Origin of the sequence: Actinoplanes subglobosus (genome assembly GCF_042650585.1) — a bacterium.
Classification (GTDB): domain Bacteria; phylum Actinomycetota; class Actinomycetes; order Mycobacteriales; family Micromonosporaceae; genus Actinoplanes; species Actinoplanes subglobosus.
This window is the reverse complement of record NZ_JBHSBL010000018.1, coordinates 663,511-721,181: the sequence shown is the minus strand read 5'-3', so window position 1 is coordinate 721,181 and position 57,671 is coordinate 663,511. Positions and strand designations below refer to the sequence as shown.

Genomic DNA, 57,671 nt, shown 5'->3' with positions numbered 1-57,671 from the left:
GGCGCCGCCGAGGGCGACGAGAACACCGCCGAGGCGTTCCAGCGGGCCGTCGACATGGGATATCGGTATGTCGAGACGGACGTCCACGCCACCGCCGACGGGGTGCCGGTCGTCATCCACGACGAACGGCTCGACCGGGTGGCCGGCCGCCAGGCCCGCGTCGCCGACCTGACCTGGGCGGACCTGTCATCGGTCCGGGTCGGTGGCGCCGCCACCGTCCCCCGCCTCGACGAGGTCCTGGACGCCTGGCCGCAGGTCAGGTTCAACGTCGACGTCAAGGCGGACGGGGTGGTCGAGCCCGCCGTCGCCGCGGTGCACTCCACCGGCGCCGAGGACCGGGTGCTGCTCGCCTCGTTCAGTGACGCCCGCCTGACCCGGGTCCGTGCGCTGGCCGGCCCGCGGGTCGCCACCTCGATGGGCATGCGGGCGACCACGCGACTGTGGTTCGCCGCGACGGCCGGGGTCCGGCTGCGGCCGCCCGCGTCGGTGGTCGCCGCCCAGATCCCGGTCCGTCACGGCCGGGTCACCGTGCTCACCGCGCGATTTCTCGCCTATCTGCACCGGCTCGGATTGCAGGCCCACGTGTGGACTGTCGACGATCCCGAAGAAATGAATCGTCTCCTCGACATGGGAGTCGACGGCATCATGACGGACCGTATCGAGGTGTTGCGCGATGTCTATGCGTCGCGCGGTTTCTGGCCCGATCACTGATGGTGGGCGCTCACCGCCATGTGAGTTACTATCCCTGCTCAGAGACTTTTCTCCGAGATCGCGTGAACCCCGGACATCATCCGTTCGGATGATGCTCGGGGTTCGAGGCCGATCCCACATATTTTCTTTAAGGTGACCATAAGAAATCTCCGATCCCGGTTCCGGAATTGCTTTCTGTGAGACGCGCCTTTAACGTCTGGTCGGTCGGCGCCGGGATCCGGCGCCTTCATTGACCGGGAATCGGGAAAAGAAGGTCTCGTCATGCGAAGCTCGGGGCAACGACGTACCCGGCTGTTGGCCGCCGGTGCAGTGATCATCGCGATCGGCGGGGTGGTCGGCTTCACCCAGTTCGCCAACGCCGCGGACACCGACACCAGCACCAAGGCCGGTGAGAGCGGAGCCGGAAAGGTCGTCGGCAACAACCTGACGATCCTCACCGACACCTGTGTGGACAGCGACCTGGAGGCCCACGACGGCTTCCAGAAGGGCAACCGGTGTGTCTCGACCGAGTTCGGTGAGGTCGGCGTCGCCGCGAACAACCCCACGCTGCTGATCACCGACGCACCCGGCGAGGTCGCCGTCGGTGCGCCGTTCCAGCTGCGGATCAGCACCCGCAACCTGATCCGGGACCGTTTCCTCGCGGCCGGCCAGGGTGGGTACTACGTGGAGTCCAGCGTCCTGCAGAACGGTCTGGTCCGCGGGCACTTCCACACCGCCTGCCGGATCCTGAACAACAACGACGAGGCACCCGAGTCCGCGCCCGTGCCGGCGTTCTTCGTCGCCACCGAGGACAGCCGCGGCGGCGCCGAGCCGGACAGCGTCACCATCCAGGTGCCGGGGCTGCCCCAGGAGGGCGAGTTCCAGTGCTCCTCGTGGGCCGGTGACGGTTCGCACCGTATCCCGATGATGGAGCGCGCCAACCAGACGCCGGCCCTCGACTCCGTCCGTGTCATCGCCCGGGCCGCCAACAACAACGGCGGCAACAACGGTGGCAACCAGGGCGGCAACAACGGTGGCAACCAGGGTGGCAACAACGGTGGCAACCAGGGCGGGAACAACAACGGCGGGAACAACAACGGTGGCAACAACAACGGCGGCAACGACACCAACAGCGGTGAGGTGACCCCGACGACGCCGCCCGCCACCACGCCGACCAGCAAGCCGCCGGCGACCGCGAAGCCGAACAGCACGGTCGTCACCGCTACACCGCGCGTCACCGCCACGAAGAACGACGACGACGACGAGGAAGAGGCCGAGACCTCGGGGACGACCACCAAGGCCACCCCGAAGGCGACGAAGACCACGGCCGACACCGAGTCGGAAACGTCGGAATCCGAGGAGTCCGAGGAAACGCCCGTGGTGGAAGAGACCACCAAGGCTCCGACGACCAAGAAGACCACCAAGGCGGCCGAGCCGGAGTACGACGCCGACCCCGAGCCGACGGACGAACCGACCGACGGTCCCGGCCTCGCCGCCGACCCCGGTAACGGCGCACCCGACGAGCCGGAGAGCACCGGAGACACGGTGGCCGAGCCGCCCGCCCAGGCCGGATCGATCAACCTGATCAGCAGCAACCTCGCCTGGATCGGCGGCGGCGCGGTGATGGTCCTGATCGGCCTGCTGATCGCGGCCTTCCTCCGGACCCGCCCCCGCAACCACTGGCGCTGACCGGCACACCGAAACAGCCGCACGCTTCGCACGAACGGCACTTCGCAACACGGCACCTCGCAGCACGGCACACCGTGACGGCGGGCCGGACCGATCTGGTCCGGCCCGCCGTTCTCGTATTGACCCCGGCCGACCGCCTCAGCCCGGCGGCGGCGTCACGGCCGGGAGCGGGCAGCCCCGTCGCCCCGGACCCGGCGGGACGGGGTAGTCCGGCGAGGAGGATCGGCCCCGTACCGGATCAGCTCACCGAGGCCGGAGGATCACCTCGCGGAACCGTTCCGCTGACGCCGGAGGGGGCCTTTTGCGCTGCTCATCCGCTGAACCGCGGCGGAAATGAACCGCCGGTGTGAAATTTCCGGGAAATTCGAGGCGGGTGGGTAGATCGGGAAAAATAAGGGTAGCCTTACCTGCCGAGATCCGATCCACTGGCACTATCCGTTCCGCGGTGAAAGCGGCGGCGGTAACCGTTCCCCCGGCAGTGAGGTGCAGCCCATGGCGAACAGACCGGCACGACCGGCCCACGAGGGCGTGGTCACCCGGGTGGAGCAGTTGACTCCGCACATGGTGCGTGTGGTGGTCGGCGGTGACGCTCTGGCCCGCATCGAGGCCGGGCAGTTCACCGACCACTACATCAAGGTCCATTTCCCGCTGCCCGGCGTGACGTATCCCGAGCCGTTCGACATGGGCGTCATCCGCGAGACCCTGCCCCGCGCCGAGTGGCCCTGCGTCCGGACCTACACGGTGCGCAAGTGGCTGCCCGAGGCCGGCGAGATGTGGGTCGACTTCGTGGTGCACGGTGACGAGGGCGTCGCCGGCCCGTGGGCGGCGAGCGCCCGGCCCGGCGATCCGTTCCGGTTCATGGGTCCCGGCGGCGGCTACGCGCCCGACGCCGCGGCTGACTGGCACCTGCTGGCCGGTGACGAGAGCGCGCTGCCGGCGATCTCCGCGGCCCTGGAGCGGATGCCCGAGGGCGCCCGGGTCCACGCGTTCCTCGAGGTCTCCGGGCCGGACGAGGAGCAGAAGATCGAGACGCCGGCCGACGCGGAGATCACCTGGCTGCACCGGGACGCCGGTGAGCGGCTGGTCGACGCGGTCCGCGGGCTGGCGTTCCCGCCCGGGCGGGTCCAGGCGTTCGTGCACGGCGAGGCCAACTTCGTCCGTGACCTGCGCAGGTTCCTGCGGGTCGAGCACGGCATCCCGATGGACCAGTTGTCGATCTCCGGATACTGGCGCCGGGGGATGAACGAGGACGGCTGGCAGTCCAGCAAGCGCGAGTTCAACGAGCAGACCGAGCGCGAGCAGGAGCCCGCCGCCGCGTGACGACTCTGTAAGGAGTGTTACGCCGGTCACCCGATACGCTGGTTGGCGTGGTGATCCAGGAGAAGACCCGTGCCGGCGGGCTGTTCGCACTGACGGCGCTACTTCTCGCGGCGGTGAACCTGCGACTCGCGGTCACCAGCATCGGCCCGGTTCTCACCGAGATCCGGGCCGGGCTCGGCATGAGCGCCACGGTGGCGGGGCTCCTCACGTCCGTACCCGTGCTGTGTTTCGCCTCGATCGGTCTCGCGGCGCCCCGCCTGGCCCGGCGCCTCGGCTCCGCGCGCGTCGTCCTCGGCGGTCTGCTGCTGCTCGTCACGGGCCTGTCGATCCGGCCCTTCTCCGGCGGCTCCGCCCTGTTCCTGCTGTTCAGTGCGGTCGCGCTGGCCGGGATCGCACTGGTCAACGTGCTGTTGCCGTCGATCGTCAAGGACCGCTTCCCGGACCGGGTGGGCACGGTCACCGGCCTCTACTCGGTGGCGCTCAACATCGGCGCCACCACGGCCGCCGCCGCGACCGTGCCGATCACCGGCGCCTTCGACGGCGACTGGCGGCTCGGGCTCGCCTGCTGGTCACTCGCCGCGGTGGTCGCGCTTCCCCCGTGGTTGCTGATGGCCCGCTCGCGCGAGGCCGCGTCCGCTTCCGGCACCCCCTCGGCGGTACGGGTGAGCCGCCACCCGGTCGCGTGGGCCCTGGCCGTGTACTTCGGCATGCAGTCGACCTCCGCCTACGTGATCATCGGCTGGCTCCCGGAGATCTACCGAGACGCCGGCCTCTCCCCCGCCCTGGCCGGGGTCCTGTTCGCGGTCACGTCCCTGCTCGGTGTGCCACTGTCGTTCCTGCTGTCGGCGTACGCGGGGCGCCTCCGGTCGCAGAGCGGCATCGCTCTCGTCCTCGGCCTCTTCGGCGTCGCCGGCTGGGCCGGGCTGTGGGCCTCCCCGGCCGCCGCCCCCTGGCTGTGGGCCGTCCTCCTCGGCGTCGTCAACGCCGCGTTCCCGCTGGCCCTCACGATGATCGCGCTCCGTGGCAGGACTCCCGCCACGGTCGTGCAGCTCTCCGCCTTCGCCCAGAGCATCGGCTATCTCTTCGCCATCCCGGGACCGATCCTGGTCGGCGCCCTCCACGACGCCTCCGGCGGCTGGCGGGTCCCGCTGGCGTTGATGGTCGCCCTGATGATCCCGCAGATCATCGCCGGCATCGCCGCCGGCCGGAACCGGCAGATCTGACAGCCCCATCATCGACACCTTCCCGGAGGAAACTCACTTGCCGAACCGGTCGCAATAGGCCGGCACCTTCTCCCCGTCGTCACGGCTGAGCCCCGCCGCGATACCGCACAGCTTGCGCCCCGCGACCGCCGGATCCAGCGCCCACACCGAGACGAGCGAGTCGAAGGATCCGCTGACCAGCAGGCCTCCGTCCGGTGAGAAGGCCAGCGCCGCCACCACGGCGATGTGCCCGCGCAGGGTGGCCTGCGGAGACCGGGCCGCGGTGTCCCAGAGGACGATCGGCCCGGCCCGGTCGCTCACCGCGAGAGTGCGCCCGTCCGGTGAGAACGCCACCCGGTCGATCTGGTCGCCCTGCTCACGTGTCGTCCACAGGGAGGCCGAGCCGTCGCCGTTGCGCACGTCGACGAACCGGTTCGTCCCGGTCACGGCCATCGACCGCCCGTCCGGCGCGACCGCGAGGTCCAGCGGCTGATAGCGGCCCAGCTGCCGGGACTCACCGACCGGGGTCAGGTCGTCCGCATGCCAGGACCGCAGATCGGCGAAGTACCCGGGGTCGGACCGCTCGATACTGCCGGTGGTGACCGCGGCGTACAGGATCTTCCCGTCGGCGGAGTAGGACAGCGCGTAGGTCGACTCGGTCTTCTCGTCCGACGGTTTGCCCAGCACGATCTCGCCACGCATCCGGCGGGCGGCGACGTCGAACACGTGGATCTCGCCGGGCGTCCCCACCTCGCCTTCGCCGAGGCAGGTGAACAGGGCCACCGCGAGGAACCCGCCGTCCGGCGAGACGGCCAGGTCGCTGGAGCACTGACCCAGTTCCAGCCGGAGCTGCCGCTTCCCGGCCCCGTCCCACAGTTCCAGAGTGTTCTCGGCGGTGACCAGCGCCAGAAGCCCGCCGCCGGCGTGGACCAGCCCGCTCACCGGCCCGGACGGCCGGAACGAGGTGAGCAGCTGCCGGGAGGCGGTGTCCCAGATCCGGACCGTCCCGTCCTCACCGCCGGCCGCCACCCGCCGGCCGTCCGGCGAGAACACCGCGCCGTAGACCTCGCCGTCGGTGTTGAGGGAGTCGACCACCCGCCGGTGCACGACCGACGGTCCGGTCGGCGCGGTCACCACCACCACCTGCCCGTTGGCCGAGGCCGCCGACGCGCCGTAGACGGACAGGCCGGTGCGCAGGGTCCCGAGGGTGTCGCTGGTCAGTGACCACAGGTCCACGCTGCGGCGGGTGGAGGCGGCGATGATCATGCCGTCGCCGGTGACCGCGAACGGCGCCGGCGTCGGGCTGAGATGGTCCTCCGGGGTGATGTCGCGCAGTTTGCGGCCGGTGCCGGTCTCCCACTGCTTGAGCCGGCCCTGCCCGCCGGTGCCCTCCTCGTTCGTGATCAGCGAACCGTCCGGCGCGAAGGCGAGGAACCTCGGCCCGGTCACCGTCATCATGCGGCGGCCGTCGCTGAGCCGCCACACCTCGGCGACGGCCTGGGTCCCGGTCTCCGCAACGTACGCGCCGTCCGGACTGATCGACAGTGAGGTGGCGCTGTCGGCACCGACCGGCAGGGTCCGGATCGACCGGCCGGTGGCCGCGTCCCAGAAGCCCAGATTCTTCTGCTCGGTAGTGCCGGTGGTGGTGCTGGTCGCCACGACCGTGGACGTGCCGGGCAGCCAGGCGACCGCACCGAACGCGGGCAGCGACCGCAGCGGGGTGCCGGTGGCCGCGTCCCAGATCCGCAGCCCGTCGGGCACGACCGCGCCGGACGCCAGATAGCGGCCGTCCGGAGAGAACGCCACCGAGTTGACCCAGATCGTCTCGATGCCCGCCGGCGGGTCGGGGTAGGCCAGTGGCGGGCCGACCTCGGTGAGAGTGGCGGTGTCCCAGAGCCGGACGACACCCTTGTTGTCGCCGATCGCGATCCGGCTCCCGTCCGGGCTGACCGCCGCCGAGTAGCCGCCCGGCACCGTGCCGAGCCGGCCGGCGAACCGCACCATCTGCGTGGAGAGCAGCGCGCCCCGCGCCTCGGTGGTCGGCTCCTCGCTCCACGCGGCCAGCGCCCGGCGGACGGCGGCCGGCTCGTCCTGGTCGAGCAGCGCGAGGGCCTCGGCGGCGAACTGCCGGGAACGGGCGTCCCGGCCGACCGTCTCGGCGGTGCGCTGCCCGTCCAGGGCGACCAGACCGCCGCCGACGGCGAGCAGCAGCGCCGCGGCGAGACCGGCGACCATCCGCCGGAGCCGCCGGGTGGCCCGTTCCCGGGCACGCTGCTCGTGCTCGGCGGCGGCACCACCGGCGGCCAGGTACTCACCGACCAGCGGGGGCACGCCGTCGCCGGACGGGACCCGCTCGCGGGCGGCGAGCAGGCGGGAGCCGCGGGGCAGCAGGTCGGGGTCGCGACCGGAGCGGTCCCAGTCGCGGGCCGCCTCGGTCACCGACTGGCGCAGCAGCAGGTCCTCGCGGGCCTCGGCGACCCAGCCGGCCAGCCGGGGCCAGCTGGTCAGCAGCGCCTCGTGGCTGATCTCCACGGTGTCCGCGCCGACCGTGACGAGCCGGGCCCGGACGAGGCGGCGCAGCACCCGGGAGTCGCTGGCGGCCCGCTCACCGCGGCGGCGGACCGCCGTACCGTCGCTGATGACCGTGACCAGGGCCAGCAGGGCGTCCCGCAGGCGGTCCCGGTCCTCCGGTGGCAGGTCCAGGTAGATGCGCTCGGCGGTCTCGGCGATGGCGTGCCGGATGCCCCCGGTGGCCCGGTAGGCGGCCACGGTCAGCCGGATCCCCTCCCGCCGGTCCCAGGTGGCACGCAGCGCGTGGGCCAGCAGCGGCAGCGCTCCCGGCTGGTAGCCGTCCCGCTCGTCGGCACCCAGGTCGTGCAGGAGCAGGTCGGGCAGGCCCGGCTCGACGGTGAGGCCGGCGTGCTCGGCCGGTTCGACGACGGCCCGGCGGATGTCCTCGCTGTCCAGCGGCCCGAGGACGACGTGCCCGGCGGCGAGGATCGTCGCCAGCGGCGGCAGCGCGGCACACGCCGGGTAGAAGTCGGACCGGACCGCGATCACCACCAGAGCCGGTGCGGCGGTGGCCAGCGCCGTCGCGTAGGCGAGCCGCTCGGCCGGGTCGGGACACTGGGTGAACAGCTCCTCGAACTGGTCCACCACGATGACCGGGCGGCGACCGGCCGCGGCGGCGGCCGCGGCCAGCACACCGATCCGGTGCGGTTCGGCGCGGACCGCCTTGACCAGGTCGTCGTGCGGCACGTCGTCGCCGGGACCGGTCAGGCCGTGCAGGCGGGCCACCAGATCGGCCACCGGGGAGGCACCGGGGCTGGTCAGCACCCATGCCCACGAGGCGGGCTCGGCACCGAGCGCACCGGCGCCGAGGGCCGGCAGCAGACCGGCCCGCAGCAGCGACGACTTGCCGGCACCGGAGACCCCGGTGACGATCAGCGGCGGCCCGCCGACCGCCTGCTCGGCGAGGCGGCTGAGAAGCTGCGCGATCTGCGTCTCCCGGCCGCGGAAGCGGGGTGCGTCCTCCGGCTGGAAACTGACCAGCCCGGGGTACGGCGGAACGACTCCCCCCGGCACGTCGGCGGGCACGTCGTCCCCCGCCGGCAGCTGCTCCCGGGCCACGCCCGCCAGATGCCGCCGCACCTGCTCCAGCTGGCGGCTCAGCTCCAGGCTCTGCACGGCGAACTGCTGGCGCAGCCCGTCGACGCTCTGCCGGACCTCGGTGATCATCCAGCCGAGCTCGCCGACGCCCAGCCCGAGCTCCCGGAACGCCGCCTCCAGCTGGTGCCGCAGCTCCTCGTCGGTGATCGCGGCCTCGGTGATGGCGGCACCGACCGCGTCCACCCCGCGCAGCACCCGGGAGATCTCCTCATGCAGCGCGCGGCCCTGCTCGTCGGCGGCGGCGAGCCGGGGCAGCAGGTCCGCGGCGATCGCGTCGCGCCACTGCTCCTCGCTCCAGCCGGCCGCCTGCGGGTCCCGGTCGCGCAGCCGTTTCGCCGTCTCGCTCAGGGTGTCGGCGAGGAAGTTGCTGCCCAGGCCGCCGACCTGGTCGAGGGCGGCGGCGAAGGCGTCCGGCGCGCCGAGCCCGGCGCCGGCGACCGGGGCGACCGCGGAGGCGGTGAGAAAGGCGAGGATGGCGTACGGGCTGGCCGATCGCAATCCGGCCCGGGTGCGGCGGCCGGCGGCCCGGACCCAGGAGCGCACGCCCGCACGGGCCCGTTCGGCGGCGGCCGGACGGTCGGGCTCACGGGGCTCGGGCTCGGTCAACGCTCCTCCGTGGACATCGACGGACATCGCCGACCTCATGATGGCACCGGCACTCCAGGGGATGACCCGCCCGAACCGGCGGGACTTTCGGCCCGGGTACGCCGACCGGGTTCCGTGTGCCAATGGAGGTATGACCACCACGACCGTTTCGGAACAGCCCCGCAAGGTCGAGCCCGACCGCCGTTATCCGACACCTACCGGGGAGCCGTGCCCGTATCTGCTGCGTGCGGACGGGACGGTCGAGGGTGACGGCGCCTGCCGCGGGTGCGGCACGTGCCTCTTGGGTGCGGGCTGGTCGAGTTGACATTGGCGGCCGGTGGGCGACGGCCCGTACGGTGGGACCGTGGTCGATGCGCTCAGTGACACCTCAGATACGCAGCGTATGGATTCTGCCCGTCAGCCGTACGCCTGGTGGCCCGTCGGCCTGACCGCGACCGCCGCCACGCTACTGCTTCTGATCACTGCGAACGGTTACGGCTACCACCGCGACGAGTTGTACTTCCGGATCCTCGGCGAGCATCCGCAGTGGGGCTACGCCGACCAGCCGCCGTTCACCCCGATGCTGGTCCGGCTCGGCATCGACATGTTCGGCGACACCCTGTGGGCGATCCGGGTGCCGGCCGCCGTGCTTCTCGGGCTCACCGCACTGGTGGCCGCGGCGATCGCCCGCGAGACCGGCGGCGGCGCCGCCGGCCAGTCGATCGCGGCGGCCGGTGTGCTCGGCGTGTTCCCGTTGTCGTCGGCCCACGTCACCTCGACCTCCACACCGGACCTGCTGGTCTGGCTGGGCGTGCTGTTCTTCGTGATCCGGGCGCTGCTCTGGGCACGGCCGCGGGCGTGGCTGGGCGCCGGTGTCGTGGCCGGGCTGGGCCTGTGGAACAAGCATCTCGTGCTGTTGCTGCTGCTCTGCCTGGGAGTGTCGGTGCTGCTGGCCGGGCCGCGCGAGGTCCTGCGGTCCCGGGAGTTGTGGATCGGCGTGGCGGCGGCCGTGGTCATCGGCGCGCCCAACCTGATCTACCAGGTGACCGAGGGGTTCCCGCAGGCGCGGATGGCGGCGGCGATCGCGGCGGACAAGGGCGGCGAGTCCCGGGTGATGCTGGTGCCGCTCCAGTTCGTCCTGCTGGCGCTGCCTCCGGTGTGGATCGCCGGCCTCGTCGTGCTGGCGCGCGACCCGAGGTTGCGGCGGTTGCGGGCGCTGGCTGTGGCGTACCCCCTGATGGTCGTCGTGGTCCTGGTGACCGCCGGGCAGCCGTATTACACGGTGGGCCTGCTGCTCGGCCTGCATGCGATCGGGGCCGTGGTGGCCGGGCGCTGGGTGAGCGGGCGGCATGGCCGTCAGGTGCTGGTCGCCGGGGCGGTCCTGGTCACGTCGGCAGCCGCGGTGGTCTCGTCGCTGCCGGTGATCCCTGAGCGGGCGGTGGCCGGGTCGCTGCCGGCCGAGATGAACCAGACGATTCCCGACCAGATCGGCTGGCGGGAGTACGTGTGGCAGATCGGCACCGTCTGGGCCGGCCTGTCGGCCACCGACCGGCAACGATCAGTGCTGTTCACCGCCAACTACGGCGAGGCGGGGGCACTCGACCGGTACGGACCGTCGCTCCGCCTGCCGCAGGTCTACAGCGGACACAACGCGCTGCACCAGTTCGGCCCGCCACCGGACTCGAAGAAGATCGTGATCGCGGTCATCGACACGCCGCCGGAGTCACTCGGGACCTGCGTGCCGAGGGCGACGCTGCACAACTCGCTCGGTGTGGAGAACGAGGAGGTCGGCGTCCGCGTCCACGTCTGCCGGATGGACCGCCCGTGGTCCCTGGCCTGGCCCGAGCTGCAGCACTACAGCTGACCGGTGATCGTCACGGCGGTCCGGACCAGGCCGCCGGTCACCTGCCAGCGGCCGTGCAGGGTGGGCCAGGGCGACTCGACCCGGATGTGTGCGGTGAAGGTGCCGCCGAGCGGGTCGATGTCGAGGCTCGCCTCGTCGAAGCCGAGCCAGCGCCGGGTCACCGGGAACCACGCCTTGTAGACGGATTCCTTGGCCGAGAAGAGCAGCCGGTCCCAGTGGATCGCCGGGTCCCGGGCGGCGAGACCGGCCAGATGCTCGCGATCGCCGGGAGCGGTCACCGCCGGGAGCACCCGGGGCGGCAGCGGGGCATGCGTCTCGGCGTCGATACCCAGGCTCGCGACGTCGGTGACGCGGGCGACGGCGGCGGCCCGGTAACCGGCACAGTGGGTGATGCTGCCGGCCACGCCGTCCGGCCAGAGGGGCTCGCGGCGCGGCCCGGGACGGATCGGCGCCGGCGCGAACCCGAGTCGCCCGAGGGCTTCCCGGGCGCAGCGCCGGGCCGTCACGAACTCCCGGCGGCGGCCGGCGACAGCGGTCGCGACCAGGTCCTCCTCACCGGGGAAGCACGGCTCGTCCGGGTCGTCACCGAACGCCTCGGCGGTGGCCACGGATGACGGCAGCAGATCGTGGAGCACACGGCAGTCTCCCACCCGCCGCTCCGGAGTCGGAAAGCGGACGATCGGGCCGTTAGCTCCAAGAGGGGTGTTCTGAAACCTCCCGGAGGCACAATGGCGGCATGGATCTTCGACAGGGCATCGGTCTACGCAAACTGGGCAAGACCACCGATGAGTTCCAGCAGGACCTGTTGAGCAACCTCTATTACCGGCGCGGCACGACCGTGGAGTCGGCGAGCGCGCGCGACGCGTACGAGGCGCTCTCCCAGACCGTGCGCGACCACCTCGCCGAGCGCCGGGCGCGGACCGCTGCCGCGCAGTTCGCCAGCAACCCCCGCTGGGTCTACTACCTCTCCGCGGAATACCTGCTCGGCGCACAGCTCGAACAGAACCTGCTCTACTCCGGCACCGGGGACCTCGCCGCCGAGGCGGTCAAGGCTCTCGGCTTCAGCCTGGAGGACCTCGAGGACCTGGACGTGGAGCCGGGTCTGGGCAACGGCGGCCTGGGGCGGCTCGCGGCCTGCCTGGTCGACTCGCTGGCCACCCGGGACATTCCGGCCGTCGGTTACGGCATCCGTTACGACCTGGGCATCTTCCGCCAGGTCATCACCGAGAACGGGCAGACCGAGCTGCCCGACGACTGGGCGTTCCAGGGCAACCCGTGGGAGTTCCCGGCGCCCGACGACCGGCAGACCGTCGGCTTCTACGGGCACACCGAGCCGATCCCCGGTTCGGAGACCCGCAAGACCTGGGTGCCGGGTGAGATCGTGCTCGGCGAGCCCAGCCACATGCTGGTCCCGGGCTACGGCACCGAGACGGTCAACATCGTCCGGCTGTGGAGCGCCAAGGCCAGTGAGGCCTCGTTCGACCTGAGCCGGTTCTCCGCCGGACAGTACGCGGAGGCCGTGCAGGAGGCGGTCCGCGCCGAGAACATCAGCAAGGTCCTCTACCCCGACGACAGCACCGAGCTGGGCCGTGAGCTGCGGCTGAAGCAACAGTATTTCCTGGTCTCCTGCTCGCTGCGGGACATCGTGCGCCGGTTCCGGCTGCGCAACGAGGGCTGGGACACGTTCGCCGACAAGACGGTCATCCAGCTCAACGACACCCACCCGACGATCGCGATCCCCGAGCTGATGCGCCTGCTCGTCGACGAGTACGAGGTGCCATGGGAGAAGGCCTGGGAGATCACCCGGAAGACCTTCGCCTACACCTGTCACACCCTCCTGCCGGAGGCTCTCGAGACCTGGCCGGTCCGGATGTTCGAGAAGCTCCTGCCCCGGCATCTGGAGATCATCTACCTGATCAACATGCTGTTCCTGCGCGAGGTCGAGGCCCGGTTCCCCGGCGACCACGACCGCCTGCGCCGGATGTCGATCATTCAGGAGGAGCCGGAGCGCCGGGTCCGGATGGCGCATCTCGCCGTGGTCGGCACCGAGGCCGTCAACGGCGTCGCCGAGCTGCACTCGAAACTGCTGCGCGAGACGGTCCTCGACGACTTCGCCGCCCTGTGGCCGGCGAAATTCCAGAACGTCACCAACGGCGTCTCGCCCCGCCGGTTCGTCAAGCTCTCGAACCCCCGGTTGTCGGACCTGATCACCGAGGGCCTCGGCGACGACGGCTGGCTGCGTGACCTGGAGAGACTGGCCGGGCTGGAGCGGCTCGCCGACGACAGCTCGTTCCGGGAGCGCTGGCAGGCGATCAAGCGGGCCAACAAGGTCGACCTGGCCGTGGGCGACCCCGACTCGCTCACCGACGTGATGATCAAGCGGTTCCACGAGTACAAGCGGCAGCAGCTGAAACTGCTCCACGTCATCACGCTCTACCAGCGGATCCGCCAGAACCCGGCGGCCGACTGGGTGCCGCGCACCGTGCTGTTCGCCGGCAAGGCCGCGCCCGCCTACCACGCGGCGAAGGACATCATCCGGCTCATCGCCACGATCGCGGCCCGCATCGAGGCTGATCCTGTCGTCTCGCCGTACCTCAAAGTCGTCTTCCCCTCCAATTACAACGTCACCCTGGCCGAGCGGATCATCCCGGCCGCCGACCTGTCCGAGCAGATCTCGCTCGCCGGCAAGGAGGCGTCCGGCACCGGCAACATGAAACTGGCCCTCAACGGCGCCATCACGATCGGCACGCTCGACGGGGCCAACATCGAGATCCGCGCCCGGGTCGGCGAGGACAACTTCTTCCTCTTCGGCATGGACGCGTACGAGGCGGCGCAGGCCCGGGCCAACGGGTACCACCCTCGCCACTACTACGAGCGGGACGACGAGTTGCGGGCCGCCATGGACACGCTCATCTCGGGCATCTTCGGCGACGTCGGCCGGCGGGTGGCGGGTAGCCTGCTCGACTGGGACGAGTATCTGACGCTCGGCGACTTCCGGTCCTATCTGGAGTCGCAGGAGCACGTCGAGAAGACCTGGCGGGACACCGCCCGCTGGACCAGGATGTCGATCCTCAACACCGCACACAGCGGGTTCTTCAGCGCGGACCGTACGGTCGCCGACTACGCCGCCCGCATCTGGCGGGTCGCGCCGGTGGCCGTCCCCCGGCTGGACTGACCCTGTTCATCAGAGCGATCCGGCTCGACGGTGCGCCCCGGGCCGGATACCCGTTCGATCTCCCGGCCGTCCGCGCTCTCGCGGACGGCCGGGAGCTGCGTTTCCCCACCGCGGTCACGTTGCTGTCCGGCGACAACGGGAGCGGCAAGTCCACCCTGATCGAGGCGGTCGCGGTGGCCGCCGGCCTCAACCCCGAGGGCGGATCCGAGTCGTTCCGGTTCGCGACCCGCTCCAGCGAGTCGTCCCTCGGCGAACATCTGACCCTTGTCCGTACGCCGGGACGAAATCCCCGGTCCGGTTTCTTCCTGCGCGCCGAGTCGTACTACAACGTGGCCACGGAGATCGAGCGTCTCGGCGTCACCGGCTCCTACGGCGGGGTCTCGCCGCACCAGCGATCCCACGGCGAGTCCTTCCTCGACCTGGCCGCCCACCGGTTCCGGCCCGGCGGCCTCTACCTCCTCGACGAGCCCGAGGCGGCACTGTCGGTCAACGGGTGCCTGGCCCTGCTGCTGCGCATCGCCGACCTGGTCGAGGCGGGCAGCCAGTTCCTGATCGCCACCCACTCGCCGATCCTGCTGGCCTCGCCCGGCGCCACGATCCTGGAGATCACACCGGAGGGGCCGATCCGCGAGGTCCCCTACGACCAGGCCGAACCGGTCGCGCTGACCAGGGCGTTCCTCGCCGATCCGGGCCGTTTCCTCAGACACCTGTCTCTATAGAGCCTATCTGGTTAGCATGTTTTGACATGAGCGTCACCGATGAACTGCTGACCCACGCCGAACACTATGCCGCCACCTTCGACAAGGGCGGGCTGCCACTTCCTCCGTCGCGCGGGGTCGCCGTTCTGGCCTGCATGGACGCGCGCCTCAACCCGTACGGGCTGCTCGGCCTGACCGAAGGCGACGCCCACGTGATCCGCAACGCCGGGGGTGTCGTCACCGCCGACGGGCTGCGCAGCCTCGCCATCAGCCAGCGCCTCCTCGGCACCACCGAGATCATCCTGATCCAGCACACCGGCTGCGGCATGCTGACCTTCACCGACGACGGTTTCAAGGCCGACATCGAACGAGAGGTCGGCCTCAAGCCCTCCTGGGCGGCCGAGGCCTTCACCGACCTCGACGAGAACGTCCGCCAGTCCCTCCGGCGGATCCAGGCCGACCCGTTCATCCCGGTGAAGTCCTCGGTCCGGGGTTTCGTCTACGACGTCACCACCGGAAAGCTCCGCGAGGTCTCCTGAGACGCCCGGTGGGCTTCGGTCTATGACCGGATGGCCTGGATCAGGTAGACGACCGCCAAGGCCACGGCCAGGGTTCCGAGCAGGAAGCGCAGCGCCGCCTCCGGGATACGTCTCTGCAGACGGGCGCCCAGGTAACCGCCGATCAGGCCACCGGCACCACAGAGCAGGCCCAGTGTCCAGTGCGGGGCGATCTCGGTGCCGCCGGTGGCGAGAGCGATCAGGCCGTAGGTGCCGGCGCCCGCGAGTGACGTCACGAACGTGCAGGCCAGAGCGGCGGGGGCGACCGTGGCCATCGGGATCCCGGCCCCGGCGAGGATCGGCCCCAGGAGGGAGCCGCCACCGATGCCATAGATCCCGCCGACCGTTCCGACGCCCAGCCCGAGCCAACGGATCGGAAGGTTCCGGCCTCGGCCGGCCCCCGGGGCCGGGCGGGGCGGGCGGAGGGCCCGCAGGCACAGCCACAGGCCGAGGGGCAGCAGCACCGCCGCTACGACGAGGCGGAACACCCGTGGGCCGGGGAGTGCGAACACACGCAGGAAGGCGCCGAGCACCACGCCGGGCAGAGTGCCGGCGATCAGCAACCGGGTCAGCGGACGGTCGAAGCCGCCCTGCCTCAGGTAACGGACCAGCGCGCCGGGGCCTGCGAGCACGTTGTAGAGCAGGTTCGTCGGGGTGACCGCCGGATTGGGTACGTGCAGGACGCTCAACTGGACGGGCAGCAGGAACACCGCGCCGGAGACCCCGACCGGTGCGGTCACGATCGAGATGAGCAGGCCGGCGGTGAACCCGGCCAGCCCGGTCTGCCAGCCGGTCTCCACCGCGGCAACCTATCGAATCCATGCGCCGGGTGGGATATGACTCCCGGCGTTCGGGATGATATCCGCGTCTCACCGGCCGAACAGCCCTTGCCGCGCGCCGGTCCGGATCTCTAACGTCGTCCGGTCCGGTCCGGTCATCAAGGGGAGGAGGATGCCGATGCGCGACGACGCCTTCCGCGCGTATTTCGAGCGGCATCATGCCTCGCTGTCCCGTCTGGCGTACCTGATGACCGGCGAGCCGGACGTCGCCGACGATCTCGCCGCCGACGCGCTGACCGAGGTGTGGCGGCACTGGGACCGGGTGAACGCCGCCGACGACCCGGTCGCCTACGGCCACGGCATCGTGATGAACCTGGCCCGCGGCTGGGTGCGCCGCCGCGGCCGGGAGCGTCTGCTGTCGTTCGAGGCGTTCCGTCGTGGCCGTGACACGGACGTACCGGCCGTCCTCGACGTCCGTGGCGCCCTGCGCCGCCTCCCGCACCGGCGTCGTGCCTGCGTGGTCCTGCGGTACGCCTTCGACCTGCCGGAACGTGAGGTAGCCGCGATCCTGGGTATCTCCGTCGGCGCGGTGAAGAGCTCGACGTCCCGCGGCGCGAAGCAGCTTGCCGAACTATTGGGTGACCACGTTCGCATCGACGGCTGGGAGGCGGCACGATGAGACTTCCCGAGTCGGCGGCACGATGGGAGGTGGCACGGTGAGGCTCTCCGACGACCACCTCCGGGCGGCACTGCGGGCCGAGGCGGAGGCGCACCGGCCCGACCGCGACGCCATCCTCGACCGGATCACCACGGCCGCCATGCAGGACAGCGGCCGTGGGCGCCGTCGTGCCGCGGTGGTGCGCCGTGGCCCCCGCGTGCGGATGGCCGCCGTGGTCGCCGCCGTCGTGACGGTCTTCGGCGGTGGCGGTGTCGGCACGTGGGCGCTGGCCGGTGCCGACGACAGCGACGACGCCGCCCCGGCGACGTCGATCGCCCCGGCGGTGACCGTGACCAGCCCGCCGCCCACCGACCCGGTGAGCATCGCCCCGTCGACGCCCGCCGCCACCACGACACCGCCGGCCACCCGCCCGGCGCCGAGCCGGACGACGTCGGCCGCGACCCCGTCGCCGTCGCTCACCAAGGGGCAGCCGGGCTTCACCCGGGTCAGCCAGGGCCCGCTCTGGTCCGACGGTTCGATCGACCCGGACAGCGGCGACACCGAGGGCGCGAGCATCGTGACGCTGAAGACCACCGAGGAGCTGACCGCCCTGGAGGTGGTGATCCGGGTGGCGCGTACCGACGGTCTGGTCTCCCGCGGCGGCACCAAGCAGGCGCCCGGCGGCAGTGTCAGCACCGTGGTCGCCGAGGAGGCGGGTGCGTTCGTCTACCGGTTCACGCTCTCCCCGGCCGACACCCTCGCTCCGGGCACCTACACGTTCACCGCGAAATACAGCCACCCGTCGGGCGGGCGCAACGCGGGTGGTGACACCTACCGGGCCGTCGCCGCGACGGCTTCGAACCCCCTCGAGGTGTACGGCAACTTCTTCCCCACCGGCTAGTCGGTCTCCTTGACGTCCTTCAGGGCGAGGGCGGCGATCACGTTCTGGTCGGCGTTCCACTTCTGCAGCGTGGAGCCGTTGCAGACGCCGACGTAGATCTTGCTGATCTTGTACGTGGTCGGCTGGTAGTAGTCGGGGCCGTCCTCGGACTTCGGGTCGTGCGGCTGCAGGCAGTACTTCCCGGTCCCGTCGACGATCTGGTAGCTGGTGGCGTACTTGTTGGTCTCGCCGTAGACGGTCCAGCGCTGGTTGGTGGCGCCGGTGCACGACTTGGCCTGCACGTACTGGCCCAGGGCGGTCGCCGCCGGGCTGGTCAGGCAGTAGACCGACCCGTTGTTGGTGGTGATCGTCCCGGTGGCGTGGTTGTCGGCGGTCCCGGCCTTCGTGGTGTCGAGGGCGGGCAGGCTGTACCGCTGGTTCCACTCGACGTTGGCCGGGTTCGGGTTCTGCTTGCAGGGCCAGGCGATCATGTGGACGAAGCTGACGTTCTTCTCGGTGACGTCGAGGCACCGGCCGAACTGGTTGTAGTTGACCAGCTGACCGACGGCCTGTCCGGCCGGGGAGGCGGCCATGCCGGCACCGACCGCGGCGTCCGGTGCCCAGCGGCGGGCGTTGACCGTGCTGGTGTTGCAGGCCGACGAGTTGACGATCAGGAGGAGCTTGCTGTCGGCCGCGCCGTCGGTGGCCCGGTAGAAACAGGAGCCGTCGGTGTTGGAGCCGGCCGTCAGCTCGGAGCCGACGAATTCGGCGGAGCCGTTGAAGCTCCACTGCTGCCGGTACAGCGAGGGCTTGGTGCCCTGACAGGGCTGGACGGTGACGATGTTGCCGGTGGTGTGGGTGGTACCGGCCTCCAGGCACATGCCGAGCGGCCGGGACGGCTTCTGCGAGGCGACCAGCACGATCTGCAGCGAGTCGGTGTACGCCCACGTCTGCGCGACCGCACCGGCGCTGCACAGCTGCATGGTGACCTCGGTGCCGGCGGCCGGGTCGCCGGATCCGGCGTCGATGCAGTAGTCCTTGACGCTGCTGCTGGTCCGGTACGCGTGGATGAGCCCGCCGTAGATGTTGGCGTTCGTGGTGTGCAGCACGTAGGTGCCGCTCAAAGTCCGGGTCATGGTGCGCCCACCGGTGACCGCCTTGCCGACCGACGTGAACCGGGCGTAGGCGGGGACGTACTGCGGGCCGCCGACCGTGGCGCAGGAGATGGCGTTGCTCCGCAGCCAGGCGGCGTCCTGCCCCTGCGGGTCGGTGCGGTAGTAGGCGGCCGTCACCGTGTACGACGAGGTGTTGCCGGCGCCGACGGTGCCGGTGAGGGCGCTGCACGGCAACTGGGAACGGTCGCCCTCCTCCGCGCCGGTGATCGCGTTGTTCTTGACCGCGCCACGCACCTGGGCGAGCCCGACGTCGAGGCCGGCCTGGGCGGCGTGCAGTGCCAGCACCCGGCGGGCGTTGAGGTTGGAGTCGCTGATCGCGTTGACCACCATGCCGGTGAGCATCGCGCTCAGGCTGACGCCGACGAGCGTGATCAGGACGGCGATGGGGAGCGACCCGTCGTCCCCGCGGCACGGCCACGTCCTCATGAGCTGACTCCCCTGGCTTCGGTGCAGGTCCCCGAGTTGTCGTCGGCGGTCGCGTTGAGCGCGGTGAAGGTGATGTCGGTGACCCGGCTGGACGCGGCGGGGCCGGTGCCGACGGTCGCCGTGAAGTGGACCCGCAGCCGCTGGTAGCGGAAGCCGTCGATGGCGTTGGAGTCGGCGGGAATGACCGTGAAGGGCAGGTCCGACATGATCGACGAGGCGAGCGTGGTCCAGGCGGTCGGTGCCGGCGAGCCGGTGTTCTTGGCCCACTGGCGACGCTGGAGTTCCTTCGTCGACGTACGCAGCCGCAGTTCCACGCACGTGTCGACGTCGTCGAGGTTGACCAGGTACTCCACGTAGTGATCACCGTCGAGCTGTCCCGCGTCGCTGATGCTCCGGGCGTACCTGATCTCCTGATCCAGGACCCGGAACGCCGTGGTGACCTGCGTCTGGGCCTCGATCTCGGTGTCGGTCGCGTTGTACGACCGGTAGATCTGCACGATGGCGGTGGTGGTCACGGCGGTGACCACCCCCATCAGCGTGGTCGCGACGATGAGCTCGGCGAGGGTGTAGCCGTCGTCGTCGCGCCGCCTCATCACGTCACCTTCCACGTGGCGTTCTTGCTGACCGTGGTGCCGGCCGCGTCCACCACCTTGATCACGACGGTCCAGCTGCCGGTCCTGGTGGGTGTACCGCTGACCACTCCGGTCGAGGCGTCCATGGCCAGTCCGGTGGGCAGGTTGGTGCCGGTGTAGGTGTAGGGCTGGATGCCGCCGGCCGCCGCGATCGTCACCGAGGCGGCGGTGTTGATCGTGAGGGTCTGCGCGGCGACGCTCATCGACAGCGCGGCGGCGGTGAAGGTGAAGGTCTTCACGCCCGCCTGCTGATGTCCGTCGGTGACGGTGATCGTCGACGTCCAGGAGCCGACCGCGGTCGGTGTGCCGGAGACGATGCCGGTGGCCGCGGCCATGGTGAGGCCCGGCGGCAGACCGGTCGCCGACCAGACGAGGGTCGGTGATCCGCCGGTCGCGGCGAACGTCTTCGTGAAGGCGACACCGCCCTTGATCGTCACGGCGCTGGTGTTGGCGGTGCTGATCACCGGCAGTGCCTTGATCTGCCAGCTCCAGGCGACGTAGTCCTGCTGGTCGTAGACATCGCTGACGACGACCCGGGTGGCGTAGGTGCCGGCCGTGGTGGGTGTGCCGCTGATCGTGCCGGTCGACGAGCTGATCGCCAGGCCGGGCGGCAGGTTGACGGCCGACCAGGTGAGGACGCCCTCGCCGCCGGTGGCCGTGAAGTCGAGGGTGAGCGGCAGCGTGACGTCGTCGTAGACGGTGCTGTCCATCTCGGTGGTGAGGTCCAGTTCGTCGGCACCGGCGTTGGTGTTGAAGACCGGCTCCTCGGTCTTGCTGCCGATCAGGGACGAGCTGACATAGGTGCAGACGTTGCCGGTGCAGAGCCGGCCGGGCCAGGTCACCGCGACGATGACCCGGTAGAACGGGATGACAGCGCTCTTTCCGGCGTTCGCCGCGACGGACGCGGCGACGCATTCGGAGGAGGCGGCCGACGGCCGTACGCAGGTGCCGATGTAGAAGTACTGCCGGTAGGTCAGACCGTTGAGGGTCCTCTCCAGCGGCGCGGTCGGCACCGCGGCGGTGGCGCCGGCGCCGTCGGCCGCGTCGTCGTCGTAGGCGAGGTCGGTGACCGCGCTGTCGAGCATGGCGTGGACGTCGCTGAGCGGGTTCGCCCATTGCGCCTGCACGCTCTTCTGGTCGCGGCCGGTGAGGACGGCCGCGACCTTCAGGGCGTGCACGCGTTCCATGGCGTCGTCAGCGAGCTGGATCGCGGTCTGCTTGTCGCCGTGCAGATGCGCGAGCCGGCTCGTCGTGATGAACAGTCCGGTGAGTGACGCCGTCACCACCATGACGACCATGATCGCCACCACGGTCTCCACCAGGGTGAAGCCCGTGTCCGAGGCGGTGCCGTCACTAGTTCTCATTGACGTTCGTGATCGGCGTCAGCTTGCTGATGTTCGCGGGCGCGTTCCACTTCTGGAGCTCGGCGCTGCTGCACTTCTCGACCTTGACCTTGCTCGTACCGTCGCTGTGGGTGTCCTTGACGGTGGCGTTGAGGTCGGTGGGCTGGAGGCAGAAGCCCTTGCTGTCCATGATCCGGTAGCTGGAGGCGTAGGTGTCGGTGGCGTGGAAGACGGTCCACATCAGGTTGTCGGCCAGAGTCGTGGACTTGGGGTCGCAGGCCACCGTCGTCACGTAGATGGTCGCGGACGCGCTCTGCGGCGACTTCAGGCAGAAGTAGTTGGTGCCGTTCGAGCTGACCGCGATCGGACCGGTCTTCTTGGTCTCGGGCGCGACCGGGATCGGGTGCGTCCAGATCTGGTTCCAGTCGACCGAGCCGCTCGGGCTCTGCTTGCAGAACCAGGCGATCATGTACGTCGAGCTGGTGCTCTTGCTGGTCACGTCGAGGCAACGGCTGAACTGGGCGTAGTTGACCAGCTGGTTGGTGGAGTCGCCGGCCATGCCCGCACCGACACCCGGGTCCGACCGCCAGATGACCAGCGACGTGTTGCCCGAGCAGGTGTTGAGGACGACCGCGGTGCCGATCGTGTTCGCGGCCTTCATGTTGACGCAGAAGCTCTCGATCGCCGACTTGGTGCTGGTCGAGTGGAACTGGCTGCTGCCGTCCAGGCTCCACTGGTACTCGGTGGAGCGGGTCACGTCCGGGCAGTTCTTGAAGACCAGGGCGACGTTGTTGGCGTGCGTGGTGCTGGCCGGCGTCAGGCACATGCCGAGGCTCTTGTTGGAGTCGGTCTCCGAGTTGATCAGCTTCAGGTACAGGTCGGCGGTGTAGCCGAACTGCTGGGTGCTGCTGCCGTTGCAGACCTTCACCACGAGGGCGGTGCCGGCCGCCGGCTTCGACGAGCCGGCGTCGAAGCACAGGCTGGCGGTCGTGGTCGCGGCGATCCGGATAGCGCCGCCCGGGATGTTGGTGTTGCTGGTGGAGAAGACGTAGGTGGCGGTCAGCGTGCGGGCGCCGCTCGTCGACGTGCCGCTGGAGGAGGTCACGGCCTGCGGCGACAGGCCGATGGACGTCACCTTGGCGGTGGACGGCACCTTGGTGAGCGGGCAACCCAGATAGGTGTTGTCCTGGTCGTAGTAGTCGATCTTGACTTTGTACTTGAGCTTCTCACCGGTGCCGCTGACCCCGGCGTCACCTTCGACCAGGCACGGGGGCATGTCCTCGAGCTGGCCCTCCATCTGGCCGTCGCCGTCCTTGTCGACGGAGGCCGCCCGGACCCGGGCCATCACCACGTCGAGCCCGACCTGCGCCCCGTTGAGGGCCGTGTTGCGGTCGACGATGCCCCGGGTGGTCTTGATCTGCTGGACGACGACCGGCAGCATCATCGCCGCCATGACGACGCCGACGGTCACGATCATCATCGCCATCGGCAGCGAGCCGCGATCGTCACGGGAGAAGCGGAGCGTGATCATGAGGTCGGCCTTCCCTTGCTGCAGTCGTTCGACACCGCACCGGCGGTGATCTGGCGATAGAGGTCGCGGTCGATGTTCTGCGCGGTAAACGCGCTGTCGAACGGCAGCGAGACCTTTCCGGTGTTGACCGAGAACTTCAGCCTGAACTGCAGGAACTGAGGTTCGAAAGCGGAGCCCACGCCGGCCGCACCGGCGGTGGCCGTGGCGTAGGGCTTGTCGCCCGGCGCGTAGATCTCGACCGGCCCCTTGGTGGTGTCCGCCGTCACGCCGGAGGCGATGATGAACGGCTTCTCCGGGGTGATCGCGGGGAGCTTCCAGGACGACAGGGTGAGGACCCCGTTCTCCAGCTTGAGCTGCCGGCACGGAGCGTTGGTGCTGCCGTCCGTGATCGGCAGCTGGTACTCCAGGTACCAGCGGCCGTTCACCTTGGTCGGCAGGTTCACCCGCGTCGCGTACCGCATCTCCCGGTCCAGCCGCCGGAAGCTGACGTCGATGGCGTCACGGACCGCCACCGTCTCCTCGGTGCGGTTGATGCTGGAGTAGATCTGCAGGACAGCGGTCACCGACACCGCCATCACCACCGACATCAGGCTGGCCGCCACCAGGACTTCCACGAGGGAGTAGCCCTCATCGTCACGCCGCCGCACGCGCCTCCCCCTTCCGAAAAGTTTCATGCGATGGTCCAGACGAACGTGGTGATCGCGGTCTGCGCCGGCGTCACACTGACCGCCGTCAGGGTGACCAGGTAGGTGCCCGCGGTCGTCGGCGTACCGGTGATGGTGTCCTTGCCGCTGTTGTACTTCAGGCCGGGTGGCAGCCCGACCACGGTGATCGTGGTGCCCTTGTTGCCGAGGGTCGTGGCGTTGGTGGTGATCGGGACCGACACCGACTGGTTCACCGAGGACGTCATCTCCGAGGTGGGTGAGGAGAAGGCCAGCGCCGTAGTGGTGGAGATGACCAGCTCGAACCGGTCACTCTTCGTCAGGCCCAGGCCGTCGGTCACACTCACCGTCGGCAGGTAGCGCCCGGGGATGAGCGCGGTGCCGGTGATCTTGCCGGTGCTCGTGTTGATCGTGACGCCGGTCGGCAGGTTGGTGGCCCCGTAGGTGTAGGTGCCGTAGCCACCCGAGGCGGACACCGTGGCGTTGACCGCGGTTCCGGCGTTCACCTTCTGGTCGGCCGGCTTCACCAGCTGCAGGTCGGGGTAGACGGTGTGGGTGTAGGTGGTCTCGGCGTAGGCACCGTTGACGTCGGTCACCCGTACCGTCGCCGTGTATGTCGCCGGAGCCTTGCCGGTGATCGCACCGGTCGTCCCGTCGATGGCCATCCCGGTGGGCAGCCCCGTCGCGGTGAAGGTGTACTTCGGGGTACCGGTGGTGTCACCGCCGGCCGCCGTCGGCTGGATGGTGACGGCCTCGTTGACGTGGCTGCGCGGTGCCGACGCGAAGGTCAGGGTCGGCGGATCGACCACCCGGTAGGTGATGCCGCTGAGGGTGTCCGAGCGGCTGGAGGCGTCGGTGACGACGGCGGTGCCGCCGGAGTAGGTGCCGACCTTGGTGGCCTTGCCGCTGAGCAGGCCGTCCTTGGAGCCGGTGATGCCGGGCGGCAGGCCGGTGAACGTCCAGGTGTTCGGCAGCGTGCCGCCGGTGGCCTTGAACTGGAACGGGTTCGCCATGGTGACGCCGTTGTAGAAGACCGGAACCGGGTTGAGGGTGAGGTCCCGGACGACCGGCGACGGGCGCTTGACGTCGAAGATCGGCTCGGCGGTGCGCGAGACGAGGGTCGAGGCGATGTACGCACACCGCCCACCGGTGTCCGAGCAGCTCTTGTGCGGCCACGTCTCCATGACGACGACCCGGAAGTACTGCAGGATCGTGGTCGTGTCGGCGGGCCGCTTGGCGACCGACGCCGGGTCGACGCACGCGTCGGTGGTCATGTAGTACACCTCGCAGCCGCCCACGAAGATCGTCTGCTCGAAGGTGATCCCGCCGACGGTCACCGTCTTGGACTTGGTCGGGATGGCCGCGTCGTCACCGGCGGTGGTGGCGGCGTCGGCGGACCACTCCATCTGCATGCTCTTCAGGTACGGCTTGAGCCGCTCCCGGAAGGGGCTGGTGTCGGTGCCGTACTTCCACTGCGCCGCCACGTTGTCCTTGCCGCGGCCCACGAGCAGCGCCTTGGCCTCCAGGGCCCGGATCTGCTCCAGCGCGGTGGCGGCCACCTGGGACGCCTGTCGCTCGTCGCGTTGCTGTGAGACGGCGGTCGTGCCGTCCACGAAGAACACGCCCAGGCCCGCCATGGCGACACTCAAGACCGCCAAGGCGACGATGAGCTCGACGATGGTGAAGCCCTCGTCTTCGCGTCGCATCTCACTCCCAGCTGTGCTCTTCCAGAGAATTGGCACAGCCTCCATCGGCATGCGGCCGAGGGAGTGAAGGGAACTCAGCCCGTTCGTTCGCCGATGTAGTGGCAGAGCTGTTCGAGCGCCTTGCGGGCCGGACCTGCGGGCAGCGTGCCGGCGCTGCGCCGGGCCGCCTCCGCGTAACCGTGCACGGTCTCCCGTGCCTGCTTCAGCGCCGCCGACTCGCGCAGCAGGCCGAGCGCCTCAGCGTGCTCCTCATCGTCGGTCAGGGGGCCTTTCGACAGGAGTTCCCGCAGACGGGGGCTGCCGGACGAAGGGTCGGACAACACGTAGAGCACCGGCAGGGTGGGCACACCCTCCCGCAGATCGGTGCCGGGCGTCTTGCCGGACTGCGCGGTCTCCGAGGCGATGTCGAGCAGGTCGTCGGAGAGCTGGAAGGCGATACCGATCGCGGTTCCGTACTCGGCGAGCGTCGACACGTGGTGCTCGGGCAGCCCGGAGAAGAGGCCGCCGAACCGGGCCGAGGTGGCGATCAGCGAGGCCGTCTTGTCCTCGACGACCTGCAGGTGGTGACGGATCGGGTCGCCGCCGCGCGGGCCGACGGTCTCCGCCAGCTGCCCGCGGACCAGCTGGGACAGGGTGCTCGCCTGGAGCCGGACCGCCTCCGGGCCGAGGGCCGCGGCCATGCCCGCGGCCCGGGCCAGCAGGAAGTCACCCACGTAGACCGCGATCCGGTTGCTCCACCGCGAGTTGGCACTGGCCGCGCCCCGCCGCAGCGGCGCCTCGTCCATCACGTCGTCGTGGTAGAGCGTGCCCAGGTGGGTCAGCTCCATCATCACGGCGGCGGTCAGCAGCTCGGGCCGGGACGGGTCGCCGAGCTGCGCGCAGAGCGAGACGGTCAGCGGGCGGAACCGTTTGCCGCCGGCCCGCACCAGGTGCGCGGCGGCCTCGTCGATCAGCGGGTCGGGACTGGTCACCGCAGCCAGCAGCGCGCCCTCGACGCCGGCCAGGAACTCCGCGACCCGGTCACGGACGTCCGGATCGACGAGGTCGTTGAGTCCAGGTATCGAGGCCGCCATGATCAAGAGGCTAGATCACCGGTCTGGGAGAACCCTGACGAGCCCGGCGGTGCAGAATCGGAACCATGACCCTCACCGACCCGCTCGATCTGCTCGACATCGACAGCCTGCTCAGCGACGAGGAACGGCAGATCCGCGAGACGGTGGCGCGGTTCGTGTCGGAGCACGTCCGCCCGCACGTGGCGGACTGGTTCGAGGCCGGCACGTTCCCCCGCGAGCTCGCCCCCGAGCTGGGGAAACTCGGTGTTCTCGGCATGCATCTGGACGGCTACGGGTGCGCCGGGACGAGCGCGGTCGCCTACGGCCTGGCCTGCCTGGAGCTGGAGGCCGGCGACTCGGGGCTGCGCAGCTTCGTGTCGGTGCAGGGTTCGCTCGCGATGTTCTCGATCTGGCGGTACGGGTCGGAGGAGCAGAAGCAGGAGTGGCTGCCCCGGATGGCCGCCGGTGAGGCGATCGGGTGTTTCGGCCTCACCGAGCCCGATTTCGGCAGCGACCCGGCGAACATGCGCACCCGGGCGGTTCGCGACGGGGACGACTGGATCCTCAACGGCTCCAAGATGTGGATCACCAACGGCAGCATCGCCGACGTGGCGACCGTCTGGGCCCGTACCGAAGAGGGGTTCCGGGGTTTTCTGGTCCCCAAGGGCACGCCCGGCTTCACCTCCCGGACGATCAAGAAGAAGCTGTCGCTGCGTGCCTCGATCACCGGCGAGCTCAGCTTCGACGACGTGCGGCTGCCCGACTCGGCGCGGCTGCCCGGGGCGCAGGGTCTCGGTGCACCGCTGAGCTGCCTGGGTGAGGCCCGCTTCGGCATCGTCTTCGGGGCGGCCGGGGCGGCGCTGGACTGTGTGCGGACCGCCGTCGACTACGCGAGGACGCGGGTGCAGTTCGGCAAGCCGATCGCCGCCTTCCAGCTCACCCAGGGCAAACTGGCCGACATGGCAGTCGATCTCAACACGTCGGCGCTGCTCGCCCTGCACCTGGGCCGCCTCAAGGACGCCGGCACGATCAAGCCGCACCAGATCAGCGTCGGCAAGCTCAACAACGTCCGGACGGCGCTGGCGATCGCCCGGGAGTGCCGGACCATCCTCGGCGGCAGCGGCATCACCCTGGAGTACTCACCGCTGCGGCACGCCAACAACCTCGAGTCGGTCCTCACCTACGAGGGCACGTCGGAGATCCACACGCTGGTGATCGGCCAGGCGCTCACCGGGCACGCCGCTTTCAAGTAGTCACTGATAACCCCGGATCTGGCAGAACGCCCTGGTCAGGTCACCGCCGCGGGCGTCCCACAGCTCACCGCCGGTGGCCTCGGCGACCTGGCGCATCTGCGACTCGGCGGCCTCACCGAAGAGGACCGGGAAGACCGGCACCGGCTCGGCGTTCGCCGGTCGCCGCTTCACCACGGTGAGCAGGTCAGCGAGGGCACGGCCGCGGTTGCTCTCGCCGTCGGTCATCAGCACGATGCTCGTGAACCGGTTGGTGTCAGCGGCCCCGTCCAGCTCCCGGTAGGCGGCGGCCAGCGAGTCGTACACCGCGGTGTCACCCCCGGCGGACAGCCGGCCGACAGCGGCCCGCATCCGTTCCCGGGACGGCCGCGGGTCGGTGGCGTCCACGGTGAAGCGCTGTGCGGCCGCCGGTTTCGAGCTGAACGGCAGCAGCACCACCTCCTCGCGGCTGCGGAACCGGCAGGACTCCCCGGTCAGTGACGTGTTCAGGCCGGTCAGCCCGGCGAGCGCGGTCTTCAGCTGGCGGATCCGGTCGCCCTTCATCGAGCCGGAGACGTCCAGCACGTAGACCGTCCGCGACGGCCGCCGCAGCCGGTCCTGGTAGGCGGTGAGCAACGCGTCGATCGCCTCCCGGGTGTCCGGGAAGGACAGTTCCGCCGGGGCGGCCGGCAGCTCGGCGGGCAGCGTGACGCCGGTGACGGCGGGCCGCCGCCACGTCTCCCGCACGATCCGGTCCTGGACGGCGGCGCCACGCAGGTAGGCGGCGAGCCGCTCGTGCGCGTCCCGGGCACCGGTCGAGGCGCCGGTCATCAGGGTCAGCGGATAGTCGGCGCTGACCACGCCGTCCCCGGGCCGGATCACGGTGAGCTGCTCGGGCAGCCGCCCGGACGCGTTCAGCCCCAGCAGCGAGGCCTCGTAGGTGATCAGCCCGTCCACCGCGGGACCGGGATCGGTGCCGGTCATCCGGCCGGTGAAGGCGTCGGTGAGCCAGCCGGACGACCCGGCGGTGATCCGCTGGCCACTGAAGAAGGCGGTGAGCGGGGCGGCCACCCGGTCGATGGCGGCCGCGTCGAGGGCACGGCCGCTGCCGTCGAGCGCCGAGGCGACCGCGACCAGCGCCGAGAATCCGGTGTTGGACGCGGCCGGGTCGGTCATCGCGAACGTCAGCTCGCCCCGGCCCGCCACGGCCGCGATGTCCGTCCAGGTGACGGCGCCCCCGGTCCAGCCGAGCCGCTGGGCGGTGGCCGGCCGGACACCGAGGACCACCGGCGAGCCCATGATCCGGGCGGCGTTGCCGAGCCGCTGTTTCGCCTCGGGCAGCGTCTCCAGGTACCGGTTGGAGGAGAACCACAGGGCGTCGTACCTCCCGTCGGCTCGTCCGGTGGCGACCGTCTCGGCACCCTCCAGACTGCCGATCAGATCCATCGTCACCGAGACGCCGGTCGCCTTCGCCGCCTCGTCGAGGACCGGCTGCATGTCGGCGAGCTCGCTACCGGCGAGGACCCGCAGCGTCACCGGCGGACCGGAGCGGACCGGAAGCGGCGGCGGAGCCTTCTCCACCGTGCAGCCGGCCAGGACCGTCACCGCGATCAGGGCCGCCAGGACACGTCTCACCTCGGGCACTGTGCGGCCTTCCGCTGCTCGGCCAGCCGGTCGAGCATCATCTCGAGCACCTGGTAGTCGGGCGGTTCGACGACCACCGGCGGATTGGGCCGGTCGGCCAGGGTGCGGCCCTGCGGGCGGAAGCCGTACTCGGCGGCGATGTCCTTGAGGGTCTCGTCGTCGCGGAGCAGCTTGCCGACGGCGCTGCCGGCCGGGGTGAGCGGCACGACGGTGTGCCAGGCGTAGACGGTCGGGTTGGGGAAGAGCAGCACGTGGTCACCGCCGCCGGGCACCTTCTGGGCGGAGACGGTGTCCAGGAACTGCGACTCGTAGACCAGCGCCATCGGGATCCGCTCGGCGCCGCCGGTCAGGTACTCCTCGAAGAGCACGCCGCTGGTGTTCGGTTTGGTGCCCTGGTCGAGGACGAGCCGGCAGAGGCCGGGCATCAGCTTCGGCAGCGTGTCCGCCCCGCTGACCGGCCGGTCGTCGTTGAGCACGGCCGACGCGATGGAGAGGAACATGATGGCCGAGTTGGAGTCGGCCGGGTCGGTGGTCCGCAGCATCACCACGTTGCCGTTGGGCGAGCTCTGGTTGATCTTCTTCCAGGTGGTGCCCTGCCCGGACATCTCGACGAGCCGCCGGATCGAGACGACGTCGCGGTCCTTCACCGTCTCCACCACCCCGGCCCGGCGCAGCACGTCGACCGTCGGCTGCCAGGTGGCCACGCCCATCACCGAGGAGAACGGCTTGTACGACTCGGCGATCCCCCGCGTCTGCATGATCTTCTCGGCGGTCGGGGTGCTGGACGGGAACGCGAAGTCGTATCCGGACCCGACCCGGTTCACCATGTCCCGGGAGCCGTCGCCGTCGATGCGCAGCATGAACCCGGCGCACCGGAACACGTCGACGACCCGCGGGTCCTTGAGGAACGTCTCCTTCTCCGAGCCGACGATGCCGGTCACCTCGGCCGGATTCGTGGAACACGTCCCGGCCGCGGTCTCGCCCGGGCGGGTCACCCGCCAGACCACGGCGAGGATGAGCAGCACCGCCACGACGACGGCGAGCAGGCGGAGTCTCATCGGGTCACTCCCCGGTCGATCATGCGGGTGGTGTCGTCCTTCGCGGTGGCGCCGGGGCGGACGCCCCAGCCGAGGAAGGCGCCGGCCGCGGTGAGTGCGGGCAGGGCCCACAGCGCGGACGTGGTGTCGAGCAGGCCGGCCGAGGCCAGCGCCACCCCGGCCGCCGCGCCGAGCACGCCGCCGCCGGCCGGCCAGGACACGTCACGGCGGGACAGCCGGGACGGTTCGGCGCTCGCCGGGTTCAGCGCGGCCCAGGCCTCCTCCCCGAAGTCGGCGGCACTCGCGTACCGCTGATCGGGCTCTTTGGCCAGGCCCTTCCCGACCACCCGGCGCAGCTCGGCCGGGATCGTCGGCGGCAGGCCACGGGGCGGGTCGAAGAGGTGCGCCCGCAGCGGGAACGGCATGCCGGTCTCGCCGAACGGCAGCTTCCCGGTCAGCGCCTGGTAGAGCACGACGGCCAGCGAGTAGATGTCGGCGCGATGGTCCGACTGGGTGCCGAGCAGGCGTTCCGGGGCGATGTAGGACGGCGTGCCCACGATCTGCCCACCCCGGGTGATCTCCGGGTCGGCCGTGTCGATCCGGTGGGCGATACCCCAGTCGAAGAGGTACGCGTGATCGTGCCCCTGCCGGTGCCCGCGCTCCAGCATGATGTTGGACGGTTTCACGTCACGGTGCCGCAGGCCCTTGGCGTGTGCGGCGGCCAGCGCGGACGCGACCTGCTGGACGATGTCGACGGCCCGGGCCGGGTTCAGCGGGGCGATCCGGATCTCCTCGGCCAGGGTGATGCCACGGATCAGGCGCATCGCGATGTACGGCTGGGGCGTCGCGGCGAAGTCGTAGACGGCGACCACGTAGGGGTTCTCGATCTCGGCGGCGAGGCGCATCTCCCGCAGGAAGCGTTCCCGCAGCTCCGGGTCGAGCAGCGCGGCGGAGGTGAGCAGCTTGAGAGCCACGGTGCGGCCGGTATGGGCGTCGAGCGCCTCCCACACCTCACCCATCCCGCCCTTTCCCAGGAGCGTGATCTTCTGATAGCGGCCGGTCTCCTCGGGCATTTCCACTCCGGACGGCTCTGACGTGCTCGGGACCGGATAGTACGACCGTCTGACCTGCCAGAAACCGCCGCAAATGCCCGCCAAAGCTCCGACCCGACCGAGCTGTTCATCACACGTTCATTCCCGGGTCGCGCCGCCCCGAGAGACCCGTACGAGTGAAGTATGTTTATGATCTTGCCGCGTGATCCACAGAAAACTGTCCATAGTGGCAGCAATAGGATTGATCGCGGTCGCCGTTCCCGGCGCCTCCCCCGCGCACGCTGACGAGACCGCCCCCGAACCCCCCGTCGTGGAGCTGGTCCTCGACGTCAGCGGCTCGATGAAGGCCGACGACATCGACGGCGAGACCCGGATGACGGTCGCCAAGCGCGCCTTCAACGAGGTCGTCGACGCCCTGCCGGAGACCACCCAGCTCGGCATCCGGGTACTCGGCGCGACCTACGGCGGCGACAACAAGAAGCTCGGGTGCAAGGACACCCAGCAGATCGTGGCGGTCGGGCCGGTCAACCGGGTCGCCGCCAAGAACGCCATCGCCACCCTCAAGCCGACCGGATTCACCCCGATCGGGCTGTCCCTGCGCGAGGCCGCGAAGGACCTGGACGGCGCCGGAGCGGCCCGCCGGATCGTCCTGATCACCGACGGCGAGGACACCTGCACCCCGCCCGACCCGTGCGACGTGGCCCGGGAACTGGCCGCCCAGGGCACCGACCTGGTCGTCGACACGCTCGGCCTGGCACCCGACGAGAAGACCCGCAAGCAGCTGGTCTGCATCTCCCAGGCGACCGGCGGCACCTATGCCGCGGCGCAGAGCGAGGAGGAGCTGACCGACCGGATCAAGCAGCTCGTCGACCGGGCCGCCCAGCCACCGCCGGTCACCCCGGCCGTGGTCGAGGGCGCGCGGGACTGCGAGACCGCGCCCCTGCTGGCCGCCGGCGTCTACACCGATCGGGAACTGATCGGCGAGCACCGGTTCTACCGGGTGTCGGTCCGTGACGGCGACGAACTGCGGGCCTCGGTCAGCATCGCCCTGGACCGGCCGCTGAACCGGGACTACGGCGTGCTGGTCAAGGCGGCCACCGTGGACGGCCGGGAACTGGTCCGCGGCGTGGACGCGGGCAGCGGCCGCGCCGACGTGATCTCGGCCGGTCTGCGCTGGTCCGGTGACGAGGAACCGGCGCTCTCGGCGACCTCGGACATCTGCCTGATCGTGAGCAACTCGTTCGCCTCGGCCACCGCGGCCGGCGCTCCTGGCATGCCCGTCGAACTCACCATCGGCCTGGTCGCCGCCTCCCAGGCTCCGGACGCTCCGGGGCTCGGCAGCGGATTCCTGCTGCTCTTCGTGCTCGTCATCGCCGGTCTGATCGCCGGGGTGCTGGCCGGTTGGCTGACCCGCTGGTGGGTCGCCAAGTGGAAGGAGAACTGATCATGCAGCAGCTCGTACTCGCAGCGGCTCTTCTTCTCGCTGATCCGTCCGCCGGCCCGGCTCCGCTGGTCAGCACCGCCGGCACGTCCTACCTGACCGCGGTGCCGATCTCCGCGGAACAGCCGGTCAAGGTCTCCGCCGTGACCGGTGACTACCTGTACTGGCAGTTCCCGGCCACCGCCGGGCAGCGGCCGGAACTCGCCATCGACGTGAAGCTGCCCGCCGAGGGCCGCACCGGGTCGCACGCGTGGACCGTCGAGGTCTTCGACGGTCTGCGCCGCCGGCAGGCCTGCGTCGGCGGCGAGCAGAGCCCGGTCGCCGAGACGTCGGCCACGTCGGTGACGCTCGGCTGCCGGCTGCGGCAGGTCCGCTCGTGGGCCGAGCCGTGGGACGGCGATCCGCTGCCCGGCACGTACTACGTGCGGCTGTCCAGCACCGAGCTGCCGGAGAAGGACCTGGGACTGCCGGTCGAGGTGAACCTGAAGCTCACCGCGCCGACCGGTGACACCGGGGCTGACCAGGGTTCGCTGGCCGCCCCGCTGGTCCCGGACAACCGCCCCGGCGAGGTCCTCACGACGCCGCCGCCCGCCGTTGCGGACGAGGACACGGAATCGTTCTCCTTCGGCTGGATTCCGGACTTCTCGTCCCGCTGGATCTGGACGGCGAGCGGCGGCGGGCTGGCCGCCCTCGCCGGCCTGGTCGGCTTCTCCTGGACCCGTCGCCGGCGCGTGTAGAGGAATCGGGGGCCGTCTGATGGACGGCCCCCGATCCCGCTCAGAGCTTGTCGAGCTGGGTCACCACCATCGCGATCGCGAAGAAACCGTAGAAGGCGATCGCCAGCAGCAGGCCACCGAGGCGCCAGCCGCGGATCCGGATCGGCGCCGGCAGGTCCTTCGTGTTCAGCCGGACCAACAGGATCGAGTAGAGCAGTGTCACCACCGAGGCCGCGCAGGTGGAGACGATCAGCAGGCCGAGCGGCTGGGTGAAACCGGCCAGCAGGATCGCCGAACCGAGGACGATCTCGGTCCACACCACGATCAGGTAGAGCCGCGGCTCGGTCCACTTCGCCGAGTCGGCGAGGTAGTTGCGGCGCAGGAAGTCCGACGCCAGCCGGCCGATGATGTCGAGCAGGCCCATCGCCGCCGCCCACAGCGAGACCACCGCGACCGCCAGGAAGAGCAGCTTCAGCCAGGTGCCGACCTCGGCCTCGAAGATGTCACCCTGGATCCGCAGGAACGACGGGTCCGACTTCAGGTCGCCCCGGCCGAACAGCGTCTCGTACGCGAGCAGGCTCATCACGCCGATCGTCACGAAACACACCGCCACGAACGTGACCAGGTGCTCGACGTTGGCCCGCTTCCACCACAGGTTCCAGCGGCCCATCGACGTCTCGTCCAGGGGGAACTGGTAGCGGTCGCCGCCGCCGGCCGCCTCCTCCTGGCCGGTGATCGGGGAGACCAGCCGGGGCACGTGCGCGCCCATGCCGTACCGCTTGTCCCGGATCCAGTTGCTCAGCACCAGGTTGTGCACACCACCGGCCCCGGCCGCGCCGATCGCGCTGAGCAGCATGGTGAACGTGATGCCGTCCGGGATCTGCCCGAACTCGGTGACCGTGGCCTTGGCGCCGTCACCCCAGGTGCTCAGCGAGATGACGAAGACGACCACGACGGCCAGGAAGAACAGCGTGAGGACGACCTTGACGGTCTCCACCCGTTCGACGGTCCTGTAGACCACCTTGGACAGCGACAGCAGCAGGCCGATGACCACCAGCGTGGCCACCGTGATCCACACCGGGTCGCCGCCGCCGATCAGGTACGTGAAGACGGTCGAGCCGCTGGTCGCCCAGCCGGGCCACACGTACTGGAAGGCGCCGGCCAGGCAGATGATGATGCCCCAGCCCTTCCACCAGCGGGAGAACCCGGCCACCACGGTCTGACCGGTGGCCAGCGTGTAGCGCTCGATCTCCATGTTGATGACGAACTGCACGGCCAGCGTGGTGAAGGCCAGCCAGAGCAGGCCGAGGCCGCCGATGGCGGTCAGATACGGCCAGAGGATGATCTCGCCGGCTGCCATGCCGATGCCGACGGCGACGACGCCGGGCCCGACCATCCGGCGCAGTGAGGGGGGTTCGGGAAGTTCACGAGTGGTGGTCTCGGTCAACATTGCCGCGCTCCAGAAGATGGGAGAGGTGAAGCAACATCCGCGCGATATCGGGGGTACGCCCGGTGAACAGCTCGAACGCGGCGGCGGCCTGATAGGCGCACATCGCCGCGCCGCCGACCGCCCGCAGCCCGGCGGCACGGGCCGCGCGCAGCAGCTCCGTCTCCACCGGCATGTAAACGATGTCGGCGACCCACAGGCCACGGTGGAGTGACTCCGCGGGAAGCGGGATCCCGGGGTGGTGGTGCATGCCGATCGGACTGGTGTTGACCAGGCCGTCGGCACCGGCGAGCAGCTCCGGGCCGGCCTCGCGGACATGGGTCGCGCCGAGCCGGTCGGCCAGCTCCCCACCCCGGTCGGCATCCGGATCGACGATGGTGAGGCGTTCGACACCGAGACCGCGCAGCGCGTGGCCGCAGGCGGCGCCGGCTCCCCCCGCGCCCAGTTGCACGACGTGGCCGGTGGCCGCGCCGGAAAGCTGTGAGCGGAAGGACTCGGCGAAGCCGTACGCGTCGGTGTTGTGCCCCTGCCGCCGTCCGCCCGTGAAGACCACGGTGTTGACCGCGCCGATGGCACGGGCGTTCGGCGACAGGTCGTCGAGGTGTTCGATCACCTGCTGCTTGAAGGGGTGGGTGATGTTGAGCCCGGCGAAGCCCGCGCGTTCGGCCTCGTCGAGGTGCCGTTCGAGGTCCGATGGGGAATCGGCGTCGAACAGCGTGTAACTGAGCCCGAGGTGGTGGTGGCTCCCCTCGGCCTCGTGCAACGCGGGTGACAGCGACGCGCCGATCCCGGTCCCGATCAACCCGCATCGGCAAGCCGCCATCGTGATCTCCATTTCTAATGTACGAACTGGTACGTTAGTTATCGGGTGTGACGGCGGACACTGTCAAGGCCCACGGCAGACTTGGTCCCATGACGCAGGAGAAAACAGTGCTGGCAGAGGCGGGAGAGCGGCGGCGCGACGCCGAGCGCACCCGCACCGAGCTGCTCGACGTCGCCACCGAGGAGTTCGCCGACCGCGGCTACAGCGGGGCCAGAGTGGACGAGATCGCCGCCCGCACCAGGACCACGAAGCGGATGATCTACTACTACTTCGGCGGCAAGGAGCAGCTCTACCTGGCCGTCCTGGAGAGGGCGTACTCGGAGATCCGCGCCGCCGAGCGGACCGCCGACGTCGACCACCTCGACCCGGTCGCCGCCGTCCGCCGGCTCGCCGAGGTCACCTTCGACCACCACGAGGCGCACCCCGCGTTCATCAAGCTCGTCGGCGTCGAGAACGCCCAGCACGCCAAGCACATGAACCACGTGGCCCGGCTCGTCGACCTGAACAGCTCGGCCGTCGCCCTGCTCGGCGGCGTCCTCGACCGCGGCCGCGACGAGGGTGTGTTCCGCGACGACGTCGACGCCCTCGACGTCCACATGATGATCAGCTCGTTCTGCTTCTTCCGCGTCGCCAACCGCCACACGTGGGGCGCGCTCTTCGACCGGGACCTGCTCGCCCCGGACCGCAGGGAGCACTACCGCACCATGCTCGGCGACCTGGTGACCGGCTATCTACGAAAGTGAGCCCCCATGCGCCGGTCGATCGCCACCGTCTGCCTCTCCGGGACCCTCGACGACAAGCTGACGGCAGCGGCCGCGGCCGGATTCGACGGCATCGAGCTCTTCGAGAACGATCTCGTCGTGTCGCCGATGACGCCGGCCGAGGTCCGCAAACGGTGCGCCGACCTGGGGCTGAGCATCGACCTGTACCAGCCGTTCCGCGACCTGGACTCCGTTTCGGATGAAATCTTTCGGAAGAATCTGGATAGGGCCGCGCGGAAGTTCGACGTGATGGCCGCCCTCGGGGTTAACACCGTCCTGGTCTGCTCCTCGGTCGCGCCGGACGCCGTGGATGACGACGACCGGGCAGCCGCGCAACTGACGGAACTGGCCGGGCGCGCCGACAATCGCGGCATACGGATCGCCTACGAGGCACTCGCCTGGGGCCGCCACGTCTCCACATGGGACCGCTCGTGGCGGATCGTGCAGCGCGCCGACCATCCGGCCCTCGGGCTCTGCCTCGACTCGTTCCACGTGCTGTCCCGCGACGTCAGCCCGGCCGGGATCGCCGGCATCACTCCCGGCAAGATCTTCTTCCTGCAGCTGGCCGACGCGCCGCACCTGAGCATGGACGTGCTGCAGTGGAGCCGCCACCACCGCCTCTTCCCCGGCCAGGGCGCCTTCGACCTGCCCGGGTTCGTGGAGCTGGTGCTCGCCGCCGGTTACCACGGTCCGCTGTCGCTGGAGGTCTTCAACGACGTGTTCCGCCAGTCCGACCCGGGCCGCACGGCGATCGACGCGATGCGCTCCCTGATCGCCCTGGAGAACGACCTGACGATCCGCCGCCTCCCCGACGCGCGCCTCCCCGACGCACCCGAGCTGACCGGCCATGCGTTCACCGAATTCGCCGTCGACGGCCACTCCGGCCCCGAGTTGAGATCGGCGCTGCGCGGTCTCGGATTCACCCACACCGGCCAGCACCGCACCAAACCGGTCGAGCTCTGGGAGCAGGGCACCGCCCGCATCGTGCTGAACAGCGCCGTGACCCACCCCGGCCCGGCCGCGATCAGCGCGTTCGCGGTCACCTCGGCCGATCCGGGCCGCTCCCTGGCCCGCGCCGGGGCGCTGCTGGCCCCCGCCCACCCGAACGTCCGCGAACCCGGCGAGACCGAACTCGCCGCGATCACCGCCCCCGACGGCACCAGCGTCTTCGTCACCCACCCCGGCGACGGCTGGCGGGCCGATTTCCTGCCCACCGGCTCGGCGAAAGGCCCGGGCGCCGGCCTCCTCGCGGTCGACCATCTCGGGCTGGCGCAGCCGTTCGACCACTTCGACGAGGCCGGCCTCTTCTACCATTCGGTGCTCGGCCTGGACCATCTCGCCACCGAGGAGTACGCCGCGCCGTTCGGCCTGATGCGCTCCCGCGCCGTCGCGAACCCGTCCCGATCCGTCCGGGTGGCCCTGACGGTGGCCCTGCTGCGCCGCGGCGACTGGGCGCCCGCGGTCGCCGACCCCCAGCACGTGGCCTTCACCACCGCCGACATCATCGCCACCGCCGCCGCCCTGGACCTGCCCGCACTCCCGGTCCCGGACAACTACTACGACGACCTGGCCGCCCGGTTCGCCCTGGATGCGGCCTTCGTGGCGGCCCTGTCCCGCCACGGCATCCTCTACGACCGCGACCCGTCCGGCCACGAACTGCTGCACCTCTACACCCCGGTCTTCGGCGGCCGCGTCTTCTTCGAGATCGTCGAACGCCGTTCCGGCTACGACCGCTTCGGCGAGCCCAACGCCCCGGTCCGCATGGCGGCTCAACGTCACCGCCGCCTCAACCCCTGATGTGGTACGGCCACCGGCCCCCGGCCGGGCCACCGCCTCAGCCCGGCGGCCGCGCTACGGTCTTGCCGCCGGCCTGCGTCGCGGTGTAGGCCCGGGACGGGCCAGGTGCGGTCGGGGGCCGCCAACGGCGTACCGGAAAGGGGGTTTATGAGCGACGGATCGCCGGACCGCGATTCCACCAGAGGGAAAGGCCGACGGCCGCGCTGACCAGCAACGTCCCGAGAAGCAGGAACCAGACGCTGACCTCGACGTCCTGCTTCGTCAGGCCGAACTCGCGCGGCAGATCGCCGAGGACGTCGGTGAGCTGCTCGGCGTCCTGCGCCTTGAAGTAGCGACCGCCGGTGAGGTCCGCGACCTGGGTCAGCGCCTCCTCGTCGATCTCCCGGTTGCCGCCGCCACCACGACCGCCGCCTCCGCCGAAACCGCCGCCGCCGAAGCCACCACCGGCGAACGCCGAGTCGCCGCTGACCTGTTCGGCGGTGCAGACCATCTGCTGCGGGCTCGTCGTGCCGAACCCGATCGTGTAGACGCGCAGGCGCCGGGCCGCGGCCTGTTCGGCGGCGGTGACCGGGTCGACGCCGGTGGTGTTGGAGCCGTCGGTGAGCACGACGATGGTGTCCGGCTCGTAGTCGACGGTCGCGCCGTCCGGCACCGTGCCGTCGAGCTCGACACCGGTCCCGGCGACCTCCGGATTGATCTCGGCGATGGCGTCGATCGAGGTGAGGATGGCCTGGCCGATGGCGGTGCCACGGGCGGTCTTCAGATTTTCGATGGCGTCGAGCAGCGGGTCCTTGTCGGCGGTCGGCGGGACCAGCAGGCCGGCGATGCCGGAGAAGGCGACCAGCCCGATCCTGGTGTCGCCCTCCTGCGCCTCGACGAACTCGCGGGCCGCGTCGACGGCGACGGCCAGCCGGTTCGGGGCGATGTCGGTGTTGCACATCGAACCGGACACGTCGATGGCCAGCAGGATCGTGGTGTCGTTGGACGGCACGGCGACCGACGCCTGTGGCCGGGCGATGCCGCCGGCCAGAGCGAGCAACCCGGCGAGGAAGAGGTAGACCGGGATGCGGCGGCGCCAGGCGGTGCGGCCGGGCAGCGCGGCGCGGATCAGCGCGACGCTGGACACGGTGATCGCGGTCCGTTTGCGGCGCCGGTTGAACCACCAGCGGGCGAGCAGCAGCAGCGGCACCGCCAGGACGGCGGCCAGCGCCCAGGGCCAGCTCAGCGACATCAGACGATCCTTCCGTGCCAGCGGATGCCGAGGAGCCCGCCGAGCGTCAGGAGCAGCAGGGCGGCCGCCGCGAACCCGGCGGTCAGTTCGAGCGGCTCCTTCTCCGTGGTGAGACGCAGGTCGATGGACCGGGTGCTGTCGGTCAGCGCGGCCGCGTCACCGGCCTGCTGGTACGCCCCACCGGTCACCTGCGCCACAGTGGTCAGCAACGACTCGTCCAGCGCGGTGCCCAGCTGGAAACCGTCCACCTCGACGGTCGCGCCCTGTGCGGTGCCGACGCCGACCGTCTGGATCCGCACCCCGGCGGCCGCGGCCAGCTCGGCGGCGGCCTGCACGTCGGGTCCACCGGTCTCCTCGCCGTCGGAGAAGACGACGATGGTGGCCGACGGCCAGTAGCCGAGGTCCGGGGTCGTCGGCACCGCGCCCTCGGCGGGGAGGCTGACCGGTTTGCCGGTGATGGTGCCGAGCGCGACCAGGATCGCCTGTCCCAGCGAGGTGCCGCCGCTGGGCGAGACCCGCCCGATCGCGGCGATCGCGGCCGCGTGATCGTCGGTGGGCGCCTGGGTGAGCAGTGCCTGGTCGCCGAAGACGAGCACGCCGACGTCCACACTGTCCGGCTGGTCCTCGACGAACGCCTTCGCCGCCTCCTGCGCGGCACCGAGCCGGCTGGGGGCGACGTCGGATGCCGACATGCTGTTGGAGATGTCGAAGGCGAGCAGCACGGTGCCGGCGACGCGGGGCACGGCCACCTCGGCCTGCGGGCGGGCCAGGCCGATCAGCATCACCGGCAGGGCGGCCAGGAGCAGCGCGTACGGCAGATGCTGGCGGAGCCGGCTCTTTTGAAGCGTGCCGAAGCCGGCCTTTCTCAGCGCCTCCGCCCGCCTCCTCTGGAGGGTCACGTAGCCGGCGACGGCCGCGACACTGACCAGGACCGCCACGCCGATCACGGCCGGATAGAGGAAGGTCACCGGCGCCTCCGTCCGGAGCGGCGGACCATGTCGACCAGGGCGGCGAGCATGTCCTGGTCGGTGGTGATCCGGTGGGCGTCGACGCCGGCCTTGCGCATGCCGGCGGCCAGCTCGGCCTCGCGGGCGCCGACCTGTTCGGTGAGGCGGGCGCGCAGCAGCGGGTCACTGGTGTCGACGAGCAGCTGCTCACCGGTCTCGGCGTCCTCGACGAGGATGAGGCCGAGGTCGGGGAGTTCGAGTTCGGCGGGGTCGACGACGCGGATGACGACCACCTCGTGCCGGTGGGTGAGCTGGGCCAGCGGGCGGTCCCAGCCGGGCTCGCCGATGAAGTCGGACATGACGAAGACGAGGCTGCGCCGTTGTGCGGTGGTCGCGGCAGCCAACCGCAGCATCCCGGTCAGGTCAGTCGTTTTGTCCGACTTTTTCGTGACTTCTTTAGTCGCCTCGCGGGTGATGCGCAGCACCTGATCCCGTCCGGTGCGCGGCGGGATGACCTTGTGGGACTGGTTGTCGAACAGGATCGCCCCGACCCGGTTCCCGCCCTGGGAGATCAGCCGCGCGATCGCCACCGCCAGGTCGGAGGCCGTCGACTCCTTGCCGGCGCCCCCGCCGAACCGCATCGACGCCGACCGGTCGATCACCATCCAGGCGGTCATCTCCCGGTCCTCGGTGTACTGCCGGACGAACGGCTCGTCGAGACGGGCCGTGACATTCCAGTCGATGTGCCGGACGTCGTCCTCCGGCGTATACGCCCGCAGGTCGGTGAAGTCGAGCCCGGCGCCGTGCCACACGGTCCGGTAGGAGCCCTGCAGACGCCCGTCGAGGCGGCGCCCGAGTTTCCACTCCAGACGCCGCAACAGCCGGTCGGGGGCGGCGGTCATCTAGCGGCCCCGGCCGGCGGGCTCCGGGAACGACAGGTTCGCCAGGATCTTCGCGATGATCAGGTCGGCGGTGACCTCGTCGGACAGTGCCTCGTAGGACAGCACGAGACGGTGCCGCAGAACATCCAGGGCAAGGTCGCTGAGATCCTCGGGTACGACGTACTCCCGGCCGCGGATGTAGGCGAGCGCCCGCCCGGCCAGCACCAGACTGATCGACGATCGCGGGCTGGCCCCGAAGGTCACGTACTTCGCCAGGTCGGTGAGACCCACCCGGGCCGGGTCGCGGGTGGCGTGGGCGAGGTTCACCGCGTATTCGATCAGGGACGGGTCGACGTAGACCTTGTCGACCTCCTCCTGGAGTGCCGCCAGCATGACCGGGTCGATGATCTTCTGGATCGCGGCGGGCCGGCTGAGTGCCCGCTCGACGACCACGAACTCCTCGGTGACGCTCGGGTAGCCGACGACCACCTTCATCATGAAGCGGTCGACCTGCGCCTCGGGCAGCGGATAGACGCCCTCGTTCTCGATCGGGTTCTGGGTCGCCATGACCAGGAACGGGCTGGGCAGCTTGTGGGTCTCCCGGCCGATGGTGACCTGCCGCTCCTGCATCGTCTCCAGCAGCGCGCTCTGCACCTTGGCCGGCGCCCGGTTGATCTCGTCGGCCAGCAGCAGGTTGGTGAAGACCGGGCCGAGCTGCACCTGGAACTCGCCGCTCTGCTGGTTGTAGACGCGGGTGCCGACGATGTCGGCGGGCACCAGGTCGGGAGTGAACTGCACCCGGTGGAAGTCGCCACCGATCGCCTCGGCGAGCGATTTGACGGCGAGGGTCTTGGCCAGCCCGGGCACGCCCTCGACCAGGATGTGTCCGCGGGCCAGCAGTGCCACGATCAGCCGCTCGAGCAGGTTGTCCTGGCCGACGATGGTCTTCTTGACCTCGTACAGCACCTTTTCGATCGGGCCGGCGGAGGCGGGCGGGGCGTCGGTCCAGCTCATGTGTCCGTCACTTTCAGTAGCTCAGAGGGGAGGAGACTGGCCGTCGCCCTCGCCGGTGCCGCCGAGGGCCGCGCCGATCGGGACGGCGAAGCCGATGCCGATGAAGGTGCCGGCGCCGCTCGGGTTGGCCAGCGCGATCACGATGCCCACCACCTGCCCCCGGTCGTTGATCAGCGGCCCGCCGGAGTTGCCCGGGTTGACCGCCGCGTCGAACTGGATGAGGCCCTGGACGTCGTCCTCGCCCTCGCGGTTGAGCACACGCTCCAGGCCGGAGACGACACCGCTGCTGGTGCTGAAGGTCAGGCCGAGCGGGTTGCCGATCGCCACGACGGTCTCGCCGATCCGGCTGCCGCCGCCGAGCACCGCCGGGACCAGGGTCTCCGGAAGCTTGTCGGGGGTGAGCGTGGCGATGTCCTGCGCCGGGTCCTCGCTGGCCGGCCGGGCGGTCGCCTCGGTGCCGTCGGCGTAGGTGAGCCGGATGCTCTCGGCCCCGTCCACGACGTGCAGGGCGGTGAGGATCGTGCCGTCGGCGTTGGCGATCACGCCGGTGCCGGTGCCGGCCTCCAGCCTGTTCTGCGAGTCGTGCCCGGTGGTCCGGATCAGCACCACCGATGGGGTGAGCGCCTGGTAGATCTGAGAGACGGTGAGCGGCGCCTGCGAGGGCGAGGCGGAGGCCACCGGACGGGCGGCGGCCGGTGTCCCCCCGTCACCACCGCGGACCGCCACCAGCGCCGTGATCGCCACGGCCCAGGCCACGATCGCCCCGATGAGCACCTTGCGGCGCAGCTCAGGGGTGTTCCACCGTCTCTTCGGCTCCTCCGGAACGGGCTCCGGCGCGGCGGGCCCGTCCGGGCGGAGCACCGTCATCACGATGCGACCACCGGACTCTGCATTCATCGACCCTAGAAGCGTTTCCTAGGAATCCGCCATGAGAGTTCTGATGGTTTCCGGAACGCAATTTCTGCCAGAACTTCATGAATCTGGCATATCACCCGGCGGGGCGAACGCATGCGGGGGCGGCACCGTGACGGTGCCGCCCCCGAGGGAATGCGTGGAGTGACTGATCAGCCGAGGAGGGTGACCTTGCCCGAGTCCAGGTCGTATCGGGCGCTGACGACCTTCATGTGCCCGGCCTCGACCTTCTCCCGGAAGATGGCGCTCTGCGCCGTGATGGCCGCGGCCTGCGCCTTCGCGTTCGCCTGGACACCCTTCTCGACCGCGTCGGGGTCGTTGGCGTAGGGGCCGACGATCGGGGTGAGCGCGTCGACGACCAGCTGGATGTGCCCGGGCGCGGTGCCGCCGGAGCGCACACAGCCCTGGGTCGCCGCTACGGCACCGCACCGCTCGTGACCGAGGACCATGACCAGCGGCGGCACGAACTCCTCGGCCGCGTACTCCATGCTGCCGAGCAGCAGCGGGTCCACCGCGTTGCCGGCGACCCGGTTCACGAAGAGGTCACCGACACCCTGGTCGAACAGCAGCTCGGGCGCGACCCGCGAGTCGGCGCAGCTCAGGATGATCGCCAGCGGGTGCTGGCCCTTGGCGACGTCACCGATCCGCTCACGGCTCAGGTGCGGGTGCTTGGCCTTCCCGGAGATGAAGCGCTTGTTGCCGGCCATCAGGTTCGCGAGAACCTTCTCCGGGGTCATGCCCGACTCCGCGGCCAGCGCGGCCGACGAGCCGAGACCACCCAGGGCGATCGATCCGGCAACGGCACCGCCGGCACCGAGGAAGAAACGGCGGTTGAGCTTCGACTCCAGCAATGGACTCTCCTGAACTTTCGATCTCAGCGGGTTACGCCACGACTGATCGGCCCGTCCGGGACGCGGAGAAGGGGTGCAACCGAATGCCTACCGACGGCTACCACTCGGTAACGCGAGTGCGTAGCGTGGCGGGAGGAGGGGGTATGTATGAGCACGAACGTCTCGGAGAAACAGGCACGGCAGACCGCTGAAGCCGCTCGCGAGTCCGAGTGGCGACAGCCCAGCTTCGGCAGGGAACTCTTCCTGGGCCGCTTCCGTCTCGACCTGATCCACCCCCGGCCGGCGCCCACGCCACGGCCGGAGTTCCTCGACCGCCTGGCCGACTATCTGCGCTCCGAGGTGGACGGCGCGCGCATCGAGCGCGAGGCGCGCATCCCCGACGAGGTCTTCCACGGTCTGGCCGAGCTCGGCGCGTTCGGCATGAAGATCGACACCGAGTACGGCGGGCTCGGACTGTCCAACCTGCACTACTGCCAGGCGCTGACGATGACCGGCTCGGTGAACGCCGCGGTGGGCGCGTTGCTGTCGGCGCACCAGTCGATCGGCGTGCCGCAGCCGCTGAAGATGTTCGGCACACCCGAGCAGAAGAAGGCGTTCCTGCCCCGTCTGGCCGGCGGCGAGGTGTCGGCGTTCCTGCTCACCGAACCGGACGTCGGCTCCGACCCGGCCCGGCTGGGCACCGTGGCCGAGCCGGTGGAGGGCGGTTTCCGGCTCAACGGCGTGAAGCTGTGGGCGACCAACGGCACCGTCGCCACCCTGCTCGTGGTGATGGCCCGGGTCCCGGAGAAGGGCATAACCGCGTTCGTGGTCGAGGGCGACTCGCCCGGCATCACGGTCGAGCGGCGCAACGCCTTCCTCGGCCTGCGCGGCCTGGAGAACAGCGTGACCCGCTTCCACGACGTGTTCGTGCCCGAGGCGAACGTGATCGGCGGCCTCGGCAAGGGCCTGCGGATCGCGCTGACCACGCTGAACACCGGCCGTCTCTCCCTGCCGGCGATGTGTGTCGGCGCCGGCAAGCGCGCTCTGGCGATCGCCCGGGAGTGGTCGGCGGACCGCGTGCAGTGGGGCCGTCCGGTCGGCTCGCACGAGGCGGTGGCCAAGAAGATCGCGTTCATCGCGGCGTCCACCTACGCCATGGAGTCCATGCTGGACCTCTGCTGCCTGATCGCCGACGACGCGCGCAACGACATCCGGATCGAGGCGGCGCTGGTCAAGCTCTTCGCCAGCGAGATCGCCTGGCAGGTGGCCGACGAGCTGATCCAGATCCGCGGCGGCCGCGGCTACGAGACGGCCGACTCGCTGGCCGCCCGCGGCGAGCGGGCGTCGGAGTCCGAGCAGATCCTGCGCGATCTGCGGATCAACCGGATCTTCGAGGGCTCGACCGAGATCATGCACCTGCTCATCGCCCGGGAGGCGGTGGACGCGCACCTGTCGGTCGCGGGCGACATCATCGACCCGGAGGCGGACCTGGGCCGCAAGGCCCGCGCCGGGGCGCGAGCGGGCGCGTTCTACGCGCGGTGGCTGCCGACACTCACGGTGGGTCAAGGTCAAAACCCTGCGGGGTACGGCGAATTCGGCCCCCTGGCAGCCCATCTGAGGTATGTGGAACGCGCGTCCCGCAAGCTGGCCCGGTCGACGTTCTACGCGATGTCGCGGTGGCAGGGAAAGATGGAGCGCAAGCAGGCGTTCCTGGGCCGGATCGTGGACATCGGCGCCGAGCTGTTCGCCATGGCGGCGGTGTGCTCGCGGGCCCACGCCGAGCGCGACGACCGTCCCGAGGGCCGCGAGCTGGCCGACCTGTTCTGCCGGCAGTCCCGGCTGCGTGCCGAGGCCGGGTTCGCGGCGCTGTGGGACAACACCGACCGCCTCGACGTGACGGCAGCCGAACGGGTGCTGGCCGGCCGCTACGCCTTCCTGGAGGAGGGTGTGATCCACCCACCGGCCGACACTCCGTGGGTGGCCCCGTGGTCGCCCGGCGCGAGCACCGCCGAGGACGTACGCAGGCGCCTGAAATGACGAGACGTCCCCGGGCCATCGGCCCGGGGACGTTCGTACCTGTCTGAGCTACGGCCAGCCGTACCTCAGACAGGTTCAGCTCGTGACCGGCTCGCCCGGCACGACGAACAGCGGCTTCCACGGGTCGTCGGGGCTGATCGGGTACTCGGTCGACGGCGCGTCACCGGTGCTGGTCCAGCGGGCCTCGTACGGCAGCCCGTTGAAGAGCACCTTCTGCCCACGCGAGTAGATCGTCTCCGGGTTCCACTCGTCGGTGACGCCGGTGACCGTGGGACTCGGTGACGGCGCGACGTCGGTCGAGGTCACCGGGCCGATCACCGACCACGGGGTGGGCGTGGCCGAGTCGCCACCGGCCGACGGGTCGGTGCCCTGGTTGGCCCACTTGGCCTCGTAGACGACACCGTGCCAGACGACCTTGTAGCCCCGCACGTACTGCGCGGTGAGACGCCACACCGGGTAGGGGCTCTTCGCCGGGTCGTCGGTGACCGACGACTGCGCGGGGATGGTGACGGCCTCACGGCCGGAGCTGCCGACGATCGCGCCCGGCAGGTCCGCGAAGACCTTGGAGAAGGCCAGCTTCTCCTGGGAGACACCGCTGCACGTGTTGGAGTGGACGACCACGTTGGTGAACGTGCCGGTGCACTGGGCGTCCCGGTTGAGCGACCACATCGACACACGGCCGAGGCCCTTGTCGATCGCGAAGGCGGCCAGCCCCTGCGCGTCGGCGACGGTGAACCGTTCGGCGTCGATGTCGTTCTGCCCGATCATCGGGGTGGCGCCGATCCGCGACCACACCTCGGGACCGGTCAGCTGCACGCCGAGCCGCAGGTAGAGGTCGGACAGCTGCTTGTGGGTGGCCTCCAGCGCGCTCTCGCCGAGCTCCAGCATGTCCGGGCTGGAACCGCCGGTGCCGTAGTCCATGATCATGACGTTGACGCCGCGCAGCGCGACCCCACCCTCCAGGGTGGCCCGCACCGCGGCGATCCCGTCGGTGGTGAGCCCGGTCGGTGCGACCGGCAGCGTCATCCACACGTCCAGGTTCCCACCGGCGGCCTTCCGCTCGGCCTGGAGCGTCTTGAGCGCGAGGGCCCGGCGCGCCAGCGACGCCTTGTCAGCGACGGCGGTGCCCTCGACGTCCAGGTCGAGGGTGTCCAGCTGGTAGCGACGCACCAGCTGGCGGTAGGCGTCGGTCAGCCGGGCCTGATCGGTGCAGGCGACCGCCAGCTCGGTGTTGGTCAGGCCGCCGACGCTGAGCATGATGTCACCGCCGGACGCGCGTAGCTGCTCGATCCGGCGGTCCAGCTCCAGCGACGCGGCCGCCTCGTCCGGCGTGTAGGCCCCGCCCCAGCTGGGCGCGCACCCGTCCTCCGGGTCGGCGACGACGAAGGCGAGGGCCACGTCGTTGGCCGGGTTCACGGCCGGGTCCTGGAACTCGAACGTCGGGGTGAGCGTGACGTCGACGTACGGCACCGCCCAGGATTTCACGGCCGGGCCGGCGTTGTCCCGGTAGTGGATCACCGCGGCCGTTCCGCCGGCTCCGAGTCCGGCCACCACCAGGATCAGGAAGCCGAGCCGTAGCCAGGACAGCTTCTGGACCGGGCCCTCGGGCTCCTGCCAGTCCGGGTCGGCGAGCGGGTCGTCCGGCTCCGGCCGCGCCAGCTGCGGGGTGGCGGTCGTCATGGGTGCCCTCTCGTTCACGGGTCGTCGTCGGCTTCTCGAATCGGCAGCCACGACCCGTGCTGAAGGCAACCGGGCGGAAACCTTCAAGCGACCCGGCGCACCGGCCGATGGTGCCGGTCGACGGGCACCGGCGGAACCGCGCCGGGGCCGGCGTCCCATCCCCAGTGAGAGGCCATCCCACATGCAGCGCAAACCGGTGGACCAGCACCGGCTCGACACCCCACGCCAGTGGGGCGCGGACCGGCGGTCGGCACCCCACCCGCTGACTCCGCCGCCCGTCTCCGAAGGCCGGATCGCCCGCGGCCGCCTCGCGATCGTCCTCACCATCGCGGTGTGGGCCTGCTACATCGCCTACACGGTGTTCGAGCAGTTCATCGTGGGCAAGGCGAGCAGCGCGAAGCTGGTCGTCGAGGCGATCGTCTACATGCTGGTGGTCACCGCGCTGATGGGCTCGGCGATGGCCTACCTGATCACCCGGATCGGGTTCTTCTACCGCAGCCGGGCACACCACCGGGCGCCGCGGATCGCGCTGGACCCGTTCCTGGCCGGGCCGACCCCGACGGTGACCGTACTGGTGCCGTCCTATCAGGAGGACGAGCGGGTCATCCGGACCACGCTGCTGTCGGCCGCGCTCCAGGAGTACCCGGGGCTGCGGGTGGTGCTGCTGATCGACGACCCGCAGCAGCCGAAGACGCGGGCCGCCCGTGACCTGCTGCTCTCCGCGCGGGCCCTGCCGGGTTCGATCGAGTCCGAGCTGGCCGTGCCGTTCACGCGCGCGCAGGCCGCGTACGAGCGCTTCGCGACCGGCCTCGACGGGCACACCGCGACCGTCGACGACATGCGCGACCTGGCCGCCGAGTACCAGTCGGCGGTGGGCTGGCTCTACGGCCTCGGTCACCGCCAGGAGATGGTCGACCACACCGACACGTTCTTCGTCGAGCACATCGTCAACCGGCTCGCCGGTGACCTCGGCACCATCGCCGAGGCCCTCGAACGCGGCGCCGCCGAGGAGGCGGTGCTGCCGGCCGAGCGGATGGTCCAGCTCTACAAGCGGCTGATGGCGATCTTCGACGCGACGGTGACCAGCTTCGAGCGCAAACGGTACGTGTCGCTGTCGGCCGAGCCGAACAAGGCGATGAACCTGAACAGCTACATCGGCCTGATGGGCGGCAGCTACCAGGAGGTGAGCACCCCGATGGGGGTCGCCCTGGTCTCCGCCGGCGCGGGCCGGGCCGAGCTGACCATCCCGAACCCGGACTACGTCCTCACCCTGGACGCCGACAGTGTGCTGCTGCCGGAGTACGCGCTGCGCCTGGTGCACCTGATGGAGCAGGGTGCGTACGCCCAGTGCGCGGTGTCGCAGACCCCGTACAGCGCGTTCCCCGGTGCGGCCACCCGCCTGGAGCGGATCTCCGGCGCCACCACCGACATCCAGCACATCGTGCACCAGGGCATGACCCACTACGGTGCGACGTTCTGGGTCGGCGCGAACGCGGTGCTGCGCAAGAAGGCGCTCGACGACATCTGCGAGGCCACCTACGAGGGTGACTGGGAGATCAAGCGGTACATCCAGGACCGCACGGTCATCGAGGACACCGAGTCCACGATCGACCTCGGGGTGCACGGCTGGACGCTGCACAACTACCCGGAGCGGATGGCCTACAGCGCCACCCCGCCGGACTTCGGCTCGCTCGCCATCCAGCGGCAGCGCTGGGCCAACGGCGGCCTGCTCATCCTGTCCCGGCTCAAGGACCAGTTCCGGGCCAAGACAGCGCGCGGGCAGAAGAACCGTTTCGGCGAGCTGTTCCTCCGGGTCAACTACATGGCCTCCATCTTCTGGAGCTCCATCTGCCTGGTGATCATGCTGGCGTACCCGTTCAACGCCGACCTGCTCAACCCGGTGCTGCTGCTGGTGTCGGTGCCGTACTTCATGATGATGGCCGCCGACCTGAAGTACGTCGGCTACAAGCGCATGGACATCCTGCGGATCTACGGTTTCAACCTGATCCTGCTGCCGGTCAACCTGTCCGGGAGCTTCGCGTCCATCCTGCAGCTGCTCACCGGCGAGAAGAGCCAGTTCAAACGTACGCCCAAGGTGCGCAACCGGACGACGGCGGCGACCACCTACCTGCTCGCCCCGCTCGCCCTGATCGCGCTCTGCGCCTACACCGTGGTCCGCGACGTGCAGCTGGGCCAGTGGGCCAACCTGGTCTTCGCCCTGATCAACCTGGTCCTCGCCTCGTACGCGATGATCGCCTTCGTCGGTCTCGGCAACACCGTCGTCGACCTGCTCACCCACCTGAAGGCCTGGCTGTACCGCCCGGTCCAGCCGAAGCGGTCCCGTCCCGCCGCCACCGTCAAGCCGGCCGCCGGTGGTCACGCCGAGAACCGCGCGGTGGCCGGTGCGATCGGCGACTGGGCGTCGGTGCTGCATTACGGCGCCGAGGGCAACTCCCCCGGTATGGTCGCCGTCCGGTCGTCGCAGGCCGCCGCGGCCAGCCGCCGGGGCACCCGCGCCCCGCAGGTGTCCAGCTCGTTCGAGGAGTACACGTTCTTCACCGTCTTCCAGCCGATCTTCGAGCTGGAGTCCGGTGAGGTGGCCGGCTACGAGGCGCTGACCCGGTTCGCCGACGGCAGCAGCCCCCACCAGGGCCTGGCCGACGCCCAGGAGCACGGCCGGCACATCGACCTGGACGCCGCGCTGGTCCGGGCCGCGATGGCCTCGGCCGCGTCCCTGCCGGAGGGCACCTGGCTCGCCGTCAACGTCTCGGCCGGGCTGCTGCGCCGCCGCCGCGAACTGGAGCAACTGCTCGCCGAGAGCGACCGGCCGATCGTCCTGGAGATCGACGGCGCCGAACCGGAGGACCTGGCCGACCTGCCGGCCGGGGTCCGGATCGCCGTCGACGACGCCGGGGCCGGGTACGACAGCCTGGCCCGGATGGAGTCGCTGAAACCGGCGTTCCTCAAGCTGGGTCGGCAGGCGCTGGCCGGTGTCGAGACCGAGGGCGCCCGCCGTGCCTCGATCCGGCTGCTGGTCGAGTTCGCCCGGGAGAACGGCTGCACCGTGATCGCCGAGGGGATCGAGTCGGCACCTCAGCGGGATGCGCTGGCCGCGTGCGGCGTACCCCTGGGGCAGGGTTTCTATCTGGGCAAACCGGTGCCGGTCGAACGAGCGCTGGCCGACGCCGCCGGTCGCTGACAGCGACGAAGGGGCCCCTCCCGATGGGCGGGGCCCCTTCGCGTACGTCCTGGTCAGCCGCGGGAGATCGTGGTCATCTCGTCGCGGTCGACGACCTTGATCCGCTTGCGGCCGTGCGGCTCGCCGAGCGCGATCTCGTGGGCGTCCAGCTGCTGCCAGCCGGCCCAGGTGGTGATCGGCAGGCCGCGCTGCTCCAGGTAGGCGATCGGGGCGGCCGGGTCGGCCTCGGGCGCGACCGGCAGCCGGCCCTCGGCCTCGTCCTCCAGGAGGCTGGCGACCGTCTCGCCGGAGCAGCCCTTGGTGTGGCCGATCAGGCCGACCGGGCCGCGCTTGATCCAGCCGGCCACGTAGGTGCCCGGGATGTGCTCGCCGTCCAGGTCGATGACCCGGCCGGCGGCGTGCGGGATGGTGCCGGTGCTGGTGTCGAACGGCAGGTCCGGCAGCGCGCTGCTGAGGTAGCCGACGGCACGGTAGACGGCCTGGACCGGCCAGTCGGTGAACTCGCCGGTGCCCCGGACCCAGCCGTCGCCGGTCAGCTCCTGGGTCTCGGTGCGCAGGCCGACGACCTTGCCGTCCTCGCCGAGGACCTCGACCGGCGCCTGCAGGAAGTACAGGTGCAGGCGGCGCGGCCGGTCCCGCGGGTCACGGACCGCCCAGTTCTGCAGGATGTCGACACACATCTTGATGTGCCGGGTCTGGCGCATCGCCTCCAGGCTGGCCTCGTCGAACTCGATGCCCTCCGGGTGGACGATCACCTCGACGTTCGGCGAGTGGTCCAGCTCGCGCAGCTCCTGCGGGGTGAACTTGACCTGGCCCGGGCCGCGCCGGGAGAACAGGTGCACGTCAGTCACCGGGCTCGCCTTGAGCGCCTGGTACACGTTGTCGGGGATCTCGGTTACCAGCAGCTCGTCGGCGGTCTTGGCGAGGATCCGGGCCACGTCGATGGCCACGTTGCCGGCGCCGATGACAGCGACCTCACGGGCTTCGAGGGGCCAGTCGCGCGGCACGTCCGGGTGGCCGTTGAACCAGGAGGCGAAGTCGGCGCCGCCGAAACTGCCCTGCAGGTCGATGCCCGGGATGTCCAGGGAACGGTCCTTCTCCGCGCCGGTGGAGATCACCGTGGCATCGTAGAAGCGGTTCAGCTCCTCCGGCTTCACGTCGACGCCGTAGGAGACGTTGCCGACGAACCGGATCCGCGGGTTGTCGAGGATCCGGAAGAGGGCGTTGACGATCTCCTTGATCCGGGGGTGGTCGGGCGCCACGCCGTACCGGATCAGGCCGTAAGGGGTGGGCAGCTTGTCGAAGATGTCGACGGTGACCGTCTCCGATGCCTTGATCAGATGGTCGGCGGCGTAGATACCGGCCGGGCCGGCTCCGATGACGGCAACTCGCAGGGGGCGGTTCATGGTCGCTTCCTAACTCGCGCGCTTCGATTCCGTCAGCCAAGATCGACGGCAGGCTGTGGCGACTGTAAAACCTCAACCTAGGTTCAGATCAAAGCGACCCCGGTCCACAATTCCCCCAAAACGGACTTAGGGCACCCTTACGCAGGCCTCTGAGCTGGGAAAACACCAATTTCTGTGTAACCGGTCTCCCCCGCCTCCGCCGTCCCGGCCTACAGGATCGAGCCACCCCCGGGACATCGACGACCTTGTTAGACTTCGGCGCTTGCCACCTCCACCCACCGCGGGCCACCTCCACCCACCGCGGGCCACTCCGCCCGCCGCGGATCACCTCCGCTCACTCCGGGGAGACGATGGACGAGCTGCTGGACCCCGACGCCTCGCTGGCCTACCTGCGCGGCTGGCAGGACCGGGTCGACCGCAACGCCGAGAACGCCCGGACCGCCGCCGGCCGCATCGCCGGGATCCGCGCCACCGCCCGCGACGGCAACGACCTCACCGAGGTGACCGTCGACGCGACCGGCGCTCTCCTCGACATCAGGTTCACCGACCGCATCCAGCGGGTCCCACCCGACGCCGTCGCCCGAGCCGTCCTCGCCGCGACCACCACCGCCCGGCACGCCGCGACTGAACAATCCCGGACAATCGTCACCGAGGCCTACGGTCCAAACTCGGCCGCGGCCCGCGCGGTCATCGCCCGCCTGGAGGACGACCGTGGCTGACGGTTTCTCCGCCGGCGCGGCGGGCTCCTCCGCCGGCGCGGCGGGCTCCTCCGCCGACCCGGCGGGCTCCTCCGCCGACCCGGCGGGCTCCTCCGCCGACCCGGCGGGCTCCTCCGCCGACCCGGCGGGCTCCTTCGCCGACCCGGCGGGCTTCTCCGCCGACCCGGCCCAGATCCGCGATCACGCGGCGAGGATCGCGGCGATCCGCGACCGGTTCGCCGCGGTCACGGCCGCGAGCGCGGCCATCGCCCGGAACGACGCCGCCTACGGTCTCCTCTGCGGCTGGATGTCCGAAATTCTGGACGAAAGACAAAAAGCCCAAGAAGCCATTCATCGGTACGTCCAGGAGAACCTCCGCCTAGCGGAAGAGGCTCTGATCAGAACCGGCCATGACTACGAGTCCACGGACGCGGACGCCGCAGACCGCCTCCGCCGGGCCGGCAACCTCTGAGGGCCAGCCGATGACAGCCGCCTTCACCGAGTCGTCCGGCCCGCAGGTCACACCCACCTCCGCCCTTTCGCACGCCTCCGGCGCTTCGCCCGCCTCCGGCCTTTCTCTCGCGGACAGTTTCCAGGGCGTCCTCCAAGCCGTCGACGGCGGCGGGTGGGCCGACAGCGCCTTGGCCGGCGGGGCGTTCGCCGCCGAGGCCGTGGCCACCGTGATCGACCCGTTCGGTGCCCTGCTCGCCAATGGTCTCGGCTGGGCGCTGGAGTATTTCGAGCCCCTCCGCGAGATCCTCGACAGGCTCACCGGCTTGCCCGACGTGGTCGCCGCCCACGCCGCCGCATGGCATGACATGGCCACCGAACTCGGCGCCATGGCCGGCGACCTCCAGTCCTGCCTGACAACCGGCACACCCGATTGGCAGGGCGAGGCCGCCGCCACCTACCAGAATCTGATGGCGAACAACGTCGACGTCCTCGGCGGCCTGAGCGTCCTCGCCGACACCATGTCATCGGCCACCCGGGCCGCCGGAAACCTGGTCACGCTCACCCGAGACCTGGTCCGCGACCTGATAGCCGACCTGGTGGCCCGCGTGATCATCTGGGCCGGCGAGGCTTTGCTGGTCGTCACGATCCCGGTGGTGGCAGCCCAGATAGCGTCAGCGGTCGCGAAATGGGCAGGCCGAATCGCCTCCTGCACGAGCGCCCTGATCACCAGCCTGTCCAACCTGACCCGCCTGCTCAACAGCTGATGCCCCCGAGACCCCGAGGCAACAGCGGCGGCGGCACCCCCGACGGCTCCGGATCGCGCCCGCACGGCGGAGGCTCCCCGACCGGCGGAGGTGTCCGCTCCAACGAGGCCGCCGCCATGGCCACAGCCCTACAGGGCCGGGCGGGCAACGGCCCCGCCGCAACCGCCTCCGACATCGCCCGAGGCCAGCCCGACCACCTCACGACACGAGCGACCGGCGCCCTCGGGGGCACTCCGACCGGTCCGCCCAAAACGATCAGCTCTGGAGGCGACGCCACCAACGCACGGTCCGACGAGTTGGAGAACTCCGGCGCCGCGATGATCGCTGACGCGGGCTATCGCATTCATCAGAACCCCACTCCGCTCGAGGTTGCGAACTCCCGCTCCCGCACGGGGGACATCGGGTCCGCGACACGCAAGCCCGACTATTTGATCGAAGGGCGGGTGTTCGACTGCTACTCACCAACGAAGGCGAACAAGGCGGTGCGCGGTATCTGGGACGAAGCCGAGGACAAGGTCAACAAGGGTCAGACCCAGCGAGTGGTGGTGAATCTGGAGGACTGGCGGGGCGACCTGGACGCATTGCAGCGGCAGTTCGACAACTGGCCGATCCCGGGCCTCAAGGAGCTCAAGGTCGTCACACAGCGAGGTGAGATCATCCAGATGAATCTGCCTGAAGAGAACTATCGAGGGTAAGAATGTCGCTTAGCTACCGGTTGACACTCGCCGGGCCCATCACCACCGATCAACTCGCGGAACGGGCGTTTCCCGATCAGGCGGAACGGCCCTCCGGGTCGGGGCCAACTCTCTCCGCCGATCTCAACGAGACCCACGGATTCGCCGTGGCCGTCCGCAGCGGCCGCAACGGCTACGTCGACGCCGGCACCGATGACGGCGACTGGGAGTGGGAACCGGATCCGTTCGCGGCGATCTCCTTCGACATCGACGACGACATCGACCGCGAGCAACTCGCCGTCAACCTGGTGACCGTGGTTCAGCGGGTCCTGCTGTCCGGGCCCGAAGACGCGGCCTTCGTCATCAACGGTGACTACCTGCTGATCGGACGCTTCAACGGACAGGTCACAAAGCACAGTCACGAGAAGTGGTGGTCCTACTATCCGGCGGCCGACGCGATGATCATCGGGTAGCGCCTGATTGCGCGGGGATCGGCAAAGACCGATTTGATGCTGGGCTTGTGCGCGGCTTCTGGCTCCAGACTTAGTGATCGTTCGGGTTACCGATCGGTAGCCCGGGCGCCCACCGGCAGCCCGCCCCTCAGGGCGGGCCGTTCGAAGGAGCCCCGATGTCCGCGACACCACCGGTTGCGACTACCGCCGCTCACGACTCCCCCGTCCACATCAGACCGCTCCGGGTCCTGCTGGCCACGGTCCTCTCCCTCGCCGTCGTCCTCGGCCTGGCCGGACCCGCCTACGCCGTGACCGCCGCCGAGAAGATGGCGGTACTGACCTCGTTCACCCAGACGTCCGCCTCCTCCTACAACTCCTGGAACGCGGCCCGGCGGAATCAGGGCGACTGGGCCGCCTACGGTTTCGACTGGAGCACCGACTTCTGCTCGGCGAGCCCGGACAAGCCGCTCGGTTTCGACTTCTCGCTGTCCTGTCACCGTCATGACTTCGGCTACCGGAACTACAAGGCGGCCGGGGCGTTCTCCGGCGCGAACAAGAGTCTCGTCGACTCGGCCTTCTACGCCGACCTGAAACGTAAGTGCGCCACCTACTCGGCGGTGGTCCGCCCGGCCTGCCTCAGCCTGGCGTGGACCTACTACCAGGCTGTTTCGGTCTTCGGTTCGCTCGAAGCGGTCGACCCGGCCGACGTGGAGGCGGCCGCCGAGCTGATCTGATCACCCGCACCCGGCGCCGGCGGCACCGGCTCAGGCGAGTTCGCCGTACGGCGTCGGGATGTGGCGAAGCGGTAGCCCCGGATCGCGGTAACCCTTCGGGCCCTGCCGTTTGGGCAGCGTGATGGTGCTGGGTTTGAGCGGCTCGTACGGGACCTGGCTCAGCAGGTGCGTGATGATGTTGAGCCGGGCCCGTTTCTTGTCGTCGGTGCCGGCGACGAACCACGGCGCCCACGCGGTGTCGGTGGCGGCGAGCATCGCGTCACGCGCCCGCGAGTAGTCGTACCAGTGGCTGTACGACTTGAGATCCATATCGGACAACTTCCACACCTTGCGCGGGTCGTCGATGCGGCTCTGCAACCGCCGGGTCTGTTCGTCCGGGCTGACCTCCAGCCAGTACTTGAGCAGCAGGATCCCGGAGTCGACCATGGCCTTCTCCCAGGCCGGGACGGTCTCCAGGAAACGCTCGGTCTCCTCCGGCCTGCAGAAACCCATCACGTGTTCCACGCCGGCCCGGTTGTACCAGGAGCGGTCGAAGATCACGACCTCACCGGCGGCCGGGTAGTGCGCCATGTACCGCTGGGCGTACATCTGGCTCTTCTCCCGCTCGGTCGGCGTCGGTAGCGCGACCACCCGGAAGACGCGTGGGCTGACCCGTTCGGTGATCCGCTTGATGGTGCCGCCCTTGCCCGCGGTGTCGCGCCCCTCGAAGACGACGCAGATCTTGGCGCCGGTGGCTTTCACCCACTCCTGCATCGCCACCAGCTCACCGTGCAGACGCCGCATCTCCTCCTCGTACGCCTGCCGCTTCATCCTGGTGACGGCCTGCCCGTCGCTCTTCGGGTGGTGCTTGTCCTTCTTAGACATGGCGTCGTCTCCGCGTCCGGGCCTCAGGGCGGCCCGGCTCCCGAGACGGCCGGACCCACATGGCCCGCAGTCTGTCCCGGTCCGCCCCGCCCGCACCTCACCCGCGCGAGATGAACCCGACCACCCGGCAGGATTGCCGAAATTTATCCAGTCTGCCAGAATCTCTCAGATTAGAGATTCTGGACGATAGGAGAATCAATGCGCCGCATCGAGGTCGACGACGACGTCTACGCGCATCTGGAACGCCACGTCAGAGGTTTCGAACAGCCCAATGACGTCCTACGGCGCCTGCTGTTCGAGCAGCCCCAGGCACCGGCGACCTCCTCCAGCCCCGGAACCACGTCGACCACGGTGATCCGCGGAAAACTGAAGCCCCTCCTGGAGCAGGGCGAAACGCTGAAGGCGGGAGACACCCTCACGCACACTCAGGTCCGGAAGGGGCGAACCTTCACCGCGACCGTCGAGCCGGATGGCTGGATCAAGACCGACAAGGGCCGTTACCGGGAACCCTCACCGGCCCTCAGCGAACTGGTCGGAACCGCGATCGACGGCTGGGCCTACTGGATCCACGAAACGAGCGGGAAATCGCTGCGGACCCTGCGATCCGAGATCAGCTGAGCGGACTCCGGAGCATGGACAGGCGTCCGCCGGGAGG

Annotated in this window: 48 protein-coding genes (1 of these 48 running past the window's edge); 24 read left to right on the top strand and 24 right to left on the bottom strand. The window is 70.3% G+C overall.

What is annotated here, in order from left to right; genetic code table 11:
- The 4 genes from ACFO0C_RS25210 to ACFO0C_RS25195 form a co-directional block, all read left to right on the top strand.
- Positions 1-711 carry the 3' portion of a glycerophosphodiester phosphodiesterase gene (locus ACFO0C_RS25210; RefSeq protein ID WP_378069106.1) on the top strand. Its footprint begins 54 nt before the window's first position, so the window shows 711 of its 765 coding nt (coding positions 55-765); its start codon lies beyond the left edge, outside the window; its stop codon occupies positions 709-711.
- Between the two features lie 261 nt (positions 712-972).
- The gene (locus ACFO0C_RS25205; protein WP_378069105.1) at positions 973-2,379 is read left to right on the top strand and encodes a hypothetical protein; all 1,407 of its coding nucleotides are present in this window, start codon (positions 973-975) and stop codon (positions 2,377-2,379) included.
- Positions 2,380-2,871: 492 nt separating this feature from the next.
- The gene (locus ACFO0C_RS25200) at positions 2,872-3,699 is read left to right on the top strand and encodes a siderophore-interacting protein (RefSeq protein ID WP_378069104.1); all 828 of its coding nucleotides are present in this window, start codon (positions 2,872-2,874) and stop codon (positions 3,697-3,699) included.
- Positions 3,700-3,746: 47 nt separating this feature from the next.
- Positions 3,747-4,922, top strand: a complete 1,176-nt coding sequence (locus ACFO0C_RS25195) for a CynX/NimT family MFS transporter (protein ID WP_378069103.1) — start codon at positions 3,747-3,749, stop codon at positions 4,920-4,922.
- A gap of 33 nt (positions 4,923-4,955) precedes the next feature.
- On the opposite strand, the gene ACFO0C_RS25190 is transcribed toward ACFO0C_RS25195, so the two are convergent.
- Complete coding sequence (locus ACFO0C_RS25190) at positions 4,956-9,176, bottom strand: nSTAND1 domain-containing NTPase (RefSeq protein ID WP_378069102.1); 4,221 nt, start codon at positions 9,174-9,176, stop codon at positions 4,956-4,958.
- A 382-nt stretch (positions 9,177-9,558) separates the two neighbouring features.
- Between ACFO0C_RS25190 and ACFO0C_RS25185 the strand changes: the two genes are divergently transcribed.
- Positions 9,559-11,019, top strand: a complete 1,461-nt coding sequence (locus ACFO0C_RS25185; protein WP_378069101.1) for an ArnT family glycosyltransferase — start codon at positions 9,559-9,561, stop codon at positions 11,017-11,019.
- Here the strand turns inward: ACFO0C_RS25185 and ACFO0C_RS25180 are convergent.
- Positions 11,010-11,654 (bottom strand): 4'-phosphopantetheinyl transferase family protein, encoded by a 645-nt coding sequence (locus ACFO0C_RS25180; RefSeq protein WP_378069100.1) that lies wholly within the window; start codon positions 11,652-11,654, stop codon positions 11,010-11,012. The two genes, ACFO0C_RS25185 and ACFO0C_RS25180, sit on opposite strands and share 10 nt — an antisense overlap.
- Positions 11,655-11,755: 101 nt before the next feature.
- Here ACFO0C_RS25180 and ACFO0C_RS25175 point away from each other — a divergent pair, with 101 nt between their 5' ends.
- The 3 genes from ACFO0C_RS25175 to ACFO0C_RS25165 are packed head-to-tail and all read left to right on the top strand — an operon-like array spanning position 11,756 to position 15,431.
- On the top strand, positions 11,756-14,194 hold the full coding sequence (locus tag ACFO0C_RS25175) for a glycogen/starch/alpha-glucan phosphorylase (RefSeq protein WP_378069099.1): 2,439 nt from the start codon (positions 11,756-11,758) through the stop codon (positions 14,192-14,194).
- A complete protein-coding gene (locus tag ACFO0C_RS25170; protein WP_378069153.1) occupies positions 14,155-14,913 on the top strand; it encodes an AAA family ATPase in 759 nt (252 codons plus the stop codon). The genes ACFO0C_RS25175 and ACFO0C_RS25170 overlap by 40 nt, the downstream gene beginning before the upstream one ends.
- A 26-nt stretch (positions 14,914-14,939) precedes the next feature.
- Positions 14,940-15,431, top strand: a complete 492-nt coding sequence (locus ACFO0C_RS25165; RefSeq protein ID WP_378069098.1) for a beta-class carbonic anhydrase — start codon at positions 14,940-14,942, stop codon at positions 15,429-15,431.
- Between the two features lie 20 nt (positions 15,432-15,451).
- Here the strand turns inward: ACFO0C_RS25165 and ACFO0C_RS25160 are convergent, their stop codons facing one another.
- Complete coding sequence (locus ACFO0C_RS25160; protein WP_378069097.1) at positions 15,452-16,249, bottom strand: sulfite exporter TauE/SafE family protein; 798 nt, start codon at positions 16,247-16,249, stop codon at positions 15,452-15,454.
- A gap of 157 nt (positions 16,250-16,406) precedes the next feature.
- On the opposite strand from ACFO0C_RS25160, the gene ACFO0C_RS25155 reads away from it, so the two are divergent.
- Both ACFO0C_RS25155 and ACFO0C_RS25150 read left to right on the top strand, forming a co-directional pair.
- Positions 16,407-16,907 carry a SigE family RNA polymerase sigma factor gene (locus tag ACFO0C_RS25155; protein WP_378069096.1) on the top strand — a complete coding sequence of 167 codons (501 nt, stop codon included), beginning with the start codon at positions 16,407-16,409 and terminating at the stop codon, positions 16,905-16,907.
- A gap of 37 nt (positions 16,908-16,944) precedes the next feature.
- Entirely contained in the window at positions 16,945-17,787 is an 843-nt protein-coding gene (locus ACFO0C_RS25150) for a hypothetical protein (RefSeq protein WP_378069095.1), read from the top strand.
- Here the strand turns inward: ACFO0C_RS25150 and ACFO0C_RS25145 are convergent.
- The 7 genes from ACFO0C_RS25145 to ACFO0C_RS25115 form a co-directional block, all read right to left on the bottom strand.
- Positions 17,784-19,367, bottom strand: coding sequence for an RICIN domain-containing protein (locus ACFO0C_RS25145; protein ID WP_378069094.1), 1,584 nt, complete (start codon positions 19,365-19,367; stop codon positions 17,784-17,786). The genes ACFO0C_RS25150 and ACFO0C_RS25145 overlap by 4 nt on opposite strands.
- The gene (locus tag ACFO0C_RS25140; RefSeq protein ID WP_378069093.1) at positions 19,364-19,960 is read right to left on the bottom strand and encodes a type II secretion system protein; all 597 of its coding nucleotides are present in this window, start codon (positions 19,958-19,960) and stop codon (positions 19,364-19,366) included. The genes ACFO0C_RS25145 and ACFO0C_RS25140 overlap by 4 nt, the downstream gene beginning before the upstream one ends.
- Entirely contained in the window at positions 19,960-21,363 is a 1,404-nt protein-coding gene (locus tag ACFO0C_RS25135) for an Ig domain-containing protein (protein ID WP_378069092.1), read from the bottom strand. Before ACFO0C_RS25135 ends, ACFO0C_RS25140 begins: the two co-directional genes overlap by 1 nt.
- Positions 21,353-22,873, bottom strand: a complete 1,521-nt coding sequence (locus ACFO0C_RS25130) for an RICIN domain-containing protein (RefSeq protein ID WP_378069091.1) — start codon at positions 22,871-22,873, stop codon at positions 21,353-21,355. Before ACFO0C_RS25130 ends, ACFO0C_RS25135 begins: the two co-directional genes overlap by 11 nt.
- Positions 22,870-23,520 (bottom strand): PulJ/GspJ family protein, encoded by a 651-nt coding sequence (locus tag ACFO0C_RS25125; RefSeq protein ID WP_378069090.1) that lies wholly within the window; start codon positions 23,518-23,520, stop codon positions 22,870-22,872. Before ACFO0C_RS25125 ends, ACFO0C_RS25130 begins: the two co-directional genes overlap by 4 nt.
- A gap of 23 nt (positions 23,521-23,543) precedes the next feature.
- Positions 23,544-25,241: a putative Ig domain-containing protein gene (locus ACFO0C_RS25120; RefSeq protein ID WP_378069089.1), complete on the bottom strand. Its 1,698-nt coding sequence runs from the start codon at positions 25,239-25,241 to the stop codon at positions 23,544-23,546.
- 74 nt (positions 25,242-25,315) lie between these two features.
- Positions 25,316-26,314: a polyprenyl synthetase family protein gene (locus ACFO0C_RS25115; RefSeq protein ID WP_378069088.1), complete on the bottom strand. Its 999-nt coding sequence runs from the start codon at positions 26,312-26,314 to the stop codon at positions 25,316-25,318.
- 65 nt (positions 26,315-26,379) lie between these two features.
- Between ACFO0C_RS25115 and ACFO0C_RS25110 the strand changes: the two genes are divergently transcribed.
- Entirely contained in the window at positions 26,380-27,546 is a 1,167-nt protein-coding gene (locus ACFO0C_RS25110; protein ID WP_378069087.1) for an acyl-CoA dehydrogenase family protein, read from the top strand.
- On the opposite strand, the gene ACFO0C_RS25105 is transcribed toward ACFO0C_RS25110, so the two are convergent.
- Genes ACFO0C_RS25105 through ACFO0C_RS25095 form a run of 3 tightly spaced genes read right to left on the bottom strand, consistent with a single transcriptional unit; the run spans position 27,547 to position 31,276 of the window.
- Positions 27,547-29,157, bottom strand: coding sequence for a substrate-binding domain-containing protein (locus ACFO0C_RS25105; RefSeq protein ID WP_378069086.1), 1,611 nt, complete (start codon positions 29,155-29,157; stop codon positions 27,547-27,549).
- Positions 29,154-30,224, bottom strand: coding sequence for a hypothetical protein (locus tag ACFO0C_RS25100; protein WP_378069085.1), 1,071 nt, complete (start codon positions 30,222-30,224; stop codon positions 29,154-29,156). The genes ACFO0C_RS25105 and ACFO0C_RS25100 overlap by 4 nt, the downstream gene beginning before the upstream one ends.
- The gene (locus tag ACFO0C_RS25095; RefSeq protein WP_378069084.1) at positions 30,221-31,276 is read right to left on the bottom strand and encodes a serine/threonine-protein kinase; all 1,056 of its coding nucleotides are present in this window, start codon (positions 31,274-31,276) and stop codon (positions 30,221-30,223) included. Before ACFO0C_RS25095 ends, ACFO0C_RS25100 begins: the two co-directional genes overlap by 4 nt.
- Positions 31,277-31,457: 181 nt before the next feature.
- Here ACFO0C_RS25095 and ACFO0C_RS25090 point away from each other — a divergent pair, with 181 nt between their 5' ends.
- On the top strand, positions 31,458-32,699 hold the full coding sequence (locus ACFO0C_RS25090; protein WP_378069083.1) for a VWA domain-containing protein: 1,242 nt from the start codon (positions 31,458-31,460) through the stop codon (positions 32,697-32,699).
- A gap of 2 nt (positions 32,700-32,701) precedes the next feature.
- Entirely contained in the window at positions 32,702-33,433 is a 732-nt protein-coding gene (locus ACFO0C_RS25085) for a peptidase (protein ID WP_378069082.1), read from the top strand.
- A gap of 40 nt (positions 33,434-33,473) precedes the next feature.
- Here ACFO0C_RS25085 and ACFO0C_RS25080 read toward each other — a convergent pair whose 3' ends face one another.
- Together ACFO0C_RS25080 and ACFO0C_RS25075 are read right to left on the bottom strand one after the other, a co-directional pair.
- A complete protein-coding gene (locus ACFO0C_RS25080) occupies positions 33,474-34,862 on the bottom strand; it encodes an Nramp family divalent metal transporter (protein WP_378069081.1) in 1,389 nt (462 codons plus the stop codon).
- Positions 34,837-35,682: a shikimate dehydrogenase gene (locus ACFO0C_RS25075; RefSeq protein ID WP_378069080.1), complete on the bottom strand. Its 846-nt coding sequence runs from the start codon at positions 35,680-35,682 to the stop codon at positions 34,837-34,839. The genes ACFO0C_RS25080 and ACFO0C_RS25075 overlap by 26 nt, the downstream gene beginning before the upstream one ends.
- 89 nt (positions 35,683-35,771) lie before the next feature.
- Between ACFO0C_RS25075 and ACFO0C_RS25070 the strand changes: the two genes are divergently transcribed.
- Positions 35,772-36,425: a TetR/AcrR family transcriptional regulator gene (locus tag ACFO0C_RS25070; protein WP_378069079.1), complete on the top strand. Its 654-nt coding sequence runs from the start codon at positions 35,772-35,774 to the stop codon at positions 36,423-36,425.
- A 6-nt stretch (positions 36,426-36,431) separates the two neighbouring features.
- A complete protein-coding gene (locus tag ACFO0C_RS25065) occupies positions 36,432-38,240 on the top strand; it encodes a bifunctional sugar phosphate isomerase/epimerase/4-hydroxyphenylpyruvate dioxygenase family protein (protein WP_378069078.1) in 1,809 nt (602 codons plus the stop codon).
- 145 nt (positions 38,241-38,385) lie between these two features.
- Here ACFO0C_RS25065 and ACFO0C_RS25060 read toward each other — a convergent pair whose 3' ends face one another.
- From ACFO0C_RS25060 to ACFO0C_RS25035, 6 genes are all read right to left on the bottom strand, one after another.
- Positions 38,386-39,471, bottom strand: coding sequence for a VWA domain-containing protein (locus ACFO0C_RS25060; RefSeq protein WP_378069077.1), 1,086 nt, complete (start codon positions 39,469-39,471; stop codon positions 38,386-38,388).
- Positions 39,471-40,439 carry a VWA domain-containing protein gene (locus tag ACFO0C_RS25055; protein WP_378069076.1) on the bottom strand — a complete coding sequence of 323 codons (969 nt, stop codon included), beginning with the start codon at positions 40,437-40,439 and terminating at the stop codon, positions 39,471-39,473. Before ACFO0C_RS25055 ends, ACFO0C_RS25060 begins: the two co-directional genes overlap by 1 nt.
- Positions 40,436-41,320, bottom strand: coding sequence for a DUF58 domain-containing protein (locus ACFO0C_RS25050; protein ID WP_378069075.1), 885 nt, complete (start codon positions 41,318-41,320; stop codon positions 40,436-40,438). The genes ACFO0C_RS25055 and ACFO0C_RS25050 overlap by 4 nt, the downstream gene beginning before the upstream one ends.
- On the bottom strand, positions 41,321-42,313 hold the full coding sequence (locus ACFO0C_RS25045; RefSeq protein WP_378069074.1) for an AAA family ATPase: 993 nt from the start codon (positions 42,311-42,313) through the stop codon (positions 41,321-41,323). It lies immediately after the preceding gene.
- Between the two features lie 21 nt (positions 42,314-42,334).
- Positions 42,335-43,180, bottom strand: a complete 846-nt coding sequence (locus ACFO0C_RS25040; RefSeq protein ID WP_378069152.1) for a S1C family serine protease — start codon at positions 43,178-43,180, stop codon at positions 42,335-42,337.
- Positions 43,181-43,377: 197 nt separating this feature from the next.
- Positions 43,378-44,076, bottom strand: coding sequence for a carbonic anhydrase (locus ACFO0C_RS25035; protein ID WP_378069073.1), 699 nt, complete (start codon positions 44,074-44,076; stop codon positions 43,378-43,380).
- 147 nt (positions 44,077-44,223) lie between these two features.
- Here ACFO0C_RS25035 and ACFO0C_RS25030 point away from each other — a divergent pair, with 147 nt between their 5' ends.
- A complete protein-coding gene (locus ACFO0C_RS25030) occupies positions 44,224-46,092 on the top strand; it encodes an acyl-CoA dehydrogenase family protein (protein ID WP_378069072.1) in 1,869 nt (622 codons plus the stop codon).
- 75 nt (positions 46,093-46,167) lie between these two features.
- Here the strand turns inward: ACFO0C_RS25030 and ACFO0C_RS25025 are convergent, their stop codons facing one another.
- Entirely contained in the window at positions 46,168-47,772 is a 1,605-nt protein-coding gene (locus ACFO0C_RS25025) for a chitinase (protein ID WP_378069071.1), read from the bottom strand.
- A 181-nt stretch (positions 47,773-47,953) separates the two neighbouring features.
- Between ACFO0C_RS25025 and ACFO0C_RS25020 the strand changes: the two genes are divergently transcribed.
- Positions 47,954-50,971 (top strand): EAL domain-containing protein, encoded by a 3,018-nt coding sequence (locus ACFO0C_RS25020; protein ID WP_378069070.1) that lies wholly within the window; start codon positions 47,954-47,956, stop codon positions 50,969-50,971.
- 53 nt (positions 50,972-51,024) lie between these two features.
- Here the strand turns inward: ACFO0C_RS25020 and ACFO0C_RS25015 are convergent, their stop codons facing one another.
- Entirely contained in the window at positions 51,025-52,377 is a 1,353-nt protein-coding gene (locus ACFO0C_RS25015; RefSeq protein ID WP_378069069.1) for an FAD-dependent oxidoreductase, read from the bottom strand.
- A 350-nt stretch (positions 52,378-52,727) separates the two neighbouring features.
- Between ACFO0C_RS25015 and ACFO0C_RS25010 the strand changes: the two genes are divergently transcribed.
- The 6 genes from ACFO0C_RS25010 (at position 52,728) to ACFO0C_RS24985 (ending at position 56,152) form a co-directional block, all read left to right on the top strand.
- Positions 52,728-53,096, top strand: coding sequence for a YbaB/EbfC family nucleoid-associated protein (locus ACFO0C_RS25010; RefSeq protein WP_378069068.1), 369 nt, complete (start codon positions 52,728-52,730; stop codon positions 53,094-53,096).
- Positions 53,089-53,547: a hypothetical protein gene (locus tag ACFO0C_RS25005; protein WP_378069067.1), complete on the top strand. Its 459-nt coding sequence runs from the start codon at positions 53,089-53,091 to the stop codon at positions 53,545-53,547. The genes ACFO0C_RS25010 and ACFO0C_RS25005 overlap by 8 nt, the downstream gene beginning before the upstream one ends.
- Before the next feature lie 10 nt (positions 53,548-53,557).
- The gene (locus ACFO0C_RS25000) at positions 53,558-54,292 is read left to right on the top strand and encodes a WXG100 family type VII secretion target (protein ID WP_378069066.1); all 735 of its coding nucleotides are present in this window, start codon (positions 53,558-53,560) and stop codon (positions 54,290-54,292) included.
- Between the two features lie 317 nt (positions 54,293-54,609).
- On the top strand, positions 54,610-54,987 hold the full coding sequence (locus tag ACFO0C_RS24995) for a CdiA C-terminal domain-containing protein (protein ID WP_378069151.1): 378 nt from the start codon (positions 54,610-54,612) through the stop codon (positions 54,985-54,987).
- A gap of 2 nt (positions 54,988-54,989) precedes the next feature.
- The gene (locus ACFO0C_RS24990) at positions 54,990-55,439 is read left to right on the top strand and encodes a SitI3 family protein (RefSeq protein WP_378069065.1); all 450 of its coding nucleotides are present in this window, start codon (positions 54,990-54,992) and stop codon (positions 55,437-55,439) included.
- Positions 55,440-55,594: 155 nt separating this feature from the next.
- Positions 55,595-56,152 carry a phospholipase gene (locus ACFO0C_RS24985; protein ID WP_378069064.1) on the top strand — a complete coding sequence of 186 codons (558 nt, stop codon included), beginning with the start codon at positions 55,595-55,597 and terminating at the stop codon, positions 56,150-56,152.
- Between the two features lie 30 nt (positions 56,153-56,182).
- On the opposite strand, the gene ppk2 is transcribed toward ACFO0C_RS24985, so the two are convergent.
- A complete protein-coding gene (gene ppk2, locus ACFO0C_RS24980) occupies positions 56,183-57,016 on the bottom strand; it encodes a polyphosphate kinase 2 (protein ID WP_378069063.1) in 834 nt (277 codons plus the stop codon).
- 198 nt (positions 57,017-57,214) lie between these two features.
- Here ppk2 and ACFO0C_RS24975 point away from each other — a divergent pair, with 198 nt between their 5' ends.
- Entirely contained in the window at positions 57,215-57,634 is a 420-nt protein-coding gene (locus tag ACFO0C_RS24975; protein ID WP_378069062.1) for a restriction system modified-DNA reader domain-containing protein, read from the top strand.
- Positions 57,635-57,671 lie beyond the last annotated feature (37 nt).

Coding starts and splice junctions, on each gene's coding strand:
- ACFO0C_RS25110 (WP_378069087.1), top strand. CDS start 26,380: ATGACCCTCACCGACCCGCTCGATCTGCTCGACATCGACAGCCTGCTC.
- ACFO0C_RS25175 (WP_378069099.1), top strand. CDS start 11,756: ATGGATCTTCGACAGGGCATCGGTCTACGCAAACTGGGCAAGACCACC.
- ACFO0C_RS25025 (WP_378069071.1), bottom strand. CDS start 47,772: ATGACGACCGCCACCCCGCAGCTGGCGCGGCCGGAGCCGGACGACCCG.
- ACFO0C_RS25155 (WP_378069096.1), top strand. CDS start 16,407: ATGCGCGACGACGCCTTCCGCGCGTATTTCGAGCGGCATCATGCCTCG.
- ACFO0C_RS25010 (WP_378069068.1), top strand. CDS start 52,728: ATGGACGAGCTGCTGGACCCCGACGCCTCGCTGGCCTACCTGCGCGGC.
- ACFO0C_RS25185 (WP_378069101.1), top strand. CDS start 9,559: ATGGATTCTGCCCGTCAGCCGTACGCCTGGTGGCCCGTCGGCCTGACC.
- ACFO0C_RS25135 (WP_378069092.1), bottom strand. CDS start 21,363: ATGAGAACTAGTGACGGCACCGCCTCGGACACGGGCTTCACCCTGGTG.
- ACFO0C_RS25040 (WP_378069152.1), bottom strand. CDS start 43,180: ATGACGGTGCTCCGCCCGGACGGGCCCGCCGCGCCGGAGCCCGTTCCG.
- ACFO0C_RS25200 (WP_378069104.1), top strand. CDS start 2,872: ATGGCGAACAGACCGGCACGACCGGCCCACGAGGGCGTGGTCACCCGG.
- ACFO0C_RS25050 (WP_378069075.1), bottom strand. CDS start 41,320: ATGACCGCCGCCCCCGACCGGCTGTTGCGGCGTCTGGAGTGGAAACTC.
- ACFO0C_RS25085 (WP_378069082.1), top strand. CDS start 32,702: ATGCAGCAGCTCGTACTCGCAGCGGCTCTTCTTCTCGCTGATCCGTCC.
- ACFO0C_RS25115 (WP_378069088.1), bottom strand. CDS start 26,314: ATGGCGGCCTCGATACCTGGACTCAACGACCTCGTCGATCCGGACGTC.
- ppk2 (WP_378069063.1), bottom strand. CDS start 57,016: ATGTCTAAGAAGGACAAGCACCACCCGAAGAGCGACGGGCAGGCCGTC.
- ACFO0C_RS24975 (WP_378069062.1), top strand. CDS start 57,215: ATGCGCCGCATCGAGGTCGACGACGACGTCTACGCGCATCTGGAACGC.
- ACFO0C_RS24995 (WP_378069151.1), top strand. CDS start 54,610: ATGATCGCTGACGCGGGCTATCGCATTCATCAGAACCCCACTCCGCTC.
- ACFO0C_RS25020 (WP_378069070.1), top strand. CDS start 47,954: ATGCAGCGCAAACCGGTGGACCAGCACCGGCTCGACACCCCACGCCAG.
- ACFO0C_RS25070 (WP_378069079.1), top strand. CDS start 35,772: ATGACGCAGGAGAAAACAGTGCTGGCAGAGGCGGGAGAGCGGCGGCGC.
- ACFO0C_RS25045 (WP_378069074.1), bottom strand. CDS start 42,313: ATGAGCTGGACCGACGCCCCGCCCGCCTCCGCCGGCCCGATCGAAAAG.
- ACFO0C_RS25165 (WP_378069098.1), top strand. CDS start 14,940: ATGAGCGTCACCGATGAACTGCTGACCCACGCCGAACACTATGCCGCC.
- ACFO0C_RS25140 (WP_378069093.1), bottom strand. CDS start 19,960: ATGAGGCGGCGCGACGACGACGGCTACACCCTCGCCGAGCTCATCGTC.
- ACFO0C_RS25000 (WP_378069066.1), top strand. CDS start 53,558: ATGACAGCCGCCTTCACCGAGTCGTCCGGCCCGCAGGTCACACCCACC.
- ACFO0C_RS25145 (WP_378069094.1), bottom strand. CDS start 19,367: ATGAGGACGTGGCCGTGCCGCGGGGACGACGGGTCGCTCCCCATCGCC.
- ACFO0C_RS25030 (WP_378069072.1), top strand. CDS start 44,224: ATGAGCACGAACGTCTCGGAGAAACAGGCACGGCAGACCGCTGAAGCC.
- ACFO0C_RS25080 (WP_378069081.1), bottom strand. CDS start 34,862: ATGTTGACCGAGACCACCACTCGTGAACTTCCCGAACCCCCCTCACTG.
- ACFO0C_RS25095 (WP_378069084.1), bottom strand. CDS start 31,276: ATGCCCGAGGAGACCGGCCGCTATCAGAAGATCACGCTCCTGGGAAAG.
- ACFO0C_RS24985 (WP_378069064.1), top strand. CDS start 55,595: ATGTCCGCGACACCACCGGTTGCGACTACCGCCGCTCACGACTCCCCC.
- ACFO0C_RS25075 (WP_378069080.1), bottom strand. CDS start 35,682: ATGGCGGCTTGCCGATGCGGGTTGATCGGGACCGGGATCGGCGCGTCG.
- ACFO0C_RS24990 (WP_378069065.1), top strand. CDS start 54,990: ATGTCGCTTAGCTACCGGTTGACACTCGCCGGGCCCATCACCACCGAT.
- ACFO0C_RS25065 (WP_378069078.1), top strand. CDS start 36,432: ATGCGCCGGTCGATCGCCACCGTCTGCCTCTCCGGGACCCTCGACGAC.
- ACFO0C_RS25130 (WP_378069091.1), bottom strand. CDS start 22,873: ATGATCACGCTCCGCTTCTCCCGTGACGATCGCGGCTCGCTGCCGATG.
- ACFO0C_RS25060 (WP_378069077.1), bottom strand. CDS start 39,471: ATGTCGCTGAGCTGGCCCTGGGCGCTGGCCGCCGTCCTGGCGGTGCCG.
- ACFO0C_RS25015 (WP_378069069.1), bottom strand. CDS start 52,377: ATGAACCGCCCCCTGCGAGTTGCCGTCATCGGAGCCGGCCCGGCCGGT.
- ACFO0C_RS25100 (WP_378069085.1), bottom strand. CDS start 30,224: ATGAGACTCCGCCTGCTCGCCGTCGTCGTGGCGGTGCTGCTCATCCTC.
- ACFO0C_RS25120 (WP_378069089.1), bottom strand. CDS start 25,241: ATGCGACGCGAAGACGAGGGCTTCACCATCGTCGAGCTCATCGTCGCC.
- ACFO0C_RS25205 (WP_378069105.1), top strand. CDS start 973: ATGCGAAGCTCGGGGCAACGACGTACCCGGCTGTTGGCCGCCGGTGCA.